This window comes from Methylocystis sp., from assembly GCF_021731785.1.
GTDB lineage: Bacteria > Pseudomonadota > Alphaproteobacteria > Rhizobiales > Beijerinckiaceae > Methylocystis.
In genome coordinates this window covers 1-56,074 of the sequence record NZ_JAKFWS010000096.1, presented here as the reverse complement: position 1 = coordinate 56,074, position 56,074 = coordinate 1, and the positions used below count along the sequence as shown (strand labels likewise).

At 62.9% G+C, this 56,074-nt stretch carries 52 protein-coding genes, 2 tRNA genes and 1 pseudogene (1 of these 55 cut by a window edge); 26 read left to right on the top strand and 29 right to left on the bottom strand.

Annotation, left to right across the window (positions count from 1 at the left end; all coding sequences use genetic code 11):
* Positions 1–787, bottom strand: the 5' portion of a protein-coding gene (locus tag QZ964_RS15240; RefSeq protein WP_292532493.1) for a multicopper oxidase domain-containing protein. Its footprint begins 563 nt before the window's first position; the window shows 787 of its 1,350 coding nt (coding positions 1–787); the start codon lies at positions 785–787; the stop codon falls past the left edge of the window.
* A gap of 108 nt (positions 788–895) precedes the next feature.
* Here QZ964_RS15240 and QZ964_RS15235 point away from each other — a divergent pair, with 108 nt between their 5' ends.
* The 5 genes from QZ964_RS15235 (at position 896) to QZ964_RS15215 (ending at position 5,846) form a co-directional block, all read left to right on the top strand.
* Positions 896–1,210 carry a hypothetical protein gene (locus tag QZ964_RS15235; RefSeq protein WP_292532492.1) on the top strand — a complete coding sequence of 105 codons (315 nt, stop codon included), beginning with the start codon at positions 896–898 and terminating at the stop codon, positions 1,208–1,210.
* 208 nt (positions 1,211–1,418) lie between these two features.
* Positions 1,419–1,503, top strand: a tRNA-Leu gene (locus tag QZ964_RS15230).
* A 75-nt stretch (positions 1,504–1,578) separates the two neighbouring features.
* The gene (tig, locus tag QZ964_RS15225) at positions 1,579–2,925 is read left to right on the top strand and encodes a trigger factor (RefSeq protein WP_292532491.1); all 1,347 of its coding nucleotides are present in this window, start codon (positions 1,579–1,581) and stop codon (positions 2,923–2,925) included.
* Between the two features lie 196 nt (positions 2,926–3,121).
* Complete coding sequence (locus QZ964_RS15220; protein ID WP_292532490.1) at positions 3,122–3,757, top strand: ATP-dependent Clp protease proteolytic subunit; 636 nt, start codon at positions 3,122–3,124, stop codon at positions 3,755–3,757.
* Positions 3,758–3,836: 79 nt separating this feature from the next.
* Entirely contained in the window at positions 3,837–5,846 is a 2,010-nt protein-coding gene (locus QZ964_RS15215; RefSeq protein WP_292532489.1) for an acetyl/propionyl/methylcrotonyl-CoA carboxylase subunit alpha, read from the top strand.
* A 23-nt stretch (positions 5,847–5,869) separates the two neighbouring features.
* Here QZ964_RS15215 and QZ964_RS15210 read toward each other — a convergent pair whose 3' ends face one another.
* The 3 genes from QZ964_RS15210 to QZ964_RS15200 form a co-directional block, all read right to left on the bottom strand.
* Complete coding sequence (locus QZ964_RS15210) at positions 5,870–6,607, bottom strand: DUF2490 domain-containing protein (protein WP_292532488.1); 738 nt, start codon at positions 6,605–6,607, stop codon at positions 5,870–5,872.
* Positions 6,608–6,706: 99 nt separating this feature from the next.
* Positions 6,707–8,266 carry a SulP family inorganic anion transporter gene (locus tag QZ964_RS15205; RefSeq protein WP_292532487.1) on the bottom strand — a complete coding sequence of 520 codons (1,560 nt, stop codon included), beginning with the start codon at positions 8,264–8,266 and terminating at the stop codon, positions 6,707–6,709.
* A 44-nt stretch (positions 8,267–8,310) separates the two neighbouring features.
* Entirely contained in the window at positions 8,311–8,979 is a 669-nt protein-coding gene (locus tag QZ964_RS15200) for a carbonic anhydrase (protein ID WP_292532486.1), read from the bottom strand.
* A gap of 394 nt (positions 8,980–9,373) precedes the next feature.
* Between QZ964_RS15200 and nhaR the strand changes: the two genes are divergently transcribed.
* Positions 9,374–10,270, top strand: a complete 897-nt coding sequence (nhaR, locus tag QZ964_RS15195; RefSeq protein ID WP_292532485.1) for a transcriptional activator NhaR — start codon at positions 9,374–9,376, stop codon at positions 10,268–10,270.
* Here nhaR and QZ964_RS15190 read toward each other — a convergent pair.
* The gene (locus QZ964_RS15190) at positions 10,267–11,340 is read right to left on the bottom strand and encodes a 5-(carboxyamino)imidazole ribonucleotide synthase (RefSeq protein ID WP_292532484.1); all 1,074 of its coding nucleotides are present in this window, start codon (positions 11,338–11,340) and stop codon (positions 10,267–10,269) included. The genes nhaR and QZ964_RS15190 overlap by 4 nt on opposite strands.
* The gene (gene purE, locus QZ964_RS15185; RefSeq protein WP_292532495.1) at positions 11,340–11,804 is read right to left on the bottom strand and encodes a 5-(carboxyamino)imidazole ribonucleotide mutase; all 465 of its coding nucleotides are present in this window, start codon (positions 11,802–11,804) and stop codon (positions 11,340–11,342) included. Before purE ends, QZ964_RS15190 begins: the two co-directional genes overlap by 1 nt.
* Before the next feature lie 194 nt (positions 11,805–11,998).
* Here purE and QZ964_RS15180 point away from each other — a divergent pair, with 194 nt between their 5' ends.
* Positions 11,999–13,210: a sodium:proton antiporter gene (locus tag QZ964_RS15180; RefSeq protein ID WP_292532483.1), complete on the top strand. Its 1,212-nt coding sequence runs from the start codon at positions 11,999–12,001 to the stop codon at positions 13,208–13,210.
* Between the two features lie 196 nt (positions 13,211–13,406).
* Here the strand turns inward: QZ964_RS15180 and QZ964_RS15175 are convergent, their stop codons facing one another.
* The 3 genes from QZ964_RS15175 to QZ964_RS15165 form a co-directional block, all read right to left on the bottom strand.
* A complete protein-coding gene (locus QZ964_RS15175) occupies positions 13,407–13,625 on the bottom strand; it encodes a DUF465 domain-containing protein (protein WP_292532482.1) in 219 nt (72 codons plus the stop codon).
* Between the two features lie 84 nt (positions 13,626–13,709).
* Positions 13,710–15,128 (bottom strand): protein adenylyltransferase SelO family protein, encoded by a 1,419-nt coding sequence (locus QZ964_RS15170; RefSeq protein ID WP_292532481.1) that lies wholly within the window; start codon positions 15,126–15,128, stop codon positions 13,710–13,712.
* Between the two features lie 219 nt (positions 15,129–15,347).
* Positions 15,348–15,527, bottom strand: a complete 180-nt coding sequence (locus tag QZ964_RS15165; RefSeq protein ID WP_292532480.1) for a DUF465 domain-containing protein — start codon at positions 15,525–15,527, stop codon at positions 15,348–15,350.
* Positions 15,528–15,780: 253 nt separating this feature from the next.
* Here QZ964_RS15165 and QZ964_RS15160 point away from each other — a divergent pair.
* Positions 15,781–15,855: transfer RNA gene (locus tag QZ964_RS15160), tRNA-Val, on the top strand.
* Positions 15,856–15,894: 39 nt separating this feature from the next.
* Here the strand turns inward: QZ964_RS15160 and QZ964_RS15155 are convergent.
* Positions 15,895–16,050, bottom strand: a complete 156-nt coding sequence (locus tag QZ964_RS15155; protein WP_292532479.1) for a hypothetical protein — start codon at positions 16,048–16,050, stop codon at positions 15,895–15,897.
* Positions 16,051–16,076: 26 nt separating this feature from the next.
* Here QZ964_RS15155 and QZ964_RS15150 point away from each other — a divergent pair, with 26 nt between their 5' ends.
* From QZ964_RS15150 to QZ964_RS15140, 3 genes are all read left to right on the top strand, one after another.
* Positions 16,077–17,582: a hypothetical protein gene (locus QZ964_RS15150; RefSeq protein WP_292532478.1), complete on the top strand. Its 1,506-nt coding sequence runs from the start codon at positions 16,077–16,079 to the stop codon at positions 17,580–17,582.
* A gap of 111 nt (positions 17,583–17,693) precedes the next feature.
* On the top strand, positions 17,694–17,909 hold the full coding sequence (locus QZ964_RS15145; RefSeq protein ID WP_292532477.1) for a hypothetical protein: 216 nt from the start codon (positions 17,694–17,696) through the stop codon (positions 17,907–17,909).
* 112 nt (positions 17,910–18,021) lie between these two features.
* The gene (locus QZ964_RS15140) at positions 18,022–18,300 is read left to right on the top strand and encodes a hypothetical protein (RefSeq protein ID WP_292532476.1); all 279 of its coding nucleotides are present in this window, start codon (positions 18,022–18,024) and stop codon (positions 18,298–18,300) included.
* 60 nt (positions 18,301–18,360) lie between these two features.
* Here QZ964_RS15140 and QZ964_RS15135 read toward each other — a convergent pair whose 3' ends face one another.
* Positions 18,361–18,564, bottom strand: a complete 204-nt coding sequence (locus QZ964_RS15135) for a hypothetical protein (protein ID WP_292532475.1) — start codon at positions 18,562–18,564, stop codon at positions 18,361–18,363.
* 247 nt (positions 18,565–18,811) lie between these two features.
* Here QZ964_RS15135 and QZ964_RS15130 point away from each other — a divergent pair, with 247 nt between their 5' ends.
* The 9 genes from QZ964_RS15130 (at position 18,812) to QZ964_RS15090 (ending at position 27,924) form a co-directional block, all read left to right on the top strand.
* On the top strand, positions 18,812–20,362 hold the full coding sequence (locus tag QZ964_RS15130; RefSeq protein ID WP_292532474.1) for a PLP-dependent aminotransferase family protein: 1,551 nt from the start codon (positions 18,812–18,814) through the stop codon (positions 20,360–20,362).
* Positions 20,363–20,584: 222 nt separating this feature from the next.
* Positions 20,585–21,805, top strand: coding sequence for an MFS transporter (locus QZ964_RS15125; protein WP_292532473.1), 1,221 nt, complete (start codon positions 20,585–20,587; stop codon positions 21,803–21,805).
* Positions 21,806–21,964: 159 nt separating this feature from the next.
* Positions 21,965–22,690, top strand: coding sequence for an outer membrane beta-barrel protein (locus QZ964_RS15120; RefSeq protein WP_292532472.1), 726 nt, complete (start codon positions 21,965–21,967; stop codon positions 22,688–22,690).
* Between the two features lie 161 nt (positions 22,691–22,851).
* A complete protein-coding gene (gene sdhC, locus QZ964_RS15115; RefSeq protein WP_292532471.1) occupies positions 22,852–23,259 on the top strand; it encodes a succinate dehydrogenase, cytochrome b556 subunit in 408 nt (135 codons plus the stop codon).
* Positions 23,260–23,272: 13 nt separating this feature from the next.
* Complete coding sequence (gene sdhD, locus QZ964_RS15110) at positions 23,273–23,668, top strand: succinate dehydrogenase, hydrophobic membrane anchor protein (RefSeq protein ID WP_292532470.1); 396 nt, start codon at positions 23,273–23,275, stop codon at positions 23,666–23,668.
* Between the two features lie 105 nt (positions 23,669–23,773).
* Positions 23,774–25,606 carry a succinate dehydrogenase flavoprotein subunit gene (sdhA, locus tag QZ964_RS15105; protein WP_292532469.1) on the top strand — a complete coding sequence of 611 codons (1,833 nt, stop codon included), beginning with the start codon at positions 23,774–23,776 and terminating at the stop codon, positions 25,604–25,606.
* Position 25,607: 1 nt separating this feature from the next.
* Positions 25,608–26,396, top strand: coding sequence for a succinate dehydrogenase iron-sulfur subunit (locus tag QZ964_RS15100; protein WP_292532468.1), 789 nt, complete (start codon positions 25,608–25,610; stop codon positions 26,394–26,396).
* Positions 26,397–26,478: 82 nt separating this feature from the next.
* On the top strand, positions 26,479–26,853 hold the full coding sequence (locus QZ964_RS15095) for a hypothetical protein (RefSeq protein ID WP_292532467.1): 375 nt from the start codon (positions 26,479–26,481) through the stop codon (positions 26,851–26,853).
* 36 nt (positions 26,854–26,889) lie between these two features.
* Entirely contained in the window at positions 26,890–27,924 is a 1,035-nt protein-coding gene (locus tag QZ964_RS15090) for an aspartate-semialdehyde dehydrogenase (protein WP_292532466.1), read from the top strand.
* A 201-nt stretch (positions 27,925–28,125) separates the two neighbouring features.
* Here QZ964_RS15090 and QZ964_RS15085 read toward each other — a convergent pair whose 3' ends face one another.
* From QZ964_RS15085 to QZ964_RS15075, 3 genes are all read right to left on the bottom strand, one after another.
* Entirely contained in the window at positions 28,126–29,028 is a 903-nt protein-coding gene (locus QZ964_RS15085) for an outer-membrane lipoprotein carrier protein LolA (RefSeq protein WP_292532465.1), read from the bottom strand.
* Positions 29,029–29,097: 69 nt separating this feature from the next.
* On the bottom strand, positions 29,098–31,566 hold the full coding sequence (locus QZ964_RS15080) for a DNA translocase FtsK (RefSeq protein ID WP_292532464.1): 2,469 nt from the start codon (positions 31,564–31,566) through the stop codon (positions 29,098–29,100).
* Positions 31,567–31,634: 68 nt separating this feature from the next.
* Positions 31,635–32,492, bottom strand: coding sequence for a YihY/virulence factor BrkB family protein (locus QZ964_RS15075; protein ID WP_292532463.1), 858 nt, complete (start codon positions 32,490–32,492; stop codon positions 31,635–31,637).
* 62 nt (positions 32,493–32,554) lie between these two features.
* On the opposite strand from QZ964_RS15075, the gene QZ964_RS15070 reads away from it, so the two are divergent.
* Together QZ964_RS15070 and QZ964_RS15065 are read left to right on the top strand one after the other, a co-directional pair.
* Positions 32,555–32,968: a lysozyme inhibitor LprI family protein gene (locus QZ964_RS15070; RefSeq protein ID WP_292532462.1), complete on the top strand. Its 414-nt coding sequence runs from the start codon at positions 32,555–32,557 to the stop codon at positions 32,966–32,968.
* A gap of 428 nt (positions 32,969–33,396) precedes the next feature.
* Positions 33,397–35,274, top strand: coding sequence for a potassium transporter Kup (locus QZ964_RS15065; protein WP_292532461.1), 1,878 nt, complete (start codon positions 33,397–33,399; stop codon positions 35,272–35,274).
* A gap of 6 nt (positions 35,275–35,280) precedes the next feature.
* Here QZ964_RS15065 and uvrC read toward each other — a convergent pair whose 3' ends face one another.
* On the bottom strand, positions 35,281–37,206 hold the full coding sequence (gene uvrC, locus QZ964_RS15060) for an excinuclease ABC subunit UvrC (protein WP_292532494.1): 1,926 nt from the start codon (positions 37,204–37,206) through the stop codon (positions 35,281–35,283).
* Positions 37,207–37,397: 191 nt separating this feature from the next.
* Between uvrC and QZ964_RS15055 the strand changes: the two genes are divergently transcribed.
* Positions 37,398–38,555, top strand: coding sequence for an ionic transporter (locus tag QZ964_RS15055; RefSeq protein ID WP_292532460.1), 1,158 nt, complete (start codon positions 37,398–37,400; stop codon positions 38,553–38,555).
* A 139-nt stretch (positions 38,556–38,694) separates the two neighbouring features.
* On the opposite strand, the gene ung is transcribed toward QZ964_RS15055, so the two are convergent.
* From ung to tolQ, 5 genes are all read right to left on the bottom strand, one after another.
* Positions 38,695–39,363 carry a uracil-DNA glycosylase gene (gene ung / locus QZ964_RS15050; RefSeq protein ID WP_292532459.1) on the bottom strand — a complete coding sequence of 223 codons (669 nt, stop codon included), beginning with the start codon at positions 39,361–39,363 and terminating at the stop codon, positions 38,695–38,697.
* 188 nt (positions 39,364–39,551) lie between these two features.
* Positions 39,552–40,871, bottom strand: a complete 1,320-nt coding sequence (tolB, locus tag QZ964_RS15045; protein WP_292532458.1) for a Tol-Pal system beta propeller repeat protein TolB — start codon at positions 40,869–40,871, stop codon at positions 39,552–39,554.
* Between the two features lie 112 nt (positions 40,872–40,983).
* A complete protein-coding gene (locus QZ964_RS15040; RefSeq protein WP_292532457.1) occupies positions 40,984–42,135 on the bottom strand; it encodes a cell envelope biogenesis protein TolA in 1,152 nt (383 codons plus the stop codon).
* Positions 42,136–42,146: 11 nt separating this feature from the next.
* Positions 42,147–42,596, bottom strand: a complete 450-nt coding sequence (locus QZ964_RS15035) for a biopolymer transporter ExbD (protein WP_292532456.1) — start codon at positions 42,594–42,596, stop codon at positions 42,147–42,149.
* Between the two features lie 9 nt (positions 42,597–42,605).
* Positions 42,606–43,349 (bottom strand): protein TolQ, encoded by a 744-nt coding sequence (gene tolQ, locus QZ964_RS15030; protein ID WP_292532455.1) that lies wholly within the window; start codon positions 43,347–43,349, stop codon positions 42,606–42,608.
* Between the two features lie 249 nt (positions 43,350–43,598).
* Between tolQ and QZ964_RS15025 the strand changes: the two genes are divergently transcribed.
* Positions 43,599–44,468, top strand: a complete 870-nt coding sequence (locus tag QZ964_RS15025) for a fatty acid desaturase (protein WP_292532454.1) — start codon at positions 43,599–43,601, stop codon at positions 44,466–44,468.
* An 8-nt stretch (positions 44,469–44,476) separates the two neighbouring features.
* Here the strand turns inward: QZ964_RS15025 and haoB are convergent, their stop codons facing one another.
* Together haoB and QZ964_RS15015 are read right to left on the bottom strand one after the other, a co-directional pair.
* A complete protein-coding gene (gene haoB, locus QZ964_RS15020) occupies positions 44,477–45,445 on the bottom strand; it encodes a hydroxylamine oxidation protein HaoB (protein WP_292532453.1) in 969 nt (322 codons plus the stop codon).
* Positions 45,446–45,594: 149 nt separating this feature from the next.
* On the bottom strand, positions 45,595–47,304 hold the full coding sequence (locus tag QZ964_RS15015) for a multiheme c-type cytochrome (RefSeq protein WP_292532452.1): 1,710 nt from the start codon (positions 47,302–47,304) through the stop codon (positions 45,595–45,597).
* A gap of 142 nt (positions 47,305–47,446) precedes the next feature.
* Between QZ964_RS15015 and QZ964_RS15010 the strand changes: the two genes are divergently transcribed.
* Positions 47,447–48,193 carry a metallophosphoesterase gene (locus QZ964_RS15010; RefSeq protein WP_292532451.1) on the top strand — a complete coding sequence of 249 codons (747 nt, stop codon included), beginning with the start codon at positions 47,447–47,449 and terminating at the stop codon, positions 48,191–48,193.
* A gap of 4 nt (positions 48,194–48,197) precedes the next feature.
* On the opposite strand, the gene QZ964_RS15005 is transcribed toward QZ964_RS15010, so the two are convergent.
* Together QZ964_RS15005 and rsmI are read right to left on the bottom strand one after the other, a co-directional pair.
* Positions 48,198–48,569: a YraN family protein gene (locus QZ964_RS15005; protein ID WP_292532450.1), complete on the bottom strand. Its 372-nt coding sequence runs from the start codon at positions 48,567–48,569 to the stop codon at positions 48,198–48,200.
* Positions 48,570–48,780: 211 nt separating this feature from the next.
* Positions 48,781–49,695, bottom strand: a complete 915-nt coding sequence (gene rsmI, locus QZ964_RS15000; RefSeq protein WP_292532449.1) for a 16S rRNA (cytidine(1402)-2'-O)-methyltransferase — start codon at positions 49,693–49,695, stop codon at positions 48,781–48,783.
* Positions 49,696–49,897: 202 nt separating this feature from the next.
* Between rsmI and QZ964_RS14995 the strand changes: the two genes are divergently transcribed.
* Positions 49,898–51,124: a penicillin-binding protein activator gene (locus QZ964_RS14995; RefSeq protein ID WP_292532448.1), complete on the top strand. Its 1,227-nt coding sequence runs from the start codon at positions 49,898–49,900 to the stop codon at positions 51,122–51,124.
* Positions 51,125–51,253: 129 nt separating this feature from the next.
* Here QZ964_RS14995 and glyS read toward each other — a convergent pair whose 3' ends face one another.
* The 5 genes and pseudogenes from glyS to QZ964_RS14970 form a co-directional block, all read right to left on the bottom strand.
* The gene (gene glyS, locus QZ964_RS14990) at positions 51,254–53,575 is read right to left on the bottom strand and encodes a glycine--tRNA ligase subunit beta (protein WP_292532447.1); all 2,322 of its coding nucleotides are present in this window, start codon (positions 53,573–53,575) and stop codon (positions 51,254–51,256) included.
* Between the two features lie 21 nt (positions 53,576–53,596).
* Positions 53,597–54,127 carry an endonuclease domain-containing protein gene (locus QZ964_RS14985; RefSeq protein WP_292532446.1) on the bottom strand — a complete coding sequence of 177 codons (531 nt, stop codon included), beginning with the start codon at positions 54,125–54,127 and terminating at the stop codon, positions 53,597–53,599.
* A 54-nt stretch (positions 54,128–54,181) separates the two neighbouring features.
* Entirely contained in the window at positions 54,182–55,144 is a 963-nt protein-coding gene (gene trxB, locus QZ964_RS14980) for a thioredoxin-disulfide reductase (RefSeq protein ID WP_292532445.1), read from the bottom strand.
* 145 nt (positions 55,145–55,289) lie between these two features.
* Positions 55,290–55,703, bottom strand: coding sequence for a hypothetical protein (locus QZ964_RS14975; protein ID WP_292532444.1), 414 nt, complete (start codon positions 55,701–55,703; stop codon positions 55,290–55,292).
* 143 nt (positions 55,704–55,846) lie between these two features.
* Positions 55,847–56,074: pseudogene (locus QZ964_RS14970) on the bottom strand (hypothetical protein); the annotation flags it as partial.

Below are 56,074 nucleotides of genomic sequence, written 5' to 3'. Positions count from 1 at the left end.
CGCCCGGCGCGACGGGAATACTCCGCTTGATCGGTTCGAAGGCCTCGCATGGCTGGCCGTCGATGGCGATGACGAACGGCTGCGCGCCCACAACCGACAGGACCATGATCCGCGCGTTGCTCAGATTGGCGAGCCGCAGCCGCACCCTGGCGCCAGGCGCGATACTCTGCGCCGCCGGCGCGGCCGCGCCGTTGACGCAGAGCAGCGAACCGATCCGGCCGACGCCCCGCGACGCCGCCGGGTCGTCGAAACCGCCGATGACTTCCCCGGCGTCATCGAGCAGCCAGTCGTCGAGGACCAGCAGCAGGTCAGCGTCGGCTTGGAGCGGCGCCGGTTCGTCCACGAGGAGCAGTCCCTTGAGGCCGCGGCCGACAAGCTCCGGTGTCGCGCCGTAGACGCTCGGCCGGTAGCAGAAAAGTCCGGGCTCGGAGAGCTTGCGGCGATAATCGAAGGATGCCCCTGGGGCGATCGGCGCCTGCGTCAGCGGCGCGACGCCCTCCATCGCATTGTCGCCGCGCAAGCCATGCCAGTGAATAGTCGCCGGCCGGTCCATCTTGTTGAGAAAACGCACGGCGAGTTCGTCGCCCTGCCTGTAGCGCAGAACGGGTCCCGGCATGGTCCCGTCGAAACCGAGAATGCCGGTTTCGCGGGCGCCGGACAGGCGAATCCTCCCCGGCCGCGCCTCAAGCACGCGCAGGCCGGCGGGCGCCTGCGCCGGCGCCGGCAGCGTGGTCAGGCTGGCGGCGACTCCGTAAAGCACGGCGCGGCGAGAGAGAGGCTTGGACATGGCGCGCTAGCTATGGCGCAGGAGCGCCGCCGGGGCAATCCGGAAGCCCCGCTCTTCACGGGCCGTCAGGAGAGCGCTAGAACCGCCAAAAGGTAAGGAGGCTCAGGCATGATTGCGCCACGCAGGACGTTGATCGCCGCCGTTGGTTTCTGCGGCATCGGCTGTTTTCTGCCGCCCGCCGCGTCGGGACAGGCTTCGCAAGGCTATTCGGATTACCGCCAGTCGCTGATCGCCAGCGGCTGGAAGCCGAACGTCGGCTACGGCCTGAAAACCGCCAGGGGCAAGGCCCTGTATAATTTTCCGGAAGTCGTATGCGGTCCGACGCTGTGCAACGCCAAATGGCGCGACCCGCAAGGTCACGACAAACTCATCACGCTGATCCGCGGGCTCGACGGCGCCGATCACCGTGTCGCGCCGCAGTAGCCGGCGGCTGGCGTCGCGCCGCGTCCATGCTATAGAGCGACGCCCGGCGAGTCGCGCTCGCGCTTGGCGCGCCTCGACGCGGCGCCCAAGCGCATAAGGGATGCGCCCTTTATAGGGTTCAGGAGCGTTTGAGAGGAAGTCGAGTTCGATTTCATCTCAAACGATCCCGGTTCGCAGGCAGGGGATTAAGGCGGCCTTCCCGCCAATCGCGGGCGTGGCGGAACTGGTAGACGCGCCGGATTTAGGTTCCGGTGACGAAAGTCGTGGGGGTTCGACTCCCTCCGCCCGCACCAGTGCCGCCTCCCGTGGCAGTCGCATACGCGTCGTCGCGCGCCGACGACGTCGCAGTCATTAAGAAGGCTATTGAGATGCAGGTAACCCAGACCTCCTCGCAGGGTTTGAAGCAGGAATACAAGGTGGTTCTGCCGGCCGGCGAACTTGCCGCCAAGCTTGCCGCTCAGCTCACCGAGCTTCAGGCGAAGAGTCAGATCAAGGGATTCCGGCCCGGAAAGGCGCCGATCGGCCATCTCCGTAAGCTCTATGGAAAGAGCATCATGAGCGACGTGTTGCAGGAGGCGGTCAATGACGCCAACCGCAAAATCGTCGAGGAGAATGAATTGCGCATCGCCTTCGAGCCGAAGGTCGATTTTCCCGGAGGACAGGCGGAAGTCGAGCGCGCGCTTACCGCCGAGGGCGATTTCTCCTACGTCGTCACGTTCGAAACCTTGCCCAAGTTCGAAATCGGCGCGTTCGACGACATTTCCGTGGAGCGCCCCGTCGCGCCAGTGGCGGATGAAGACATTGAGAAGGCGCTGCAGTCGCTCGCGGAGCGCGCCCAGGAGTTCGAGGCGAAGCCAGAAGGCGCGAAGGCCGAGAAGGGCGACCGAATGACGATCGATTTTACCGGCAAGCTCGACGGCGAGTCTTTCGAAGGCGGCGCGGGCGGCGACGTCGATCTGACGCTGGGCGCGGGAAGCTTCATACCCGGCTTCGAAGAGCAGCTTGAGGGCGCCGCCGCCGGCGAGCAGCTCATCGTCAAGGTCCGTTTTCCAGACGACTACGCCGCCAAAACGCTGGCGGGGAAAGACGCCGAATTCGATGTAACGGTCAAGTCCGTCTCGGCGCCCAAGACGCTGGGACTCGACGAGGAACTCGCCAAAAAATACGGCTTTGAATCGTTCGAGGCGATGAAAACCGCCGTTCGCGGCAATCTCGAAGCCGATTTCGACAAGGCCTCGCGCGAGAAGATGAAGCGCGCACTGCTCGACGCGCTCGACAGCCGCTACGCCTTTGACTTGCCCGAGAGCCTTGTCGAGCAGGAATTCGCCAATATCTGGGGGCAACACGAGCAGGAAAGCCAGCGGGCGGGCCAGTCCGTGGCCGAAGAAGGCAAGACCGAGGAAGAGACCAAGGCCGAGTTCCGCAAAATCGCCGAACGACGCGTGCGGCTTGGGCTGGTTCTGGCGGAGATCGGAAAAAGCGCCGGCGTGAAGGTCGAAGAGAAGGATCTGACCGACGCCCTGGTCGAGCGGGTCCGAATGTTCCCGGGCCAAGAGAAGGCCGTATGGGACTATTACCGCAACAATGAACAGGCTCTCGCCCAGCTCCGCGCCCCGATCTATGAGGAGCGCGTCGTCGACCACCTCGCCAAGCTGATCAAGATCGCCGACAAGACCGTCTCCCGCGAAGAGCTGTTCAAGGAAGACGACGAATAGCAGCCGGCCGTCGCCATTCGCTGGCGGCGCATCGCGGGGAAATCCGGCATAGCAGGCGCATGCGCGCGGCGGCTCGGAACGCGGCGTGATGGCGCAATGTTGTCTTTGCGTTCGGCGCGGGCGCAGATATATGACGGGTCAAAGAATTCCTGGCGCAGGCGCATGAGCCGCCGCCGGACTACAGAGGCGATACGCGATGCGCGATCCAATCGAACATTACAGCCAATATCTCATTCCGCAGGTGATCGAAAACACCTCCCGCGGAGAGCGCGGCTTCGACATCTATTCCCGCCTGTTGCGCGAGCGCATCATCTTCATCACCGGACCGATCGAAGATCATATGGCGTCGGTCATCATCGCGCAGCTGTTGTTTCTGGAGTCCGAGAACCCGAAGAAGGAAATCTCGCTCTACATCAATTCGCCGGGCGGCGTGGTGACGTCGGGCCTCGCCATCTATGACACGATGCAGTTCATCAAGCCGAAAGTGTCGACGCTTTGCGCCGGCCAGGCGGCGTCGATGGGTTCGCTTCTGCTTGCCGCAGGCGCAAACGGTCTTCGCTATGCGCTCCCCAACGCCCGCGTGATGCTGCATCAGCCGTCCGGCGGTTTCCAGGGACAGGCGTCGGACATTCAGCGCCATGCCGAAGACATTCTGAAAGTGAAGAAGCGGCTCAATGACATCTATGTCCGTCATACGGGCAAGGATTACGACACGATCGAGCGCACGCTCGACCGCGATCATTTCATGTCGGCGGAGGAAGCGAAGGCTTTCGGAATCGTCGACGCCGTCCAGGAGCAGCGGCCTGACGAAGAAAGCGACGCGAAGCGCTGAATGCAGGAGGCGGGCGCCGGGCGCGATTTGTGAGCTGCGGCGCCACTATGCTTGACGGGATTGGGGCAGCGGGGCGCGAATGTTTCGTAAAATTCTCATCGCCAATCGCGGCGAAATCGCTTGTCGCATCATTAAGACCGCGAAGCGCATGGGGCTTTCGACCGTGGCGGTCTATTCCGACGCCGACGCCGACGCGCTGCATGTCGAAATGGCCGACGAGGCGATCCATCTCGGCCCGCCGCCCGCCGCCCAGTCTTATCTCCTGATCGACAAGATCGTCGCCGCCTGCAAGGAAACCGGCGCGGAAGCGGTGCATCCGGGCTACGGCTTTCTCTCTGAACGCGCCGCTTTCGCCAATGCGCTTGCCGAAGCCAATATCATTTTCATCGGCCCCAATGTGCGGGCGATCGAGGCGATGGGCGATAAGATCGAGTCGAAGAAATTCGCCTCGGCCGCCAAGGTCAGTGTCGTGCCGGGCTATCTTGGCGTTATCGAGAACGCCGAAGAGGCGGTCAGGATCGCCAAGGACATCGGCTATCCGGTGATGCTGAAGGCGTCGGCCGGCGGAGGCGGCAAGGGCATGCGGGTTGCCTTTACCGACGCCGAGGTGATCGAAGGCTTTACGCGCGCGCGATCGGAGGCGGCGTCCTCCTTCGGCGACGATCGCGTCTTCGTCGAGAAATTCATTGTCAATCCGCGCCACATCGAAATTCAGGTGCTCGGTGACAAGCACGGCAATGTGATCCACCTGAACGAGCGCGAATGCTCCATTCAGCGCCGCAATCAGAAGGTGATCGAAGAAGCGCCATCGCCGCTGCTAGACGAGAAGACTCGTCGTGAAATGGGCGCGCAGGCCGTCGCCCTCGCCAAGGCCGTGGATTACGATTCAGCGGGCACGGTCGAATTCGTCGCCGGTCAGGACAAGAGCTTCTACTTTCTTGAAATGAACACGCGCCTGCAGGTTGAGCATCCGGTGACCGAGCTCATCACCGGCGTCGACCTCGTCGAGCAGATGATCCGCGTAGCGGCGGGCGAGCCGCTGCAACTCAAGCAGGAAAACGTCAAGATCAACGGCTGGGCGGTCGAGAGCCGCATCTACGCCGAGGATCCGACGCGCAACTTCCTGCCTTCGATCGGACGACTGGTCAAATACCGCCCGCCGGAAGAGAAGCGCGAAGGCGGGGTTACGGTGCGCAACGACACCGGCGTCACCGAGGGGCGCGAAATTTCGATCCACTACGATCCGATGATCGCCAAGCTGGTGACGCATGCGCCGGATCGGCTTCGGGCGATCGTGGCGCAGGCCGACGCGCTCGATCGCTTCGTGATCGACGGCATTCGCCACAATATTCCGTTCCTGTCGTCGCTCATGCAGAGTCCGCGCTGGCGCTCGGGCAATCTTTCGACGGGATTTATCAGCGAAGAGTATCCGGAAGGATTTGCCGCGCAGCCGCCTCACGGCGACCTGGCGCACACGCTCGCCGCGATCGCGACGTTGATGGACCACATCGGTAATGAGCGTAAGCGCAAAATCTCCGGGCAGTTGCGTGGCGGCCGGCCGGTCCAATTCGAGCGCGAGCGCGTGTGCATGCTGGGCGATCAAAGATTCGACGTCAGCGTCGAATCGCAAGGCGAAGCGCTGATCGTGCGCTTTTCCGAAGGCGATCAGCGCGCGCATCGGGTTTCGACTCAGTGGCGTCCGGGCGAACTTGTGCTCGAAGGCGATGTCGACGGCCGCACGGTCTATGTGCAGGCGCGGCCCATTCTCAACGGCTATGAACTGTCGCACCAGGGCGTCGACGTGACGGCGCGCGTCTATACTCAGCGCGAAGCCGAACTTGTCGCCTTCATGCCGAAAAAAAAGGACGCCGGCGCCTCCAAGCACCTGTTGTGTCCGATGCCCGGCCTGGTGAAGACCATCGACGTGACGGAAGGTCAGGAAATCAAGGCCGGCGAAGCCTTGTGCATGGTCGAGGCCATGAAGATGGAAAACGTGCTGCGCGCCGAGCGCGACGTGACCGTGAAGAAGATTCTAGCCAAGCCCGGCGACAGCCTTGCAGTCGATGCGGTGATCATGGAGTTCGCCTAAACGCCGCGAGCGTCGGCGGCCGGCTACAGGTTGAGAAACATGCTCACCGAGAGGATATGATTAATCCGGTGATCGAACCTCTGCTCGCGCCGCGAGACGACGCGCGACTGGATCAGCTGGTTCATATAGCCGATCTCCACGCGCGCCTTCTCACTGAAAGCGTAGGCGAGGCCGGCGAAGCCGCGATTTTGATCAAAGCCGAATCGCGTTGACGGGGTCGTCGAGTTCAGACGCACGAATACTTCGTCCCAAAGCACAACGCTCAGCGGCGCATTCTCCCAAAGCGGATGAGAAAAGCGCACGAATTGGCGCAGCCGCCATTCGACGGGGTTCACGTTCTGGATAAAGCGTTGTTCCAGGCGCGTGCGGCTCGTCAGGTCGCCAAACGTCGCTTTGTCAGTCAGCAGAACTTGCTGCCAAATCCGATTTTCGTGCTGCGTTTTGGCGGCTTCCGGAAAGGTTGCGATATGCGCATAGCCGAGCCAGACGCTGGCGTTATCTGACAGCGCGTAGCCGACGCCCGCGCGTCCCAGCGCCTGATCGGCTATCGCGCCATCGTCCCGAAACCGCCCCTGGCTTTCGAGCCAAAGCCGCCATTTTTCAAGGCTTGGCTCAATCGAGCCGAGTTTCGCGATGACGGTGACGTTTTCCCAAATTCGGAAATCTTCATCGATCGCCGCCGCCGGGGCGTTCGTCACGAGAATCCCGAGCAGAGACGCGCCGCAAATGGCGAGCCGCTTCGTTCTGAGGGTCTTCGCCACCGGCACGGCCGTCTCCGCGGGAACCAGGTTATGTGCGTATTGAAGCGGCTCGCGCTGGATTCGTCAAACGCCGCAAGCAGCGCGTTTTGGCGCGGCCGGTCAGGCCGCCACGGCCGACGATGGCGCCGCCCGCGCGCGTTCTCGGAACAGACCGTGAAGCGCGTCCCAATCGAGCGCCAGTTCGCCGCCGTCGCTTCTCAGCTGCTCGTCCCAGTTGGCCAGCAAATCGAGGCAGGCGTGGTCGATATACGTCAACTCGTTGAGATGCACATGCACCCGCGCGCCCGGCGGCAGAGTCTCGAAGAGGGCGGCCAGCTGGGGCAGCCGGATAAAGGTCGCAGCGCCCTCAAGATGGACCACTGTCATGCCGTTGATCTGCTCGGTGCGGATGCTGAGATGCGAGAAGGTGTAGAGCAGCCGCGCGACGGCAAGACCGACGCCAACTGCAATGCCGGTCAATACGTCGGTCGCGACCACCGTCGCCAACGTCGCCGCGTAGACGCCGGTTTCGATGCGGTCCTGACCCCACAAAAACCGCGCAAAGCTCAGATTGATGAGATTGAGCCCCGCATAGACGAGAACTGCGGCGAGACTCGCCACAGGGATGATGCGCAGCACGTCCGGCGCGAGCGTGATGAACAGCAGAATCCACACACCGTGCAGTATCGTGGAAAGTCTCGTGCGTCCGCCGGCGGTGACATTGGCCGAGCTGCGCACAATCACGCCTGATACCGGCAGCACGCCGAGAACGCCGCAAAGGAAATTGCCGATGCCCTGCGCGACAAGCTCCTTGTTGTAGCGCGTGCGCGGCGTGCGGCGCTGCATCGCGTCGACTGCTGTCGCCGTCAGCAGCGATTCCGCGCTGGATACGAAAGCGAGCGACAGCGCCGCCGCCCAGATCGCGCCTTCGCCGATCCTGCCAAAGGTGTGAGTTGTCGGCAGATTGATCGCAGCGAGAAGATCGTCCGGCGCCGGGACATATTTGATGTCGAGCGCGAAATATGCGGCGACCGCCGTCGCCAAGCCGACGCCAACAAGCGGAGCTGGAATAAACGACAGCCAGTTCGGCGCAAAGCGTCGCCATAAAAGAATGGCGGCGATCGTGAGCAGTCCCAAGACTGCTGCGCGCTGATGCGCCTCCATGCTGACGCCCTTCCAAATCGCGAGCGGCAGCGACCAGAGATTGACGACGCCGCCGAATTCCTGCCCGGCGCCGGGCGGCGTGTCGTCGACCATGACGTGAAACTGCGACGCGAAGATCAACAGACCGATGCCGGCGAGCATGCCCTGGATCAGCGCGGGGGAAACTGCGCGGAACACCGGCCCGGAACGCAGGGCGCCGGCCGCGATTTGAATTACGCCCGACATCATCACGATGAGTCCGAAGACCTCAAAGCCAAGATCCTTGATGAATACGGCGGCCATGACGGCTGCGCCATTCGCTGCGCCGCTAACCTGAAGCGGACAGCCGGAGAGCAGCCCGACGACAATGCCGCCGATGACGCCGCTGATGAGGCCGACGGCGGCGGCGTTTTCGAAAGGGAAGCCGGCGACGAGCGCGAGACCCATCGACAGGGGAAGGGCGACGAGCAGCACGACGATGGAAGCGAAGACGTCGTCTTTGATCGCCGAGAGGCGAGAAGGCGCTCTATCAAACATTGTGCATCCCTATGATTCGGCTGATTCAGCTAAGAAGCGCGACGTCAAACCTCGACGCTGACGCGCTCTCTCTGTTCGCGCGCAGGCATGTCCGACGGCGTCGGTGCCAGTGCGAATTGGCGCGTCTCGGGGTCGTAAACAAAGACTTCGCCTGTCTCGATCTTGTAGACCCAGCCATGCAGCCTCAGCTTGTCTTGCGCGAGCGCGGAGGCGACGACCGGATGCGTGCGCAAGTTTTCGAGCTGCGCGAGCACATTCTCCTGGATGGCGACGTTGAGCTGTTCGGCGCCGGTGCGGTCGGCGTATTTTTCGTGCATGATGCGCCGTGTCGCTTCGGCGTGCGACAGCCAGTCGTTCAGCGCGGGAAAAGTTGCGGCCGGCGGCGGATCGAGCAGGCCCTTCATCGCCCCGCAGTGCGAATGGCCGCAGACGATGATGTCCTTGACGCCGAGGCCCGCGATCGCGAATTCGATCGTCGCCGCTTCGCCGCCGCGCACGGCGCCATAAGGCGGCACGAGATTGCCAGCGTTGCGCAGGATGAAAAGGTCTCCGGGCGCCGACTGGGTAAGCAGGCACGGGTCGATACGCGAATCGGCGCAGGTTATGAACAGCGTTTCGGGCGCCTGGCCTTTGGCGAGGCGCTCAAACAATTCGCGTTGGCTGCCGAACACTTGCGACTGGAAGTGGTGAAGGCCTTCGATCAACCGCTGCATTCTTGAGCTCCTATAGGTTGCTAAAGTCTCCCAGGCGGCCGCCTCAATTCACGCCGCCAGCTTTTTCATCCGTCCGCTCCGATTCGCCGACGTCGTCGGCCGACGGCTGCCGGCAATCCGCGTTCGCCTCGCGCCTTCGCGATTCGGGCAAAAGCTCGCAGAGCAGGCAGTGTCCGGGCGCGCCGTCCATAAATTGGCGTCCGGTCGCGATTCCGGGTGAAGCCACGGCTCCGGCCAAAGCCAGCGCGGCGAGTGCGAAGTTATGCGCCATTGACCGTTCTCCCGTTCATGACGCGTCGAGCGCTGCGACGTTGACGTCTTCAACATGGCGCAGGGCATTGATATTGAAAATAAGAATATATAAATTAATTACATCGATAAAAGCTATGGAACGATGGAACGTCTCAACTATCAGCACCTGTTCTATTTCTGGAACGTCGCGCGGGAGGGAAGCGTCACCCGCGCGAGTGAAAAACTCGGATTGGCGCAGCCGACGGTCAGTGGCCAGATCGCGGTGTTCGAGGCGTCGATCGGCGCGCAGCTCTTTCGCAAGGAGGGCCGCAAGCTGGTGATGACGGAAACCGGACGCACCGTGTTCAACTACGCCGACGAAATATTCTCGATCGGCCGCGAACTTGGCAGCGCCCTGAAGAGCCATGCGGGGGCGGTCAGTATCAGGTTGAGCGTCGGCGTATCAAACGCCTTGCCGAAACTCGTCGTCTATCGCCTGCTCGAACCCGCTCTTTCCGCGAGCAATTCGTTTCAAGTCGTCTGCCATGAGGACAAGACCGAGCGCCTGCTGGCTGAGCTGCCAGTGCACGGAGTCGATCTCGTTCTCTCCGACTGGCCGGCGACCGGCGGCGCGGACGCGCGCATCTACAATCATCCGATCGGCGAATGCGGCGTGGCGGCCTTTGCAGTCCCTGAATTGCACCAACGCTATCGGAAGAATTTCCCGCGTTGCCTCGATGGCGCGCCACTCTTGCTGCCAACGTCGAACACCGCGTTGCGCCGTTCGCTCGATCAATGGCTCGACGCCAACAGTCTCTTTCCGAAGATCGTCGCGGAAGTCGAGGACAGCGCCTTGCTGAAGACGTTCGGGGCTGCGGGCGCCGGCGTCTTCATGGCACCGACGGCCGTTCACGCACAGGTCGAGGATCAATATGGCGTCAAATATATCGCCACCTTGAACGGCGTCAGCGAGCGCTTCTATGCGATCACCGCGCAGAGAAAAATCAAGCACGCGGGCGTCGTGACGATCCTTGAAAGCGCCCGCGACTGGCTGGTCTAATCACTGAACACGCGCGTCACATGGCCCATCTTGCGGCCGGCGCGCGTCTCCTTCTTTCCGTAGAGATGCAAACAGACGCCGTTCTCGCGCGCGAGTTCCGGCCATGCGTCGACATCGGCGCCGATCAGATTGCGCATCTCCACGTGGCCGTGACGGTGCGTCGAGCCCAGCGGCCAGCCGGCGATCGCGCGCATATGCTGCTCGAACTGCGAAGTCAGCGCGCCGTCGAGCGTCCAATGTCCGGAATTATGCACGCGTGGCGCAATTTCGTTGACGAGCAGCGTTTCGCGCTCCCCTTTCATGACGACGAACATTTCGACGGCGATCACCCCCACATATGCGGCGGCCTCGGCGATGCGCCGGGCGATGTCGATCGCCTCTGCCGCGGTTGCTTCGGCGATCTCGGCAGGCGCCAGCGTCCGCGCCAGAATGTGATGCTCGTGAAGGTTTTCGCAGACGTCATAGGCGCGAAACTCGCCGTTCAGTCCGCGCGCGGCGACGACCGACACTTCTTTCGTGAAGGGCGCCACGCTTTCCAGAATGCATGCCGCGCCGCCGAGCGTGCGAAAAGCGACCGCTAGATCGCCGCCGTCGCGCAATTGAGTTTGGCCCTTGCCGTCGTAGCCGAGACGCCGCGTCTTGAGGATCGAATTGCGGCCGAGCCGCGCGACGGCGCGGGGGAGCGCGCCGGCGTTGTCGACCGCGACGAAGTCAGCCGTCGCGACGCCGAGGCTCCGTATGAACTGTTTCTCGACGAGCCTGTCCTGAGTCAGCGCCAAGGCTCTGGGATTAGGCCGCACCGGGCGATGCGCCTCGAGCACTTGCGCCGTTCGGGCGGGAACATTCTCAAATTCGTAAGTGACGACGTCGACGGATTCGGCGAAACCGGCGAGCGCGGCTTCGTCGTCAAATCCAGCTTGCGTGCCCGCCGCGCAAACGTCGAAGGCGGGGTCATCGGGCACGGGAGAGAAGACATGCGCTTTCAGCCCGAGCCGGGCGCCCGCCAGCGCCAGCATGCGCGCGAGCTGGCCGCCGCCAAGAATGCCGATCGTCGCGCCCGGCGCCAGCATCAGGCGCCGTCGCGCGGCGTCAGCGCCACGGCGTCCGTCTGGCGCGCGCGGTAGTCCGAAAGGCGCGCGGCGAGCGCCTTGTCGGCGCGGGCGAGAATTGCGGCGGCGAGCAGCGCGGCGTTGATCGCGCCAGGCTTGCCGATCGCGAGCGTCCCCACCGGCACGCCGCCCGGCATCTGTACGATCGAGAGCAGTGAATCCATGCCCTTCAGCGCTTCCGATTCGATCGGCACGCCAAGGACCGGCAGCGGCGTCATCGAAGCGGTCATTCCCGGCAGATGCGCGGCGCCGCCGGCGCCGGCGATGATCACCTCGAAGCCGTCCGATTCGGCAGACTTTGCGAAGGCGAACAGCCGATCGGGGGTGCGATGAGCCGAGATGACGCGCGCGTCGCAGGCGATGCCGAGCGCCGCCAGCGTTTCGACCGCATGGCGCATCGTCGCCCAGTCGGATTGGGAGCCCATGATGACGGCGACGGGCGCTTTGGATTTGCCCACTCTTGCTTCCTCTACAAAGGGAAGCCATGCGGCATAGACGATGCCTCCCCGATAGGCAAGCGCGCCAAACGGCGTCGGCGGCGGACCGATTTCGCTTCGCGAACGGGGAGCGCGCAGCTAAAGAACCCTGCAGGATTTGCCTTGATCGGAGCAGACGCGACATGGACGAAGGTCTGAGGCAAGCGGTCGCCGTGCTGGCTGTGGCGATGATCGTCGCAATCGCCGCGCGTCAGATCAGACTGCCCTATACCGTTGGACTGGTTCTTGTCGGCGCCGCCGTCGCTTTGTCGGGCGCAGACTTCGCGCCGCATCTGACTCATGATCTGATTTTCGATCTCGTCTTGCCGCCGCTCCTGTTCGAGGCGGCCCTGACCCTGTCCTGGCGCGAACTGGTTCGCGATTCTCTGCCTTTGCTCGCACTTGCGGGAATCGGAACGGTCGTGTCCGCAACCGTTGTCGCGGCGTCGATGACGACGTTGCTCGACTGGCCTGTCTTCTCGGCGATCCTGTTTGGCGCGCTGATCGCGGCGACGGATCCCGTCGCGATCATTGCGATGTTCAAGGACAACCGGATCAAAGGCCGCATGCGGCTGCTGGTCGAAAGCGAAAGCCTGCTCAACGACGGCGCTGCGGCGGTGCTCTTCGTTATGGCGCTCGCCTTCGTGGAAAGCGGCGGCGCAGACCAGAGCGGCGCGGAGACCGCATTGACTCTCGTGAAAGTCGTGTTCGGCGGCGTCATTGTCGGGGCGTTGTTTGGCGGGGCCGCCATCCTCGCCTCGCTGCGCACCTCAGAACATGTCATCGAAGCGGCGCTGACGACCATCGCCGCGTTCGGCTCATTTCTGGTCGCCGAATATTTCCATGTCTCCGGCGTTCTGGCGACCGTGACGGCAGGTCTCGTCATGGGCAATCTGGGCCTGCTCAGCGAGCAGGAAGGCGGCTACATCAGCCTCAAGGGGCGCGAATTCGTTCTGTCCTTTTGGGATTTTGCGGCGTTCTTGGCCAATTCCATGGTGTTTCTGCTGATTGGCGCGGATGTCGCGTCGACTCCGTTCGGCGCCGTCGGGGCGACAACGCTGGCCGTGGCGATCGCTACGGTGCTTTGTTCGCGCGCGATCGTTGTCTATCCGCTGAGTTCGTTGTTCTTCGTTTCGCGATGGAAGATTTCGTTCCGCGAGCAGCATATTCTCTGGTGGGGAGGCCTGCGTGGCGCGCTTGCGCTCGCCCTGGCGCTATCTCTTCCCGATAGTCTGCCGAAGCGCGAAGAAATCCTCGCCGTCACCTTTGCGGTGGTCGGCTTTTCAATCGTCGTTCAGGGCCTCACCATGCCTCTGTTGCTGCGCGCGCTGGGCTTCCTGCCGAAGCAGGCGTGACGTTTCGCACAACCTGCATGCTAAATCATGTGCAGCGGCGTCATCCAACGATACGGAGCCGTTGCCGAACCGGTCGCTGCAAAACGGTCGAGCGATCTTCGCAGGTCCCATGGCGCCTCGATAAATCCCAGGCCGTATTGCAGCAGCGGAACGTTGAGTGAATCTGAATTACTGACGCTCGTGTTCAAATCGGACTTTAAGCGATAATGTCGGGCGTGAGCTGGTCTTCGAGATAGGCGATGCGATCGCGCAGCAGCAGCTTGCGTTTCTTCAGGCGCTGAATCTGAAGCTGATCGGCGACGCCCAGAGCGCGCAGCGCGTCGATCGCCGACTCCAGGTCGTGATGCTCTAGCCGCAGCCGTTCCACTTCGGCGCGGATGGCGCTCTTGTCGATCTCGCTGGGAGCATCGTTCATCGAAGGCCGGCCCGCTCGGGAATCGATCGCTGTGGAACGCAATTATCGCGCCGCAGGCGAGCGGCGTTCAAGCGAATTGCTCGATCAAGAGTCATAGGCGCTCCGCATCTCCTCTATTGCGGCAATCTTGGCGTAGATCGGCGCCCAGTCGTCGCGCTCGGCGATCGGCGCCCAGAGCGCCTCGACTTCATCGATGAGCAAGGTGCAGGGCGTCGTCCGCTGGAAGTAAGGGTGATCGAGGCGAACATAGGGCGCCGGCTGATGGTCGGCCAAAGCGGCCAGAACTGGCGCGAACGCTTCAGCTTGATAATGGGTTGCCGACGCACTGCGTTTGGCGCGCTCAGCGGACGCCAATCCGCCGCGCCAGTCGAAGAAGGTCTGTTCGAACGGAGCCCGCGAGTTTGTGAGGAAATCGACGAAAGCCTTCGCCAGCGCGGCGTCGGCGGCCTCGCCCGCCGAAGCGAGGCCGAGGCGATGGAGCAAGGCCGCCCGAAACTCCTGCTGGATGCACCCGGGAAAGGTCGAAAGAAGCGTCTCGGCGGCCTTCAGTCCAATGAGATGGATCAGGCACTCGGCCAGGCGGGACAGGTTCCAGCCGAGCGCGCCGGGCTGGCGGCCGAAGGCGTAAAGCCCGGATTCGTCGAAATAGGCGGCGGTGAAGGTCGGGTCGTAGACCGGCGCGAAACGCCATGGTCCGTAGTCGAAGCTCTCGCCGGTGACGTTGATGTTGTCGGAATTCAGCACGCCGTGAACGAAGCCGGCCGCCATGTAACCGGCGCCAAGCCTGGCGACTCGCGCCACGACCGCTTCGAGAAAGGCGAGGGCTCTTTCCGGCGCCGGCAGATCGGCGATGGCGGGAAAATAGTGGCGGCAAACATACTCGACGAGCCGGTCGATCGCCGCAGCGTCGTCGTGGAAGGCGAGGCGCTGGAAGGTGCCGATGCGAATATGCGAATGCGACAGGCGCACCAGCACGCTGGAGCGCGTCGGCGAGGGTTCGTCGCCGCGCATGAGCGCTTCGCCCGTTTCGATCAGGCTGAAGGTTTTGGAGGTGTCGATCCCGAGCGCCTCCAGCATTTCCGTCGCCAAAATCTCGCGAACGCCGCCTTTGAGCGTCAGCCGTCCATCGCCGCGACGCGACCAGGGAGTCTGGCCGCTGCCCTTGGTGCCGAGATCGAGCAGGCGGACGTCCTTGGCGTCGCGCAATTGCGCGAAGAGGAAGCCGCGACCGTCGCCGAGATCAGCGTTGTATACGCGGAATTGATGGCCGTGATAGCGCAGCGCTAACGGATGCGCGAAGCCGCCCGGCAACGGCGCAAAGCGTCCGAAATGCACGATCCACTCCGCGTCGCTGAGGCCGTCCAATCCAACCCGCGCGGCCCAGCGCTGATTGCGGTAGCGTAGTCGATGCTGCGGGAAGATCGCGGGTTCGACACGGTCGAAGAAAGGCTCGCCAAGGCCCTCGTGCAGCGTCTCGGCGCGGTAGAACTCGGTGACGGGCATAGGGACGAGGACTCGCAAATCGCGCGCCGCGGCGCGACTGCTTCAAAAAATAAGGCGGAGAGATCTCTCCGCCTATAGCATGAAGCGAAAGCGAACCGAGCGGGAAGCGCGCGAGCGCTCGCGAAAAAGCGTAACCCGGCTTTTCGCGTGGAGCGCTCTAGGTTTTGAGATCGATCGCGTGATCTGCATTTGGGTGAAACCGCCCAAATGCAGCGTAATCTAGTGGCGCGTTTCGCTGACCGACAGTTTGGCCAGTTCGTCCTTGATCAGCAATTTCTTTCGCTTGAGTTCCAGTATCTTCAATTCGTCCGCGTTGGGATGCAGCTGTTCCTCCTCGATCTCCTTCTTGAGCGCCTCGTGGCGGCGTTGGAGTTCGACGATATGGCCCTGCAAGGACATGCGAATCCTCCTTCATTCTCTCCGCCCGACAAGCGGGAGACTAATAAGTCTGCCACAAAGCGGGCGCGTCGCAAGACTTGAAATCGCGCTTGGTCACAAATCTTTTGCATGGAAAGGACGCGGCCTTAACCGAACGTCAATTTTTTCCATAGCTTGCGCTGAGCGACGGACCGCATCGTCGCAGGGCGCGGGCGCTTGCGCGGCGCCACGTACGCCATTATAGACGGGCGCTCCGGCCCATATTTGGGCCCGAGGGCGCGTAGCTCAGCGGGAGAGCACTACGTTGACATCGTAGGGGTCACAGGTTCAATCCCTGTCGCGCCCACCATTAAATCAAAGACTTACAAGAATATTCAGAAAGCGCTCCTCAGCTCGGAAACAGCTGGCCGCGCGCGCGTTCGGGTCCCGACGACACGAATTGCGCACTGCGGCGTATTAAAAATACGCCGTTCGAGACCGCCCGCGCCATCCATAGGATTTCGACGAAGCCGAAGCTGCGCGCGATCTCCAGCGCATGCAGCATTGAAGCGCTGGGCTTTCCGCCCGATCATGCTTCGCATGGATTTGAAATTCGCTTCGCGCTCCGCCGGGTTCCTTATCGTTCTCGCCGGCGCAGCGCTCGCGCAGACTTTGACGCCGTCGTCCGGCGCGGATGTCGCAACGAACGCCCATCTGAAAGCTTTGTCGACCTCCGGCAAGGCCGAAGGTTACGGCATTTTCCGACAAGGGTTTCATGCGCCGTTCGACGGCGGCGGCCAGCAATATTACCTGTCTCGCTCGGCATGTCCTATTGCTGGCGGAAATGATTTCACGCAGGTTGCGTCCAATGCGGGAGCCGGCTGTTGGCGCGCGGCGCCCGCGCCGGCGCATGGATATGACCTGCGCGCGGCGGGGCTGCGGGCCGGCGACGTAAGCGCTTATCAAGCCGAAAACGCCGCCGCGCTCACCAGGGTTTTTGCGGCTGGCGGCGTCGTTTTTGTTCCTGAAGGGTTGACGTTTAGGCTGCCGTGCAGCGCGCAGTTCACCAGCTCCGTAGACATCTCATTCATCGGAGACGTCAAGCACGCTGGCGAATTTAAGCTTGACGCAGGTTGCACGCTCTCGGCGACATTGTTTGCGTTCCTGAACGCTCACGCGCGTTTTGTCGGCGTCAGGATCGACGAGAACAATCCGACCGTAAGCTCGCTGCGTGCGACCGTCAGCCAGACTGCGACGACAACCGACCCGGCAGGCCTGGTCTTCGAGAAATCGTCGATCATCAATAGTTCGACCTTGACCTTGCAGATTGCGATATTCGTGACCGCCGGCCATACGATTTGCTACCCGAAGATCGTCGATAGCTATTTTCAGTTGACTCCCGCAACGACGCAAAACCAGTGCGTGAACATGTCGACTGACAATTTTGCCGGAGATATCCATTACCCGACCATCACCGGCAATGAATGCGTCGGCTCGACGATGCTTGTCGAGGGTTTGAACCCGGATATTAGCCGCAACACGTTGAGCGGCTACCTGTTTGCCGAAGGCGTCGCGCTTGGCGCGGCGTTCGGGCCGGCGCCGTCCACTCGGAACTGCCGCGTCGAGAGCAACCGTTTCCGCAACACGCAGCCCGGTTCTCTCGATGTGAATAATACGCCGCCCGGCGGCATCGAGAACCACTGCGTCAATAGCTACATCGCGAACAATGTTTGCGAGAATCTCGGCGGACCTTGCGTCACGACATTCGGCGATGAAACGATGCTTGTTTCGAATAAAGCGCGCGACGTCGGCAAGGGCCACTCGAATGCTGGCGAACATGGGAATGCTGGCGCGCACGCGGCTTATACGATCTTGATAGGGGCTGCAGGAACGGCCAGGGATTCTTCGTCGCATGTGACGCTGCTCGGCAATGTCGCCGCGCAGGGCGACGTTCCGGGCGCGCCAGGATGCGGGCTGAGTGTCGCGAGCAACGTCGCGGGGCGAATCGAGGGGCGAGGAAACCAGTTTGACGGCGCCGACGGGCCGGTGTGCGCGCCGGCCACGATTGCCGATATCGACCCCGGACTTTCCCGCTGACGCTGCAGGGGCGTGGCAACGGCGCCGTCATCGACTAGGTCTTTGCTCGTAAACTCAACATATTGCCGGAACTTTCCGCAGGCCGGTTGGTTTAGAGGTCGGGAGGTCGGTATGCTCCCGATCCATCGAATCGACGACCATCAAGCTTCGCGGGTGATCCAGCGGGAGGTTGGAATAGCGCTGCGACTGTCGTTTGAGGCCGTTACCCGCGAGCCGCTGCCTGAGCGGATGGCTCTGCTGCTGTTGCGGCTGGCTTTGGCTGAGTCGCTGAGACTTGCCGCCGGGGAAGATGGGCCAAAAGAAGAGACCGGCCGAAACGAGGATTAGCGGGGCGCGGCCGTGTGCGTTTCGCGACCCGTCGGTTTCGATTTGCCTCGCTTAACTCTGGCGTTCATAGCTGCTTCCGCCGCCCCGAAACGGGGCAAAGCGGAGGGAGACGATGGACCTGCCCAACATTGACCCGCTGATCGGGATCGGCGTCGCGGCTTCGACCGCCATCACCGACGCGGTCTATGTGTTCTTCAACGCGGCCGTGTCCGAGCGCCGGCGGGTCGCCGCAGCGAGTTGGAGCAGCATCTGGTATCTGCTCTCGGCCTTTGCGGTGATCAGTTACACGTCGAACTGGGCTTATGTGGCGTTCGCGGCGGTGGGCGCCTGGATCGGCGGCTTCCTGTCGATTACGGTGCTGAACCGCCTCGCGCCCGTGCGCAAATCATAAAAAACGGCGCTAAAAAAAACGCCGCTCGCGCGGCGCAAAGACGAAAAAAATGTCGCGGGCTCAGTCGCGAACGATGGTCTGACTTGTATCCTGCATCAACAGCAAGGGAAGGCGCTTGCCGGCCGCGCTGGCGACGCTCATTTCGTGCTTGTCGCGCGCGACGCCTCGGGCCTTTGTTTCGTGATTGACATTGGTGGCGAGGCCCAGGGCGAGAAAGCCGACCCAAAACGCCAACGGCATCAAGCGCGAGTTCGAAAACGGCATTCCGGTCTCCCTGGATGTAGTATTTTGGCGCCTCTGAACGCGCCATCGCAGCTTTCCGCAATCCGCGTTCGAGCAAAAGCGCCAGGAACGAGGAACCTGATGGCGCCAGCTTAAAAAAGGCCTTTCTTGCTCTGGCTGACGCCGTCGCCCGCAAAGCCTGCCAAAGTTGGCGCCAACGCTTACCTTCCCTGTGGACCTATGCGCGTGGAATAAGAGCGCATTAGCTTGCGCCCAGGAGTGTGCAGCGATGACCTTTACGACCACCGATCGACCGGCGCGCGTCGTTAAGAGCGGGCATGTGCAACTGTCGATAATTCTGGCCGAGTCGGAAAAGACCACTCTGCAGAATCAGATTTTCGATCAGATACGCTCGATGATCCTCAACGGTCAGCTTAAGTGCGACGATCCGATGCCGACCACGCGCGAACTCAGCAGCCAGCTCGGCGTTTCGCGCAACACCGCGGTTCTCGCCTATGAGCGGCTGATCGCCGAGGGCTATATCCGCACCAGGCCCTATGTCGGCACCTTCGTCTCGCCCGACCTGCCGGATACGGCGTTTCTGTCGGCCGGCCATCGCGGGCCGCCGGCGAAAGAGCAGGAGGCTGCGGACCAAGCGCCGCCGCCCTGCGGCACCTTGCGCACCCATCGCCTCGCCGATCCCGAGCGCCGCCGTCTCGCCGCCGATTTCTGGGTCGGCCGGCCTGACGCGCGATCCTTTCCGCTCAAGGCCTGGTCGCACCACATCAAGAATCGGCTGAAATCGGTTGGCGCCAATCTCACCAGCTATAACGATCCCGCCGGACTGATGGAGCTGCGGCGCGCGATCGCCAAACATCTCGCGCCGGCGCGCGGCGTCGTCGCCGATCCGGAGCAGATCGTCATCGTCGGCGGTTGCCAGGACGGCTTCAACCTGGTCGGGCGCCTGCTTGTCAGGCCGGGCTGCGCCGCCGTCGTCGAATCGCCCTGCTATCAGGGCGCGGCTTTCGTGCTCGAAAGCCTCGGGGCGACGCTTCATCCCGTGCCTGTCGACCAGGACGGGCTCGATGTCGCTCGACTGCCGAAAACTACGGGCGCCGTCGCCTATGTCACGCCATCGCATCAATATCCGATCGGCGTAACGATGAGCCTGCAGCGCCGGCTGGAGCTGCTCGCCTGGGCGACGCAATATGACGCCTACATAATGGAAGACGATTACGACAGCGACTTCCGCTTCGTCGGTTCGCCGCTGACCGCGCTGAAGGGCCTCGATCGCAATGAGCGCGTCATCTACCTCGGCACTTTCTCGAAATGCATGGGGCCGGGACTGCGTCTTGGCTATGTCGTGCTGCCCCGCCGGCTCGCCGAAGCCGGCCGGCGGATGAAAATGCTGATGAACAACGGCCAGAGCTGGCTTGAACAGGCGGCGATGGCGGATTTCATGTCGAGCGGCGAATTCGGACGCCATTTGCGACGCATCCGCCAGCTCTATCGCGAGCGTCGCGACGCGCTGCTCGGGGCGCTCAAGACTCATTTCGGCGCCTGCGAGATTTACGGCGATCAGGCCGGCATGCATCTCGTCTGGAAATTGCCGGACGGTTTTCCGGACGCGGCCGAGGTAGAGAAAAGAGGCCTTGCCGCCGGCGTCGGCGTCTGTTCGCTGGCGACGGGTTCGGCGCTGCGCTTCGACGAGAATGACGGCGGTGACCGGCTGCTGATGCTCGGCTTCGTCGCGCTTACCGAAAGGGAGATCGAGACCGGGATCGCGCGGCTGGCGCAGGCGCTGAAGGAAACCGCGCCCACGGGACCTGTTTTCGCCTGAAGCGCGGAATGCAGCGCGCGCGATTGTCGCTCATTGGGAGAGGGCAAGCGCGGGCTCCCTCCGGTTTTCTCTGTCAGGGGTTGCCGCGTTGCGTGTGTTTGCGTAACGCCGGGGGGTGATTTTGCGCGGCCGACATATTGGACGGGCAAGCCCTCACCCGGTCGCCTCCGGCGATCACCCTCTCCCGAAGGAAGAGGGTCAGCGCGCGAGCCCGAAAAGTTCATGAGCGAGTTCAATGGCCTTTCGCGTCTGCGCGCCATTCCTTCCGGCGTCTGGGCGCTCGGGATCGTGTCGCTGCTCATGGATTTCTCCTCCGAGATGATCCATGCGCTGCTGCCGATCTATCTCGTTGGCGCAATGGGCGCCTCGATGGCCGAAGTCGGCGTCATCGACGGCGTCGCCGAGGCGACCGCCTCGATCGTCAAGATTTTCTCCGGCGCGCTGTCGGACTGGTTCGGGCGGCGCAAGCAGCTGGCGATCATCGGCTACGGCCTTGCGGCGCTGACCAAGCCGATGTTTCCGCTTGCGCCGAATGTCGCCTGGGTCATGGCAGCGCGCGTCATCGATCGCGTCGGCAAAGGCATACGCGGGGCGCCGCGCGACGCGCTTGTCGCCGACGTGACGCCGCCGCCTTTGCGGGGCGCGGCCTTCGGGCTTCGCCAGTCGCTCGATACGGTCGGCGCCTTCCTCGGGCCGGCCGTCGCGGTCGCCGTTATGTGGCTCTCCGCCAACAGCATCCCTTTGGTGTTCTGGATCGCGACGATTCCAGCGGCGTTCGCCGTCGCGGTGCTGGCGCTCGGCGTGCGCGAGCCGCAATCGTCCCGGCCGCCGCGGCCGGCGCGATTTCCGCTGCACCGGGATGAAATCCGGCGGCTTGGCGGTCCGTTCTGGATAGTTGTCGCGATCGGCGTCGTCTTCAGTCTCGCGCGCTTTTCCGAGGCGTTCCTCATCCTGAAGGCGCGCGACGTCGGACTGCCCGAAGCGCTTGCGCCGCTGGTGCTCGTCGCGATGAATGTCGTTTATGCGGGCGCCTCTTATCCCGTCGGCGCCTTTTCAGATCGCGGCGACCGCAAGACGCCGCTGATGGCCGGTCTTGTCGCGCTGATCGCCGCCGACGCCGCGCTCGCCAGCGCTGAGCATTTGCCGCTTGTGTGGCTCGGCGTAACGCTCTGGGGCCTGCACATGGGCCTCACCCAGGGCCTGCTCGCCGCGCTTGTCGCCGACGTCGCGCCGGCGGCGCTGCGCGCCTCGGCCTTTGGGGTGTTCAACCTGGCGAGCGGCTTCGCGCTGCTTGTCGCGAGCGCAGGCGCCGGCGCGCTTTGGGACGCCTTCGGCCCGGCGGCCGCCTTCTGGGCGGGCGCTCTTTGCGCGGCGCTGGCGCTTGTCGCGCTTGGGGCGGACGGTCATCGAACCGGTCGGCGGGGGACGGCTCAAGCCGGTTAACGAGCAGCGCTGTGGAACAAGCGCGTTAACCGACGGCTAAGCATGTCGCTTAAACATTGAAAAACAAGCATAAATCTTCCAAAATTACGCCATTGTTGGCCATTCATTTCAAAACCGGCGGGGGCGCTGGCGTTCGAAGAACGCACCATCGAGGTTCTCATGAAAAAACCAGCTTTCGGCCTCGCCGTCGCGGCGTCCCTGGCCGTCATGTCCGCATCGGCGGCCGACCTGCCGTCGCGCAAGGAGCCGCCGCCCGTCTATATTCCGCCGCCGCCGGTTTTCACCTGGACAGGCATTTACGTCGGCCTCAATCTCGGCGGCGGATGGCTTGATCGATACGACTATGGAAACTGGTTCTATCCGGCGCTAACCGCGCCCAATGCCGGCGGCGTGATCGGCGGCGCCCAGATCGGCTACAACTATCAGTTCACGCCGCTCTTTGTCGCTGGCGTTGAAACTGATTTCCAGGGTTCGAGCGTCGGCGGCGGCAATCAGTTGTTTGGCGCGACGCGCAGCGTCGGCTGGTTTGGCACGGTGCGCGGCCGCGCGGGCGTGTCGCTGCTCAATTCGCGGTTGCTCCTATACGGGACAGGCGGCTTCGCCTATGGCGACCTGCGTCTCAACTACGGATGGCTTGGCTCTCAAGCGCGCACTGGAACCGGCTGGACGGTGGGCGGAGGGCTCGAATACGCCTTCCTGCCGAACTGGTCGGCCAAGGTCGAATATCTTTACGCAAACTTCGGCGCGAATTACGACCCGATCTACATTGCGCCGGTCATCGTCGAAATCCAGCAGCGCGCGCATCTCAACACTGTTCGCGCTGGCGTAAACTACCGCTTCAACTGGCTTCTAGCGCCTCCCGGTCCTTCGATGGCGGGCTACTAAGCTCGAGTGCTATAGTACGCCAGCGGCAAAAAGCCCCGGCGACGTGGCTTTTGCATGCGCGCGGCGTTGCTGACGGCTCGTAGTTGCGGCGCCGCAACAATTGAATTATCTGCTTGGAAGCGTTCCGAGAAGCAGATCGGCCGCATGCGAGAGGGTTCCATATGGCCGACGCCGACACAGACAGGCGCGCCGCGCGGCGGCCGCTGTCGCCGCATCTGACGATCTTCAAGCCCATCCTGACAATGATGATGTCGATCGCCCATCGCATCACTGGCGCAGGGCTTTACGCCGGCATGGCGCTGCTGACGCTGTTTCTGCTCGGCGCCGCGATCGGCGGAGGCGCATTCTCCGCCGTGTCCTGGATCGCCTCGGGCTTCGTCGGCAATCTCATCATATTGATGATCGTTTGGGCGATCTTCCATCATCTGCTCGGCGGCGTACGACATGCGCTCTGGGATCGTGGCTTGTATATGGACCCGCAGGGGCGCGAACTGCTGGCGCAAGGGACGCTCGTCGGCGGAATCCTGCTGACGCTGCTCCTCTACATCTTCAAGACGCTGGCGAGTTAGGCGGAGCGAACTCATGTCGGTTTCGACAAGATTCAAGAGCGGTCGAACCGGGACGGGCGACGCCTATGTTTCCGACCACGGCGGTTCGCCTCACGCGCAATTCATGCGCCTGACTTCTTATGCGCTTATCCCGCTCGGCGCCCTAAGCGCCTGGTGGATTCTTGGAATTGCCGGCAAGCCGCTGGACGGCGTGCGCGCCGAAATCGGCAGGCCGATTCCTGCGCTCGTGCTTCTTGCGTTCGGCGTCGTCGGCATGATCCATGCGCGTAAGGGCATGGACGATATCATCGAAGACTATGTGCATGACGAAGCTTTGAAGGCGCAGGCGCTCGTCGCCAACCTATGGGCGTCGCGCGCGATCGCGGCGCTCTGGGTCGTCGCCATCCTCCTCATCGCCGCGCCGAAGTAGTCCGACGGATGCCGGCGACAGCGCTTGTTCGGCATCAATGAACTCGCCTAGTAACGACGCAGCGAAACTGCGTTCGATCGAATGACATCTTGAGAAGGCGTGACGATGGTTGCACAGGGTCCTGCATCAAATGTGTTGGTTGGCGGCCGGGCGTATCCGATCGTCGATCACACCTTTGACGTCGTCGTCGTCGGCGCCGGCGGTTCGGGGCTTCGCGCCGTCGTCGGCTGCGCCGAGGCGGGACTGAACGTCGCCTGCGTCACCAAGGTCTTTCCCACGCGTTCGCACACGGTGGCGGCGCAGGGCGGCATCGCCGCCGCGCTCGGCAATATGGGGCCGGACGATTGGAAATGGCACATGTACGACACCGTCAAGGGCTCCGACTGGCTCGGCGACCAGGACGCCATCGAATATATGTGCCGCAACGCGCCGCCCGCGGTTTATGAACTGGAGCATTGGGGCGTTCCCTTCTCGCGCACCAGGGAAGGCACGATCTATCAGCGTCCGTTCGGGGGCATGACGACCGATTTTGGCAAAGGTCCGCCGGCGCAGCGCACCTGCGCCGCCGCCGATCGCACCGGCCACGCGATGCTCCATACGATGTATGGACAGGCGTTGAAGCTCGACACGAAATTCTTCGTCGAATTTTTCGCGATCGATCTCATCATGGATCAGGACGGCGCCTGCCGCGGCGTCGTGTGCCTGAAGGTCGATGACGGAACGATTCACCGTTTTCGCGCCGCGCTCACCGTGCTCGCGACCGGCGGCTATGGCCGCGCCTATCTCTCGGCGACGTCAGCGCACACTTGCACCGGCGACGGCAACGCCATGGCGCTGCGCGCCGGCCTGCCGCTGCAGGACATGGAGTTCGTGCAGTTTCACCCGACCGGCATCTATGGCGCGGGCTGCCTGATCACCGAAGGCGCGCGCGGCGAGGGCGGCTATCTGACGAACAGCGAAGGCGAGCGCTTCATGGAGCGCTACGCGCCCTCAGTGAAGGATCTCGCGCCGCGCGACATGGTTTCGCGCGCCATCACCGTCGAGGTTCGCGAGGGACGCGGCGTCGGCAAGAATCAGGATCACGCGTATCTCCATCTCGAACATCTCGATCCGCAGATTCTGCATGAGCGGCTGCCGGGCATTTCCGAGAGCGCCAAGATCTTCGCCGGCGTCGACGTGACCCGCCAGCCGATCCCGATCATTCCGACCGTGCATTACAACATGGGCGGCGTGCCGACGAATTATCACGGCGAGGCGTTGCGCAAGCGCGACGGCAATCCCGACGAGGTGGTTCCGGGCCTGATGGCGCTCGGCGAAGGGGCCTGCGTTTCCGTACACGGCGCCAATCGCCTCGGCTCCAATTCGCTCATTGATCTCGTCGTCTTCGGCCGCGCCGCGGCGCAGCGCGCCGCCGAACTCATTAAACCGAACGATACACAGCCGGAACTGCCGGCGGACTCGGCCGATCTCGCGCTGTCGCGGCTCGATTTTTTCCGCAACGCCAACGGTTCGGTTTCCACCGCCACGTTGCGCGACAGGATGCAGCGCACTATGCAGTCGCATTGCGCCGTCTATCGCACCGGCGAGGTCCTCGCCGAGGGCGTCGAACTGATCAACGCCGTCTGGCGCGACGGGGCCGACGTCAAGATTGCCGATCGCTCGCTGATCTGGAACTCCGATCTGGTCGAGACGCTGGAATACGACAATCTAATTGTGCAGGCGGTCACGACGATGGAAAGCGCCGCAAATCGCACCGAGTCGCGCGGCGCCCATGCCCGCGAAGATTTCCCTAATCGCGACGACAAGAACTGGATGAAACATACGCTCTCGACCATCGATCGCGAGAGAAAGACCACCTCAATCGATTACCGCCCGGTGCACAGCTACACGATGACGAATGAAGTGGCTTATATTGAGCCGAAGGCGCGGGTGTATTGACATGGTCGAATTCGCGCTACCCAAGAACTCCGTCATCTCCGAAGGCAAGATCTGGCCGAGGCCCGAAGGCGCCGAGCGCGTCCGCGAGTTGCGCATCTATCGGTGGAATCCTGAGGACGGCGCCAATCCGCGCATCGACACTTTTTTCATCGACGCAAACGACTGCGGGCCGATGGTTCTCGACGCGCTGATCTGGATCAAGAACAAGATCGATCCGACGCTGGCCTTCCGCCGCTCCTGCCGCGAAGGCATCTGCGGCTCATGTTCGATGAATATCGGCGGGCTAAACACGCTCGCCTGCACCAAGGGCATGGATGAGATCGACGGCGCGATCAAAATCTATCCGCTGCCGCATATGGCGGTGGTCAAGGACTTAGTGCCCGATCTGACGATCTTCTATGAACAATACGCGGCGATCCAGCCCTGGCTGCGGTCCGGACCTGACCCCGAGAAGGAACGGCTGCAGTCGCCGGAGCAGCGCGCCAAGCTTGATGGTCTCTATGAATGCATCCTTTGCGCCTGCTGCTCGACGGCCTGTCCGAGCTATTGGTGGAACGCCGACAAGTTTCTCGGTCCCGCGGCGCTGCTGCAGGCGTTCCGTTGGGTGCAGGACTCGCGCGATGAAGCGACGAAGGATCGCGTCTCCTATGTCGATGACGTCTTCCGCCTTTACCGCTGCCATACGATCATGAACTGCACCCAGGTCTGCCCGAAGAGCCTGTCTCCGGCGAAAGCGATCGCGGAGCTGAAAAACATGGCGATCGCTCAGGACGAGGCGCAGGCCCGCTGAGCGCAGGTCCGCTGAGCGCCCGCCTTGATCCCGCCGCGCCGCCGGTTTAGGACGGACTCCGACATCCACGGAGATTTGCGCCATGTCGACTAGCGCTCGTCTTTCTTTCGGCCCGCTGTTTCTCGCCGCATGCCTCATGGCGGCGGGCGGCGGGGCCGCTTCCGCCCAGCAGCTTCAGTTCGATCCGAGCGCGCTCGATGCGTCTGGGGCCGTCTCGGCGCAGCCGAAGGCAAAAAAGGCCAAGGCGCAGCAATCCCAGCGCACCGGCGCTCAACAGCAGCAGCAACAGGGCGGCGGCGACCGCCAGTTTGGCGAGCTGGAGGGCTGGTCGCCGGGTAAGGCGCCGCCGGGAAAAGAAGGAAAAGAGAAGGAAGCTGCGCAGCCGAGTTCGCCCAGCGGCAAAATGCCTATCGGCATGTCGCCTTCCGGGAACATGTCGGTCGGCATGCCTTTCTAAAACTGGAGACGCCGGATCTCCGGCGGGAGTTTGATAATGGCGTATAAGGTCGCGGTCGTCGGCGCCACGGGAAACGTGGGCCGCGAGATGCTGGATATTCTCGCCGAGCGCCGCTTTCCGATTTCGGAGATCGTTGCGCTGGCGTCGTCGCGCTCGATCGGCACGGAAGTCTCCTTCGGCGACCGGACGCTGAAGTGCAAGGTGCTTGATTCGTACGATTTCTCCGACGTCGACATCTGTCTGATGTCGGCCGGGGGCGCCGTCGCGAAGGAATGGGCGCCAAAAATCGGCGCGCAGGGCTGCGTCGTCATCGACAATTCTTCGGCTTGGCGCATGGACCCTGACGTCCCGCTGGTGGTGCCGGAGGTGAACGCCGCCGCCGCTGCGGGATTCGCCAAGAAGAACATCATTGCCAATCCGAACTGCTCGACGGCGCAACTGGTCGTCGCATTGAAGCCGCTGCACGACGCAGCGACGATCAGGCGCGTCGTCGTCTCGACCTATCAATCGGTCTCCGGCGCCGGCAAAGAGGGGATGGACGAACTCTTCGCGCAGACGCGCTCGGTATTCGTTTCCGACCCCGTCGCAGCAAAGAAGTTTCCCAAGCGCATCGCCTTCAACCTCATTCCGCAGATTGACGTCTTCATGGAGGACGGCTTTACCAAGGAAGAGTGGAAGATGGTCGCGGAGACGAAGAAGATTCTCGACCCCAAGATCAAGCTGGTCGCGACCTGCGTGCGTGTGCCGGTCTTCATCGGCCATTCGGAAGCGGTGAACATCGAATTCGAGAAGCCGATTTCGGCGGACGAAGCGCGCGACATTTTGCGCGAGGCACCTGGCGTTCTGGTGATCGATAAGCACGAGCCGGGCGGCTATATCACGCCGCATGAAGCGGCCGGCGAGGATGCGACCTATGTCTCGCGCATTCGTACTGACCCGACGGTCGATAACGGGCTCGTGCTGTGGTGCGTCAGCGATAATCTGCGCAAGGGCGCCGCGCTCAACGCCGTGCAGATCGCGGAGGTGCTGATGAACCGCAAGCTGCTGGCCCCGAAGAAAAAGGCGGCTTAACGCCCAAAGCCGATCGCCGCCGCGAGATAGGCCGCACAGCAGCGCAACTCCCCGCCATAGGCGGTAAAGGCCGGCGCGGCCTCTACTTTCGGATGTGTGAATCGGCGTAATGGCACCAGCCCAATCCCGACCGCGCCGCGCCAAGCGCCAGCGCGAAATAAGGGATCCGCGGTCAAAATCGCGTCCGGTGACGGCAACCGCTTATTTGTTGATCTTGAACAGCGCGGCGTCCGGAATTTTCGCCTGGTCGATGTTGAAGAGTGAGATCAGCGTCTCGTAGCCCTGCGGGTCCTTTACCTGCCACTGCTTCAGTTTGAAGCTCTTGGGGTCGAAGATCAGACGCACATGCGAGGTGCCGCCGAAAGTCGCCTTGTCCTCGATGAAGATCGTGACGCCTAAGTCTTCAATCTTCACATCTTCGACGGTCACGTCCTTTTCGAGGTCGATCTTATCCTTCATCAGGAATTTGAGCGGCGTCTGGGTGATGAAATAGAGGTCCTGAGTGTTAAGCTTGCGGTCGCGCACCGCGACCTGCGCGCCGTCGGCGACGACCTCCATCGTCGCAGGCTGGGCATATTCGAAACGGACCCGGCCGGCGCGCTGCACATGCAATCTGCCTTCGGAGCGCTTGCCGTCGCCGCCGATCTGCACGAAATCGGCCGTCATCACCGGGGACGCATTGAAAAAGGCGTTGGCGCGCTTGAGCGCATCGGCGCGGCTCAGCGGCGGCTCGGGCGCGGGCGGCGGCGGCGTGGCGGTTGTTGCGCCGCCAGCAGCGGAGGCGGCCGCTTGCGCGGCCGGCTTTGCGCCTTTCTGGGCGGCTGGCGAGTCGGCAGGCCTGGTCTCGCCGGGCTTGGTCTCAGCAGGCTTAGCCGCCGCCGGCTTAGCGTCGATGGCTTTTCCATCAGAAGGCTTGACCTCGGCCGATTTAGACTTTGGCTCCGCGACCTTGGCCTCGCCTGGCTTCGCCTCGGCGGCCCCGCTGTCGACGGCCGCGGGCGCGCTACCCTGCAACGGCCGCGTGGAGCGCGCGACATTTGCAGCGGCGGCCGGGACGGCGAAGGAAAGCGCGGCGATCAGTGCGGCGACGGAGGTGTATTTCACGGCGGGTTCCGATTCTGGGAGCTGGTCGCCGTCTTCCTAGCATAAGTTGGCGGAAATGGGGGCGAAGCCTTACTCCGCGGCCGCGATGTCGAAAGCGCCGCGGTCGATGCCTCCGCCAACCAATATCTCGCGCTTGCCGGCGTGGTTGGGGGCGGAAACGACGCCTTCCTGCTCCATGCGCTCGACGAGCGAAGCCGCCTTGTTGTAGCCGACCGAGAGGCGCCGCTGGATGTAGCTCGTCGAGCATTTCTTGTCGCGCAGCACGATATTGACGGCGCGGTCGTAGAGGTCGCCGCCTTCCTCCGCGTCCATCGAGCCGGGCAGGGGAGCTTCGCCGTCTTCGCCAACATCGTCCTCGGCGGTGATGGCGTCGAGATATTGCGGCGCGCCCTGAGTCTTCACATGAGCGACGATTTCCTCGACCTCGCGATCGGAGACGAAAGGCCCGTGCACGCGCGAAATACGGCCGCCGCCGGCCATGTAAAGCATGTCGCCCTGGCCGAGCAGCTGCTCGGCGCCTTGCTCGCCCAGAATCGTGCGGCTGTCGATTTTCGACGTCACCTGGAAGGAGATGCGCGTCGGGAAATTCGCCTTGATCGTGCCGGTGATGACGTCGACCGAGGGGCGCTGCGTGGCCATGATGAGATGAATGCCGGCGGCGCGCGCCATCTGCGCCAGTCTCTGGATCGCGCCCTCGATGTCCTTGCCGGCGACGAGCATGAGATCGGCCATCTCATCGACGATGACGACGATATAGGGCAGCGTCGACAGCAACATCTCTTCATGTTCGAAGATCGCTTCGCCGGTCTCGCGGTCGAAACCGGTCTGCACGGTGCGGGTGATGGTCTCGCCCTTGGCCTGCGCGTCGGCGACGCGGGCGTTGTAGCCGTCGATGTTGCGCACGCCGAGCTTCGACATTTTCTTGTAGCGGTCCTCCATCTCGCGCACCGCCCATTTGAGCGCCACGACCGCCTTTTTGGGGTCGGTGACGACCGGCGTCAGGAGATGGGGGATATTGTCGTAGACGGAGAGCTCCAGCATCTTCGGATCGACCATGATCAGCCGGCACTCTTCGGGCTTTAGGCGATAGAGCAGCGACAGGATCATAGTGTTGATCGCGACTGACTTCCCGGAGCCGGTCGTGCCAGCGACGAGGAGATGCGGCATTCGCGCGAGATCGACGATCACCGGCTCGCCGCCGATGGTCTTGCCGAGCGCGATGGCGAGCTTGTGATTGGAGCGGGCGAAATCCTCGCAGGCGATCAGCTCGCGCAGATAGACCATCTCGCGGCGCTGGTTCGGCAGTTCGATGCCGATGGCGTTGCGGCCGGAGACGACCGCGACGCGGGCCGAGACCGCCGACATGGAGCGCGCGATGTCATCGGCGAGGCCAATGACGCGCGAACTTTTGATGCCGGGCGCCGGCTCCAGCTCATAAAGCGTGACCACCGGGCCGGGGCGCACGTTGATGATGTCGCCCTTGACGGAAAAATCCTCGAGCACGCCCTCGAGCAGACGCGCATTCTGTTCCAGCGCGTCCTGCGAGAGCTTCACGCCGCTCGCCTGCTTCTTGGGCTCGGCGAGCAGGTTGAGGGGCGGCGTTTCATAGCGCGCGTTGACACTGGGCGGCGCGGCGCGATTTGGGGCCCGCGTCCGGCGGGGCGCCGGCGGCGCAACCGCATCGGTTTCGTCGAGATTGCGGGCGCGCGGCGGCGCGTGCATCGGATAGATATCCTGCTCCTCGAACGTCGGCTCGACGCGCGGGTAACGCGGCGGCGGCGGCCTGTCGGTCGTCCGCGGGCCGCGCCGCCAGAGCCTGCCGGCCGCCCGCGCCGCCGACGCTTTCAGCGCCAGCCCAAAGTGGATGAGCGCGCCGAGCGAAATCAGCGCCATGCTAGGCTCGCCGCCGGCGTCGTCGTCATCGTCGGCGCCGGGACGAATGGTGACGTCATCTTCGGAAGACCGGCTGCGCATGTCGGCTTCGGATTCGAAGCCGAGACCCGCGGCGCCGGTCACGGTGAGGATCGCGACAAGAGCGGCGACGGCGCCGAACGCCGCCATCAGGACTCCCGAGCCGGCGAAGATTGTGCGCGGAACGGCAAGGATGGCGTCGCCGGCGACGCCGCCGAGGCCGGTGGGGAGCGGCCAGCGATCGGTCGCTGGCAGCAGCGACGCGGTCGCGGCGGTCGCGAAGAGGCCGACGAGCCATAGACCGACGCGGAGCAGGGCGCGGCCGATCCGTCGACGTCGCATCAGTCGCAGGCCCTGGGTCGCAATTGGCAGGATGGCGGCGATGGCGCCAAAGCCGATAAGCTGCATCAGCAGATCGGAGACGATCGCGCCCGGCGGCCCGAGAAGATTGCGGACATGGCCCGAGGTCGCGTGGTTGAACGACGGATCGCGGGCCGACCAGCTGACCAGCGACACCGTCAGAGCGGCGGCGGTCGCCACCAGAAAGACGCCCAGCAGCTCAGCCAGCCGCCGCGCCGTGAATTCGCGAAGCTGCTCGGTGAAGTGACCACTTGCATGGCTACGCATGTGAGGAGAAGCCCCGCTTAATCGCGACGCACCTGGCGCGCGGATGCGGGCAGCCTAAAAAATCTCGGTTAAGGCGCGCTTAACCCTCGCTCCCCTTTATCTTCGCCGCCGCTCGCGACCGTCTGATTGAGCTCGGCCCCATAGATGAAAATCGCCGCCAGCAGCTGGAGAAAGACGATCGCGATCATGATGGAGGCGAGGCCCGCATAGGTCGAAATATAGCTGCCGGCGAATCTCGCGAGATAATTGCCGAAGCCGGCGCCGAGAGCGATAGAGGCGATGAGCGTCAGCGCCAGGCCGGGGGCGATGAAGGCGACCCTGCGCCGCGCGGCCGGCAAAAATATGTGGGCGGCAAAAAGCGCCATCGTAAGGACAGCGGTGGTGACGCCATAGCGCACCGGCCCATAGAGATGTTGCAGTTCATGGACGACGAGAGGAACGTAACGCTCCGCGATCGCCCGCGCGAGCGGGGCAAGCACCAGGAGAATAGCGACGGCGAGAAGCGATGCGGCGCCAATAAAAACGAATAGGATCGATTCGAGCCTCAGCAGCCACCAGGCGCGCTGCTCGCGCGTATCATAGGCCCTGTTCAATGCGACGCGCAGCGCTTCGACTCCGGTTGCGGAAAAATAGATCGCGAACACGGCGCCGAAGGTGAGGAGTCCGCCATGCGGCTGCGTCAGAACATTGCGAATTTCCGCCGAAATCGGCGCCGCCACGCTTTCCGGCCAAGCCTCGAAAAGAAGCTTCGTCGCGGCGTCGGCTTCCGCATCCAGGCCGAAAAAGCCGGCAAGCGCGGTCAGAAAGATGAGAAAGGGAAAGAGCGACGTCAGAATCGACAGCGCGACATAGCTGGCGATCGGCCAACCATCGTCCTGGTTGAACTTGAGATAGGCGTCGTAAAGGATTCGCAGAAATTTTGGCATGCTAATCCCATGATAGAGGGTTGCTTTGGAATGGCGATGGCGCGAGGGAAAGAATTCGGCCGATGAAGATCTTCCCTTTACGATGCTCGATCGCCGTCGCCGTGGCCTTTGTGGTTCTAGCCCATTGGTCGAGCTTGGCGATGGCTAAAGATTGCAGCGGTCTCGATACGCAAACTGCGATGAATTTGTGTGCGGGCGACAATTTCAAGCAGTCCGACGCGGAACTGAACGCAGTCTACCAAAAGTTGCTCAGCAAGATCAGCCCGGGGGGCCAGTCGAAGCTGCGGGAGGCGCAGAAGTCCTGGATCAGATACCGGGATCAGCAGTGCGAATTTGACACGATGGGAACGATCGGCGGTAGCATTCACAGTATGATGCTGTGGCAGTGTCTCACGGACTTGACCGCGCAGCAGACGAAAATGCTGCAGCATCAACTGAATTGTCAGGAAGGCGACGTCTCCTGCGGCGGCCAATAGGCTTGCCGATCGGGCGCCGTACTTCGCAATGACCGATTTTCATCGCCGTCGAATATGTTTGCGTCCGCTAACATGACTGGGCCTTAATAGGCATCCCGCGAGCACCCGCCGACCGCGCTCGGCCAGACATTCGTGGAGCGTCGGGTCGCTCACAGCTCGCGCTGTCTCTAAGCGCACGCATCAACCTCAAGCTCACCGCGGCGTCTGCGGCGGCATAGTGGCGGATTTGTTCAAAGGCGAGATCGAGGGCCGTCGCCGGACCGTGAGGACGTCCCAGGCGCGGCGTTTTTCCGAATATTTCCTTTATGCGAGACTGATTAGCCATTAGCAGCGGCGAATTCCGGTCAGATCCCGCTGTCCGGCTAGAGTGAGGGTCTTGGACGTTCGTAACGATCAATATTCGACATCGTCTAAATTGGGGGACGTTGATGGCGAGTAGCGCGGCAACGACCGAAAGCCATGGCGCGCGGCTCGGGGCGCTCGCTCTATGCGCGCTGGGCGTCGTCTATGGCGATATCGGCACGAGCCCGCTTTATACGATCAAAACCGCAGTCGAATGGGCAGGCGGCGCGGTCTCGCCGGAAGAAGCGCTCGGCATGTTCTCGCTGATCGTCTGGACGCTAATCGTCATCACATCGATCAAATATGTTGCCGTCATCATGCGCGCCGACAATGACGGCGAGGGCGGCATTTTGGCGCTGATGTCGCTGCTCGGCGTCAAGCAGGGACGCCGCCCTTTCGTAATCGCCACCGGAATGCTGGGCGCTGCGCTGCTGTTTGGCGACGGCGCGATCACGCCGGCGATCTCCGTATTGAGCGCGCTTGAGGGATTGAAAACGCCGGCGCCTGCGATTGCGCCCTATGTCGCGCCGCTATCCGTTGTTGTTCTCATCGGCTTGTTCAGCTTGCAATCACAGGGCACGGCGCGCATCTCGAAGCTCTTCGGGCCGATCATGACGCTGTGGTTCCTTGTTATCGGCGCTTTGGGCCTGGGCGGCCTCGTCAGACATCCCGAGGTTCATTGGGCGCTCAATCCCGCCATTGGCCTCCACTATCTCGCAACCCATGGGATGGCCGGATTTCTGTTGCTCGGCGCGGTGTTCCTGTGCGCGACGGGCGCTGAAGCCCTTTATGCCGACATGGGGCATTTCGGCCGACGGCCGATCCTACTCGCATGGTATGGCCTCGTCCTGCCGGCGCTACTGCTCAATTATGCCGGTCAGACCGCGCTCCTTGTCGACCGCCCTGCAGAGGCATCCGCCAATCCGTTTTTCGATCTCTGTCCATCGGCGCTGCAACTGCCGCTTGTGGCGCTGGCGACGGTCGCGACCGTAATCGCGAGCCAGTCGATCATCACCGGCGCTTTCTCGATGACGCGACAAGCCATCCAGCTTGGGCTGCTGCCGCGCATCCACATCATGCAGACATCAGAGGAGAGCTACGGTCAGATTTACGTCGGTTTCGTCAATTGGTCTTTGATGGCGCTCACTCTCGTTTTGACCGTCTCCTTCCGCTCCTCGGAACATCTCGCCGCGGCATTCGGAATCGCCGTGTCGTTGACGATGCTGCTTACGAGCAGCCTGATGTTCATCGCGATGCGCGAAGTCTGGCGCTGGAGCCTGGCCGTTAGTCTTGGCGTCGCAGGCTTGTTCATCCTCGTCGACGGCTCCTTTGTCGCCGCCAACATGGTGAAGTTTTTTGATGGCGGATGGATTCCACTTGCGACCGCCGCGGTCTTATACTTCCTGATGAGTTGCTGGGCGGAAGGCTATAAGGACATGCGCACCGCGCTGGAGCGCGACACGCTCCCCATACCGAGCTTCGTCGCGCAATTTCGTGGCAAGCCGCGCGTAAAAGGCACGGCGGTTTATATGTCCAGTCGCAGCGATGTCGTTCCTGTTCCGCTCTTACACAATCTCAAGCATAATAAGGTTCTGCACGAACGCATCGTGCTTCTGCACGTCGAGACCGAGCAGATACCGCGCGTTAATACTTTGCAACGCGTCGAGTCAACGATGCGCGACGACGAATTTTACGCGATAACAATTCACTATGGTTTCATGGAGCAACCCGATATCCCCCGCGCGCTGCTTCTCGAGTCGCTTTCCGTTCCGTTTCACTTCAACATGATGGAAACGTCTTTCTTCGTCGGCCGATTGACGATCCTCCCGGCAGGCCTCTCAAAATGGCGGAGATTGAAGCTGCGGATCTACCAATTTCTCCACCGCAATGCGCTTCCCGCGACGGAGTTCTTTCAAATCCCGCCGGGCCGCGTCGTCGAACTTGGGGGTCAAGTCGAGATATGAGGGCTTTCATTCTCCGCGCTGGAAATGCTCGTAGACCAGCCGCGCCGTCGACTTGTTGACGCCGGGGACCTTCTCGAGGTCCGAAAGCGCCGCTTTCGACACCGCCTTCGCCGAGCCGAACGCCAGCAGCAGCGCGCGTTTCCGCGATGGCCCGACGCCGGCGATCTCATCGAGCGGATTCTTGGTGAAATCCTTCTTGCGCCGAGCGCGATGCGTTCCGATCGCAAAGCGATGCGCCTCGTCGCGCAGCCGCTGGACGAAATACAGCGCCGGATCATGCGGCGGCAGGCGAAACGGCTCGCGGCCCTCGACGAAGAAGGTTTCGCGTCCAGCATTGCGATCCGCGCCCTTGGCGATCGAGGCGATCGCGACGCCTTCGACTCCAAGCTCGCGTAAGACGTCCCGCGCGACGTCGAACTGGCCGCGTCCGCCGTCGATCAGGATGAGATCGGGCCTGGCCGGAAAGGCGTCGCCCTCCTGGTCCTTTTCGCCTTCCTTGGCGAGTCGCGCGAACCGGCGCGTCAGCACTTCGCGCATCATGCCGAAGTCGTCGCCCGGCGCGATGTCGGCGCCACGGATGTTGAAAGTTCGATAGTGCGCCTTCATGAACCCGGCGGGGCCCGCGACGATCATCGCGCCGATCGCCTGCGCGCCGCCGATGTGGGAATTGTCGTAAACCTCAATCCGATGCGGCGCTGACGCCAGACCGAAGGCCTGGCCGAGCGCCGCGAGCAGCCGCTGCTGGCTTGCGTCCTCGGCGAGCTTGCGGCCGAGCGCTTGCCGCGCGTTCTGGAGCGCGTGCTCCACCAGTTCGCGCCTCTCGCCGCGCTGCGGCGCGAGCAGTTCGACGCGACGGCCAAGCCGCGCGGTCAAAGCCTCTTCAAGCAGCGCGCCGTCCTCAATCGGATGAGAGAGAAAAACGCAGCGTGCGGAAGGATGCTCTTGATAGAACTGCGCCAGAAAGGCGTCGAGGACTTCGGACTCGGACAGCGTCGCGTCGGCGCGCGGGAAGTAGGAGCGATTGCCCCAGTTTTGATAGGCGCGAAAGAAGAACGCTTCGATGCAGAAGCGCCCGGCGTCCTTGGCGATCGCGAAGACGTCGGCTTCTTCGACGCTGCGCGGATTGATCCCCTGCGCGCCCTGAATCGCGGAGAGCGCCGAGATGCGATCGCGCAGCCGCGCCGCGCGTTCGAACTCCAGCCGTTCGGAGGCTTCGGTCATCTCGCGCGCCAGCTGTTCGCGCACGGCGCGGCTCTTGCCGGAGAGAAAATTCCGCGCCTCGCGCACAAGTTCGGCGTAATCGTCTATCGAGACTTCGCCGGTGCACGGGCCGGAGCAGCGTTTGATCTGGTAGAGCAGGCAAGGGCGCGTGCGATTGTCGTAAAAGCTTTGCGTGCAGGATCGCAGGAGAAAGGCGCGCTCCAGCGCATTCAAGGCGCGATTGACCGCCCAGACGCTGGCGAAGGGTCCGAAATAGTCTCCCTTGCGCACGCGGGCGCCGCGGTGCTTTAAAATCTGCGGCGCTTCGTGATCCATGGCGATGAAAATATAGGGAAAGGATTTGTCGTCGCGCATCAGCACGTTAAAGCGCGGCTTCAACTGCTTGATGAGATTCGCTTCCAAAAGCAGCGCGTCGGTTTCCGTCTCGACAGAGATGAACACCATCGTCGTAGTCGCCGAAATCATCCGCGCGATGCGGTTCACATGACCCGCGAGGCGCGTATAGCTCGCGACCCGCTTGCGGACGTTCTTCGCCTTGCCGACGTAGAGCACCTCGCCGTTTTCGGCGATCATGCGATAGACGCCGGGACCGTTGGGCGCGTGGCGCCAATGCTTCTTGATGACGTCGACGCCGCGCTTGACGCTTTCGGGAGTCTGGGGCGGTTCGAGAGACTCTTCGCACGGCTCCGCCTCCGCAAGCGTGTCGGCCATGTCGAAGACGTCGTCTTCCTGAGGCGGAAGATCGCGAGGATTTGTGAGCCGGGGCGTCATTGACCTAGATTTATTCGCCGCAAGCGGCGATGGAAAGAGTCGTTCGACGCGCGGCCAAAGCAAAGACTTGTGCAGAATATCGATCCGCGCGGCGTTTGCGCGGCGCGGACGCCTTGCGCGCGCCCGAGCCTTTGGCCAGACTACTGCAAAGCTTGGGCTTCGACGATCAGAGGGACGGAATGCAGGGGGCGAGGATCACAATTGGCTCGATCCTTTTTCCGGCGCTGGCGCTTGGGCTGGCCGCCGTCTTCAAGTTCGGCGAATCCTGGTTCTCTCAGATGCCGGCGTCGATTGATTTCGTTCCCGCCAGCATCGCGGCGGTACTATTGATCGGGACCGCCTTCGCCGCCCTGCAGCATGCCGAGATCATCGGCGCCAAGACCGGCGAGCCCTTTGGCACGCTCTTGCTCACCATCGCCGTGACCATTATCGAGGTCGCGATCATGGCCTCGATGATCGAATATGGCGATGACGACCCGACCGAAGCGCGCGAGGCGGTCTTCTCCGCGATCATGATCGTCTGCAACGGTCTGGTCGGCCTCTGCCTGCTGCTCGGCGGGTTCCGTCACCACGAGCAGCAATTACAGCCGATGGCGACCAGCGCCTATCTCGCCATCCTCATCGCTCTTTCGGTTCTCACGCTCATCCTGCCCGATTATACGACGTCAAGCTACGGACCGACTCTGTCCTCAAGTCAGCTCGTTTTCGTCAGCGTTCTATCGGTGCTGCTTTACAGTACGTTTCTCTTCATTCAGACGGTGCGGCACCGATCCTATTTCATCGACGTGCATGTCGCCGCCGCTGGCCACGGCGTGGCGAAGCCCTCGCGCGCCATGACGATTTTCGCGGTCGTGGGACTTGGCGCCAGTTTACTCGGCGTCTCTCTGCTCGCGGAGCGGGTGGTCCCGGGCCTCGAAGAGGGGCTTCGCTGGCTTGGCGTCGATGACGTGAACAGAGTGACCGGCGCGGCCGTCGCGATGCTGGTTCTGCTCCCGGAGTCCATGAACTCCATCAGAGCGGCGATGCGTAACGCGCTTCAGACAAGCATCAACGGCGCGCTCGGCTCTGTCGTCGCGACGATCGGGCTCACGGTTCCGGCCGTGGCGCTCTTGAGCCTTGCAACGCACCGGGAGATCATGTTCGGCCTTGAGAAGCGCGACGTTATGTTGCTGCTGCTGACATTGCTGCTCAGCGTGGTGAGCTTCGGCGCCGGCCGAACCAATCTCCTGACCGGCCTCGTGCATCTTGTCGTTTTCGCAACATATGTTTTTCTATTGTTCGTGCCCTAGCTCTCACGCAAAGTGCGTCAATCCAAGACGAAGATCTGCTCAAGGTTCACGAAGCGGCGGCGAAGGCGATAGGCGGCTGACCAAGTCTGCCAATCGTAACCGAATTGTCCAGTTGAGCGCGACTCGATGACTTTGCGCCTTACCATTCGACCGGCGTCTGGCGGTGGGCGATCAGATAATCGTTCGCCTTAGAAAAATGCTTGCAGCCGAAAAAGCCGTTGTGCGCCGAAAGCGGCGATGGGTGGGCGCATTCGAGCACCAGATGTTTCCGCCGATCGATCCCTGCGCCCTTGCGCCGGGCGTAGGAACCCCACAGCATGAAGACGACGGCTTCGCGCTCGCGCGATAGCGCATGAATCGCGGCGTCGGTAAATTGCTCCCAGCCCTTGCTCTGATGCGATCCGGCGGCGTTCTCGCGCACGGTGAGCGTGGCGTTGAGAAGCAACACGCCCTGTCGCGCCCAACGCGAAAGATCGGGGTCGCGAGAGACCTTATGACCGAGATCGGCTTCGATTTCCTTGAAGATGTTCTGGAGCGACGGCGGCGGCGGCGTATGAGCGCCGACGGCGAAGCAAAGTCCGCAGGCCTGTCCGGCGCCGTGATAGGGGTCCTGCCCGAGAATGACGACTTTGACCTGGTCGAAGGGACATTCGTCGAAGGCGCGAAAAATCTGCGACGCCGGCGGATAGATTCGGCGCGCGGCATATTCGCTGCGGACGAATTCTCGCAGCTCCCCGAAATAGGGCTGTTCGAATTCACGCGCGAGATGCTTGCGCCAGCTTTCCTCGATGCGAACTGGTCTGGTCATTTTGAGGGGCGGGCAGTATCGAAATTATTGCGAATTTGGGTAACCGCTTCTTTCAGCTTCGGCAATTCGTCAACCACGACATTCCAGATAATTTGATCGACCGCGTGGAGCTGGCGCGCGCTCCCGCAGTTTCGCAATGGCTTCGGCGAGGTTCATGCGGACAGTTTAGTCGAAATGCCCGCCGAGCCTCAATCCTGCAGCGGGCCCCAGGCCGGGTCGCTTGCGAAGCTCGGGGTCGGCGCCTGGGTCTCGGAACGGCCGAACACGTCGACCATGTAGATTTTCGGTCCGCCACCGCCGCCGGAATCGCGAAAGAACATCAGGAATAGGCCGTTCGGCGCCCAGGTCGGGCCTTCATTGTGAAAGCCTTCGGTGAGAATGCGCTCGCCGGAGCCGTCGGTCTTCATCACGCCGATCGCGAAATTGCCGCCATTCTGCTTGGTGAAGGCGATGTAATCGCCCTTGGGCGACCAGACCGGCGTCGAATAGCGGCCGCCGCCGAAGGAGATGCGCTTCGCGTCGCCGCCCTGCGCGCCCATGATGTAAATCTGCTGCGAGCCGCCGCGATCGCTCTCGAAAACGATGCGCGAGCCATCCGGAGCGTAGCACGGCGCCGTATCGATGGCGGCGGTGTCGGTCAGACGCGTCGTCGTGCGCGAGCGCAGATCCATCGTATAGAGATTGGTCGTCGAACCCTGCGACAGCGACATGATGATCTTCTGTCCATCGGGCGAAAATCGCGGCGAAAAGGTCATGCCAGGGAAATTGCCCACGACTTCGCGCTGGCTGTTCTCGATATTCATCAACAGGACTTTCGGATCGCCGTCGGCGCCGAAGGACATGTAAGTCACGTCGAGCGAATTGGGGGAGAATCGCGGCGTGACGACGAGTTCGTCGCCGCGCGTCAGGTAGCGCACATTCGCGCCGTCCTGATCCATCATGGCGAGGCGCTTGCGGCGCCTCTCCTTGGAGCCGGTTTCGTCGACGAAGACGACCCGCGTGTCGAAGAAACCTTTTTCGCCGGTGATGCGGGTGAAGACGGCGTCGGAAAGGAGATGCGCGACTCGCCGTATATTGGCGGTTTCAGTCACATATTGCTGACCGGCGACCTGTTCGCCCGTCGTCACGTCGAAGAGCCGGAACTCGGTCTTTAGTCTTCCGTCGGCGCCCCGTTGCGAACGCCCGGTCAGCACGAATTGCGCGTTAACCGCTTTGAACGCGGCGAGATGGGGCGCTGCGTCCGGCGGCGCGGCGTTCGCCGGCAGCGCGGCGGGCTCGATCGGATGAAGAAACACCGAGCGTTTGAAATTATTCAGCGTCACCGAGGTCACGGTCTTGGCGGCGTCGTCGCCGGCAAAAGGCGCGACGGCGATATTGATCGGCTGAAAGCCGCCGCCCTTGAGATCGATGACGCGTCCGGCGCGCGCCGTCGGGGCGGGAAGGATTGGGGCGAACGCCGCGCCGGCGATAAAGCCGGCGGCGGCGCGGCGGGTGATGCTGCGTGTCATGGGCGAAATCTTTCCGGCATCGCCGTGAAGAAACCGTAACGCCTTGCGGCGATGGACGTTCTCGGAGGGTTGGGGAGGGGGGCGACCCGTTCGCTGCGCGCGAAGGCGGTCACTAATTCGCATCCTGGAAGCGGATCGTGACCTCGCGCAGCGCCTCTTCGTAATAGGGCATGAACTCGGGCGGAATCCGCATCGGGCTGCAGCGGCGCACCGCCTGCATCGCCTGTTCGCCACGGGCATGTTCGGTCGGCGTCGCCGAAGCGTTCAGCAGTTTCGGGCGCCCCTCGAGTTCGCCTTCGCGCGAAAGATGAAACTCCACGATCGGCGTATAGGTCTGCCCGCCAAGCGACAGGGCGGACGCCCAGCACGGGTAATAGTGATCGTGGATATAGGCGGCGATGCGCGCTTCCATCGAGGCCGACATTTTGGCGGCCGTCCCCGTCGGCGCGCCGAGCGCGGCGGCCTGGGTCGCTCTGCCGGTTGCGGCCTTGCGCTGCGGCGCTTCGCGGCTCAGCATTTTCGAAATGCTCGCGGCGTCGAATTTCGACTTTGGGGCATTCTCGTCGCCCGATTCCGCCTTCGATTCCTTCGCCGCCTTTTCCGCCAGTTCGCCGATCGTCGCTTCAGGCTTAGGCTTGTCTTGCTGCTTCTTACTGGCGAGGAGCTTCGCGACCTCGTCGACCTTGAGCCGCTCCTTTGGTTTCTCAACGTTAGCCGCATCCTTTGCCGACTTGTCCGGCTTCGAGCGGGTCGGCGGCTTCGGCTTGACGATTTCGGCCTCAGCCGGGTCCTTCGTCTCGGGCTCCGTCTTGTCTGGTTGCGGCGCCGCGGCTTTAGGCTTCGCCGCCGGTTTCGGCTCGGGCTGCTTTTCCTCGAGCTTGGGCGGCGGCTCTGGCTTCGGCGGCAGAGCGGCGACGCGTTTCGGCGGCGTCGGCGGCGTGTCGGCGGCGGGCTGCGGCAGCGGACGCGCGGGCGGCAATGGCGTGGCGACGTCTTTCTTGGCTTCCGCGAGTGGCGGCTCCGGCTTTGTCTCGGCTTCGGCCGCGACCTTGTCGACGCGCGGCGTCGACTTGATTTCGCGCGCAGTTTTTTCTCCCTTCATGACCTGGGCGAGTTCGCTATCGGTGACAAGGTCGACCGGAATCATCTCGACGGCGTCGTCGAATTTTGGGCTGCTGGAAAACAGGACGAGCGCCGTCAGTAGCAATCCGGCGTGGATTGCAGAGGAGAGCGGAAGACCGGGTTCGGAGCGCGAAATTTTCATTTCCGCTCAGCTCACTTCTTCTCCTGCTCTGTCACCAGCGCGACCTTCTTGTAGCCCGCGCTTATGACAAGCGACATCACCTCGGCGACGCGGCCGTAATTCACCGCCTTCGAGCCGCGGACATAGATGCGTTCGTCAAAACCCTGCTTGGCGGCTTCCTTGAGCTTGTCGAGCAATTGCGTCGTCTCGACCGGCTGATCCATCAGATAGACCTGTCCCTTTTCGTCGATGGCGATCGAGACCGGCTTCTGGTCGATGTTAAGCGCGCCGGCCCTCGTCTGCGGAAGATCGACCGCGACGCCGGTCGCAAGCAGGGGCGCCGCCACCATGAAGATGATGAGCAGCACCAGCATCACGTCGATGAACGGCGTCATGTTGATTTCGGCCATGGCGCCGTAGCGGGGCACCCCGCGCCGCCGCCTGCCGCCCTTACGTCCCGGGGCCGAGAGTGAAGCGCCCATGCCCGCCCCTTACGCCGCGCGGTCGCGGTTGGACGAGGCCGCATGCTGGTCGATCTGTCGCGACAGAATCGCCGAGAATTCGTCGGCGAAGCTTTCCATGCGCGCCTGCGCCTTGGCGACGTCGCCCTGCATTTTGTTGTAGGCGATCAGCGCCGGAATGGCGGCGAACAGGCCGATCGCAGTGGCGAGCAGCGCCTCGGCGATGCCGGGCGCGACGACGGCGAGCGAGGTGTTCTTCGAGGCCGCAATCGAGCGGAACGACGTCATGATGCCCCAGACCGTGCCGAACAGGCCGATAAAGGGGCCGGCCGACGCCACGGTCGCGAGCACCAGCAGATTCGATTCAAGCTTCTCCACTTCGCGGGCGATGGAGACGTCGAGCACTTTTTCGATGCGCGCCTGCAGCCCCATGAAGGAGGCGCTGGCACCCGCCTGGAAGGAGCGCTTCCATTCTCGCATTGCGGCGACGAAAAGCGTCGCCATGCCGGTTTGCGGCCGCTCGGAGAGCTTGCTGTAAAGCTCCTCCAGCGAATTGCCCGACCAGAAGTTTTCCTCGAAACGGTCCATGGAGCGGCGCATGCGGGAAAAGAGCAGCGTCTTGTCGATAATGATCGCCCAGCACCAGACCGACGCGGCAAGCAGTCCGACCATGACGATCTTGACGACGATATGCGCGCCCCAGAACATGCTCCAGATCGTGATGTCGGCGGCAGGAGCGGCGAGAGGGCTCGCGGCGATCTCGGCTGGATTCATGATTTGTCCTTGAGTCGGCAGGCGCTCTATGGCGACTTTGGCTGCGACGCCCGGTCTATCGCCCGCAATTTCGCCATTTGTTGGGCCGCCCTGCGCCGCACAACAAACCATAGCGGGGAGGAGTTAACAAGCCGTAAGGGTTAAGGAAACCTCTAAACGCGCCGGCGGCTGGTTTTGACAGAGCGTTAAGGATCACGGAATCATCCGGAGGGCCGGACGCCGAGCGAATTTTTTTCAGGGATTGCTGCAATGCGCGTTGTCGTTTCTGGCGGCCGGCCATTCTGCCGGCGAGAGGACATATGCAACATTCTTCAGGCGCTTTTCACGACTGTCGTATTTTTCCTCCCTTACTTTCTATCGCTCTCCTTGGTCGAGCTTTCCGCCTATATTCTCGCCTTCATCGCCATTAACGGCTCGGCCAATTACCTGTTGCACCTTCACGTCCATCATCCTTTCACGACGTCGCGCGGATGCAATCTGCTGCTTGATCTCATGCTCGGCGCGACCACCGGCATCACCGCGTCGAACTGGCGCATTCAGCATGTCTACGGCCATCATTGTCGGCACGACGAAAAATTTCGCGCGCGAAATATTGATGTGAGCGCAAGTTTTTCGTGGCGCGGCGCGCTGGCGTTTTGCTGGCGTTCAATGCGGCCGACGATCGTGGGACCGTTTTATGAGGCCTATGAAAAGGGCGTCCTCAGCCACATCAAGAAGCCGATCAACTATCGCTGGGCTCTTGTCGAACACTGCCTTTATCTCGGATTTATCGGCGTGCTATTCGCCTGGCGGCCGTTGCTCACGCTCGGCTTCGTTTTGCCTTGGCACTTCGGCGTGTTCTTCTTCACGCGCTATGTCGATTTTCTCAATCACTGCGGATGCGATGAATCGTCGAACAATCCTTTCGCCATCGCCAACAATACGACTCACGCCGTTTTCAACCGCCGAAGCGGAAATCTAGGGTTCCACACCGCTCACCATCTCAACCCGACCGTGCATTGGAGCGAATTGCCGGCCTTGCATCGCCAGATTGAAAAGGACATTCCGCCGCAGTTGATCACCAACGTGAGTTGGTCGTTCCTGCATTTTCCGCTGCATGCGCTGCGCGGCGTGCGATAGTTGGCGGCTCACTCATTGAGCTGATAAATCCACCAGCCCTTGTGCTGATAGACGAGCGAAAATCGCGTTAGCGGCGCGGGCAGGGAGGTGGAGAACGGCAGCAGCCGCGCAATCAGCCGGTCGCCGTCGCTCTTTCGCTCAAGATAATGCAGCCGCGTTGCGCCGCCGATCGGCTCGACCGCGAAGCCGCCGTCGATCTTCTCGTCGCGTAGCCATTGCTGGGCGGATTTGATGAGCCCATGCGAAACGCCGGTCGCGGCGAAATCTTTATAAGCGATCGAGAGCTTTTCGGGCCGTACGGCAGCGAGCCTCCAGACGTCGGAAATGCGCACCGCGACATAGGCGGGCTTGCCGCCCGCGAGCGTCTTCAAGGCTTCGCTCGCATGCGCCTCATCGGCGTTGAGCAACGCGTCGATAAATCGTGTGAAACTGTTCGCTGACGAGGTCGGGACTCCCGCCCCCCATCGCGGGCGCTCCATTGCCGCGGCGGCCGACCAGGCGGCAGGTAACAACAGACCGCGCGCCTCTGCGTCGTCGAGCGGCGCGGCGCGTCCTGCGACAAGCTTGATCGCGCGCGAGAAGTCCCACCATGCCAGCACGACGGCGTCCTGCGGCGTATGCTCGCGGATCGCTGCAAGAACCTTTGCCGCATCCTCCGCCGAAACGTCAGAGAAGAGCATCGGCTCGGTCACCTGATTGCGCCATACAAGCGGCGTCAGCCGACCGGCGTCGTCGCGCGCGACGACGCCAGCGGCGAGAGGACGCCGCTCGTCCTTCGCCGATACTTGGATCTGCTGAAGGCGCTCGGCTGGAAGTCCGAAGCCTTCGACATCCTTCGCGGCTTCCGCCGAAATCGGCGCGAGACGCGCTTCAAAGGGAACGCTCGGATTGAGGCCAGCGTAAATCGCCCAGCCGATGAGGGCGAAGCCGAAGACGATGAGCGCGACGCCGACGATAAGCCGAATGCGGGGAGTCATGTGCGCCTAACTGTCAGAGTTCCGATTCTTCCGGCGCCCGAATGTCTTTGCCGCGAAAGCGGGAATCCAAAGCAACAGCCAAATGCTTCGAAGAAGGCCCCTGGATTCCCGGTCGCGCTTTCGCGCGCCGGGAACGACATGCGGGACGCTCACCCGCCCTTGCGTCCGCGTTGCATCAGCAGGCCGGCGCCGGCAAGCATGGCGAGGAGCCCAAGTCCGCCGGCCCAGGCGCGACGCGTCGGCGAATCGAGATCGAGGTCGCCGCGCTTCTGGCCTGCGATGCGCTTCAGCTCGGCGCGGATTTCGGCGGCCTCGCGCAGCTTCGTATCCTCGTCGTTGATCTTCGCCGCCGCGCCGATAAGTTGCGACCAGCCTTCGGTATAGGTGTAGCCGCCGGGGTTCATATGCGCGAGGCCCTTATAGTGCTTGATCTGATGATGCTCCCACATGTCGGCGAAGACATATTCAATGGCGCTCGGATTATTGCCCTTCTGCCAGAACAGCTGGAAGAAGCCGCCGGCATCGTCCTTCTCGGGCGGCGGCGGCGCCGGACGGTTCGTTGTCTGGCCCGGCAACAGTTTGTCGGCGTAGAGCTTCACCAACACGCTGCGCGCTTTCTCGGTGATCTCAAGACCGGAGATGATCCCCTTATCCATGCCGTCGAGATAGGCGCGGGCGAAGCGGTCTGAGTGGCAGTTGGAGCAGGTCGAGACCCACGACTCCTTGCGTTGCGTGAACCAGGGGTGGCTCAAATTTTCCGCGATCTTCGGCATCGGCACAAAGGCCCAGCGCGCCTTGCGCACCATGTTGTGCGTGAACTTGCCCTGATACTCCATGTGGCAGAAGGCGCAGGTCGGGGCGTTCATATTGCCCTTTTCCATCGCGTCGGCGAGACGGACGTTCCAGTCCCATGTGTCGCCGCGCGTCTGATAGATCGTGCCGTGCTTCGAGAGCATGTAGCCCTCGAATTCATTGTGATCGACGCCATTGTGGCAGATCGCGCAGGCTTGCGGCTTACGCGCCTGCACGGCCGAGAATTCGTGGCGCGTGTGGCAGGAGTTGCAGGTCGTCTGCGGCGTGTGACAGAAGGTGCAGCCTTCCGCGACCTCCCGCTGCTCCATCGCCGCCCACACCGCATTCTCGACATTGGCCTTCATCGATAGCGCGTGCGAGGGATGCCCCGGCTTCCACTGATCCTGCGGCCAGGTGAAAGTGTCGCGCTCGGATTCGCGCTCGGCGAACTGCTGCACATGGCACTGTCCGCAGGCGGCGGCGTCGGGCATCCGCAGTTCGGTGTTGTGCTGGCCATGGTCCTTGCCGACTCCCATATGGCAGTCGATACAGCCGACCTCTTTCAGGTTCTCGCCGGCCTTGAGCGATCCCATCGAGCGGAGGTTGTTCTCGACCTCCGTGATCATTGCCTTCTTATAGGTGCGCGCGTCGCTGTCGGGGAGGTTGCGGATCGCGTCGAGATTGCCGTGCACGCTACCCTTCCAGCTATGCGTCCAGCCGGGCGTGACCTGGCTGTGGCACTCGACGCAGTCGGCGCGCTTGGCGTCGATGTCGATCGTATGCGGCGGCTTATAGAAGTCGTGCGGATTGAGATATTTCGAGATTGGGATCGGCTCCCAATATTTCGAGAACGAGCCTTTCCCGGCGCCTTGCGATTCGTCGTAGTAGCGCTTGGTCAGCGCATCATAGAGTTCTTTCGGCGAAGCGGATTTCTCAAGGCCAAGCGCCTTGAAGGTTTCGTCGGGCGTCTCGGCAAAGGCCGGCGCGCCGACGGCGAAGGTCAGGGTGAACGCGACAATTGGCGCGACGCGGGCCGCATAATCCAAAACTTTCGAAAAATTTGGCATGCGTCCTGCCCCTTCTGCGTCTGGCTGTATTCTCGGCTCCGGGGCAGCGAGCGGAAAGGACCACAGGCCTCCTCGTCCATGAGGCCACCCATTGCCCCAGCCGCTCGTCAAGACGCTTCGCGACGATACATGAAGGGAAGCCATGACGATTCGTTCCTTCCCTTCCGCCTTAAGCACCGCCGAAGCGCCGCCCGGCATGCGGCTTTACGCGATCGGCGACATTCATGGGCGCGCCGATCTTCTCCATGCCCTCGCGGAAGCGATCGCCGAGGATCTCGCGGCGCGCCGCTGCGAACAGGCCGTCACTATATTCGTCGGCGATTATATCGACCGCGGCCTTGGCTCCAACGGCGTTTTGAAGCGCTTGTCGGCCAAGGATTTTCCCACGCCGATGGTCGCGCTGCGCGGCAATCACGAAGACGCGTTGCTGCGCTTTATCGACGACGCCGCGGCGCTCGACGATTGGGTCGCCAATGGTGCGCTGACGACGCTGCATTCCTATGGAGTCGACGCCGGCGAGGAAGTCGCGATTGGCGGCGCGTCGAGGGTTCGGGTGAAATTTCTCGCGCATTTCCCGGACGAACATCGCCGCTTCATCGAAGACACCCGGCTTTGGACCGAATATGGCGGCTATTTCTTCTGCCATGCCGGCGTGCGGCGCAGCCGGCCGCTGCATCTGCAGGACCCTCATGATCTGATGTGGATTCGCGAAGGGTTTCTCGACTGCGAGCAGTCCTTCGGCAAGGTGATCGTGCATGGGCACACGCCGCATCGCGACGTCGAGGATTTGCCGAACCGGATCAATCTCGACACCGATGCCGTAAGAAGCGGCGTGCTTACGGCGGTGGCGCTGGAAGGGTTCGAGCGGTGGTTTATCCAGACCGCGTGATGGCTCAGCCGACGCGAAGCTCGAAGGCGTTTTCGAGATGGCGCGGCAGCCGCCGCGGCGCAACGAAGATCGCGTCGGCGCGCAGCGTATAGTTCATCGCCCAGGGGTTTGCGGCGAGCCAGCGGCCCACAGCCTGCGAGAAGCGGCGCTGCTTTTGCGGCGTGATGGCGATTGCCGCGTCGTCGAGATCGCCGCGCGCTTTCACTTCGACGAAGACGATCGTGCGCCCACGCCGCGCGATGATGTCGATCTCGCCGCCATGCGCCCGGACATTGCGCGCGAGAATGCGATAGAGCCGAGACCGCAGCCACAGCGTCGCCGCGGTCTCGGCGCGCAGGCCGTAGACATAGGCGGCGCGGCGGGCGTCGTCGCTCAATATTCTCTCCAAAAAGGGCGCGCAACCGTCTCCCAAGGGGAGAGGGTCGGTCCGAAGGACCGGGGGGAGGGGACAGAATCTCGCGGCCTTCGCTCAGGCGCAAAGAAGGAGAGGGAGTTACCCCTAACCCGGCCGCTTCGCAGCCACCCTCTCCCAATGGAAGAGGGGCACCTATCCTGCTTCTGGACGGAAGAGGGCAAATTGCGCCGGCTCATTTCCCGCGCCCCGCAGCGAGCTCCAGCGCCCGGGCGTAGACTTGGCGGCGGGGTTGGCCGGTCGCGGCGGATACCACGCTCGCGGCGTCCTTCACCGAATGCGCGGTCAGCGCCTCCTCGATTTTGGCGTCGAGATCGGCTGCCGCCGTTTCTGCCGCGCCGGCGCCGGGCGGCGCGACAAGCAGCACGATTTCGCCCTTCGGCGGCTCCTCTTTTGCGAGCGTCGCCGCGAGTTCGTCGAGCGTCCCGCGACGGACCGATTCGAACATCTTGGTCAGTTCGCGGGCGATCGCCGCATTGCGCCCGCCCAGCACCGCCGCGCAGTCGGCGAGCGTTTCGACCAGCCGTCGCGGGCTTTCGAAAAACACCAGCGTGCCGGGAATCTGAGCGAGTTCGGCGAGGCGCGCGCGGCGCGGGCCGCTCTTGTGCGGTAGAAAGCCCTCGAAAAAGAAGCGGTCGGTCGGCAGTCCGGCGACGACCAGCGCCGCGAGCACGGCGGAGGGCCCTGGCACCGAAGTCACATGCACGCCCTTTTCGAGCGCCTCCTGAACGAGTCGAAACCCCGGATCGGAGACGAGCGGCGTGCCGGCGTCGGAGACGAGCGCGAGTTTCGCTCCCGCTTCCAGACGCGCCAGAAGATGCGGGCGAATGACCCGGGCGTTATGTTCGTGATAGGCGACGAGCGGCGTCGATATCCCGTAATGGGCGAGCAGCGTCTTGGTGACCCGCGTATCCTCGGCGATCACCGCATCCGCCGCGGCGAGCGTGGAAAGCGCGCGAAACGAAACGTCCTTCAAATTGCCGATCGGCGTCGCGACAAGGTGGAGCCCGGGCTCGATCCTTTCCGCTTCGGCGCGCAGGCCAAAGGCGGTGTAGCTCGCAGCAGGCGGAGAAGCAGCCTCGATGATCATGGGCGTGGCCGATGTTCGTTCTTTTTAAGATACATGATGTTCGTTTAACAGGACAAGCGCAAACTGCGCCCAAGATGCGTCCAAACCGCGCTCAAGGCCGCAATTCTTCCAAATGGGCTGTATATTGACTTTCCGCCAGGGACTCGGACCTTAGCGCAGATAAGCCGCGCCATGGCGAGAGCCTTGGTCGCAGGGGGATTTTATGCCGACATTGTCTTCTCACCGGCGCGCCGGCGCGCCCAGGCGCGGGGCCGTGATGAAACATGCCGCGCTTCTCGGACTCGCGTTCGGGCTCGCCGCCTGCAATCCGGTGAGCGGACCCTGGGCGCCCGGCGCGCGCGATCTTAAGTTGACCGCCTCGACCCAGACCGGGCCGGCGGAAGGCGAAGCGATCGGAACAGGCGCGGTGAAGATCGCGCTGATCGTGCCCTTAACCGGCCCGTCAGGACCGTCCTCGGTCGGCGCGTCGCTCCTGAACGCCGCCAAGCTCGCTTATGCCGACAGCGGCGACAATGACGTGACGATCCTCGTCAAGGACGACCGCTCAACCCCCTCGGGCGCCGCCGCGGCGACTCAGACGGCGATCAACGAGGGCGCGGAAATCATTCTGGGTCCGGTGTTCGGCGCCGGCGTTAAGGAGGCAAGCCGCGTCGCCCGCGCCGCCAATAAGCCGATGATCGCCTTCTCCACCGACTCGTCGGCCGCCGGCCGCGGCAGCTATCTTTTGTCCTTCGCGGTCGAGGGCTATGTCGACCGCGGCGTCAGTTACGCGTCGCAGCACGGCAAGAAGTCGATTGCGGCGCTCGTTCCCGAAAACGATTACGGCACGCTGGCGATGGCGCAGTTCCAGCAGAGCGCCGCGACCTATGGCATCCGCGTGCCGGTCATCGAGCGCTACAAGCCGGGCGCGCCAGCCGAGTCGGTCAAGCGTCTGGCCGCCGCGCGCGATCAATTCGACGCGCTGTTCATTCCCGAGCAGGCGGAGGCGATGACCGCCGTGTCGAAGGAACTCGTGGCGAACGGCATCGACTCCAAGAAGGTGCAGATTTTCGGCACCGGTCTGTGGAACGACGCGCGCACGCTGAACCTGCCGGCGCTGCAGGGCGCCTGGTTCACCGCGCCGGAGAACGCCGGCTTCAACGCCTTCGCGCAGCGCTACAAGGCGAAATACGGCTCGGACCCGGCGCGCGTCGCGACGCTCGCCTATGACGCGGTGTCGCTCGCCATCGCGCTGTCGCGGTCGCAGGGCTCGCAGCGCTATTCGGAAAGCGTATTGACCAACCCTTCCGGATTCAACGGCGCCGACGGCGTCTTCCGCTTCAAGCCGGACGGCGCCAATGAGCGCGGCCTGTCGGTGCTGGAGATCGGCGGCGGCTCGGCGAAGATCATTTCGCCGGCGCCGCGCAATTTCACCGGCAACGGCGCGTAAGAATTCGCCCTCATCCTGAGGAGCGCCTGAAAGGCGCGTCTCGAAGGACGAGGGCGAATTTGAGAACGTCCGGATTTCCTCGTCCTTCGAGACGCAAGCTTCGCTTGCTCCTCAGGATGAGGAAATCCTTCATGCCGTCCCCGTCTCTCCCGCGATCTTGCCGAAGTCGGCGACGCCCATCATCACGCGGCGCAGTTCCGCAAGCAGGCGCAGTCGGTTCAGCCGCAGATCGGCGTTCTCGGCATTGACCGTCACATCGTCGAAGAAAGCGTCGACCGGCGCGCGCAGTTTCGACAGCGCCCGCATGGCGCCGGCGAAATCTTCCTTTTCCAGATGCTCGGCGGTCTCTTCGCGGGCGCGGGCGATGGCGGCGGCGAGCTTATGCTCCTGCGGCTCGATACGAAGGTTCGGCGCGTGGCGATGCGCATAAGCGTTCGCGCCGTCCTTCTTCTCCTCGATCTTGAGAATATTGACGGCGCGGCGAAAGCCGGCGAGCAGATTCCTGCCGTCGTCGGTTGAAAGGAATTTGTCGAGCGCCTCGACCTTGCGCGTGATCATGAGCAGATCGTCCTGTAGCGGCGCCTGTTCCCCTCCCCCCTGCGGGGAGGGGCTAGGGGTGGGGGTCTCCGTCTCCAGAACCGCCCCGAGCGCCGCATCTATCAGATCGTACCTGGCCCCCTTGTCGCGCAAGTAGACCTTCAGCCGATCGATGAAAAATTCCAGGAGGTCGAGGCTTTCTTGCCATGCGCCATGAATGCGCGCTTCTGCAAATTCTGCAGCCCTCTCGGGGTCGGCTGAAGAGAGAACTTCTCGGATAAGCCGCTCCTTTTGTTCGATCGAGAAGCCCGCTTTAGGCATCTCATTTACGATGCGAATCTGTCCCTTCAGCTTTTCGAAGTAGATGTCGATGTGGACGCGCCCAGTATGACCTCCCAAAGTCAGGGTGATTGGGAGCCGCAGCGCATTCTCCATCAAGATCCTGATCACCCCCAACGCTGCTCTGCGCAGCGCATAAGGGTCTTTGCTCCCTGTCGGCTTTTCGTCGATGGCCCAGAAACCGACGAGCGTGTCGAGCTTGTCGGCGAGCGCCACCGCGATCGACACCGGATCGGTCGGAATTCGGTCGCCCGGCCCCTGCGGCTTGTAATGTTCCTCGATTGCCGCGGCGACGCTCGCGTCCTCGCCCTGCGCGCTCGCGTAATAGCGGCCCATCAGCCCCTGCAGTTCGGGGAACTCGCCGACCATTTCGGAAACGAGATCGACCTTGCACAAAATCGCGGCGCGCTCGGCCTTCTCTGCGTCGGCGCCGACGATCGGCGCAAGCTCTCGCGCCAGCGCCGCGATCCGCTTGACGCGTTCGCCCTGCGTCCCGAGCTTTTCGTGGAACACGATGGCGTCGAGCTTCGGCAGACGCTCTTCGAGCCTCAACTTGAGGTCCGTCTCGTAGAAGAATTTCGCGTCGGAGAGCCGCGCGGCGATGACGCGCTCATTGCCGCCGATGACCGTCGCCCCGCCATCGCTTGCCTCGATATTGGAGACGAGGATGAAGCGATTGGTGAGCGCGGTGTCCTCGCGCAGCACGAAGCACTTCTGATTCACGCGGATGGTCGCGCGAATGACTTCCGGCGGAATGGAGAGAAAACTTTCGTCGAATGCGCCCATCAGCGTCACCGGCCATTCGACGAGGCCAGCGACTTCTTCGAGAAGGCCCGCGTCTTCGACGAGCTCCAGCCCTTGCGCGAAGGCGAGATCCTTCGCGTCATGCAAAATGATGTCGTGCCGGCGCGCCGGATCGATGACGACGTTGGCGCGTTCGAGCGCAAGCGCATAATCTTCGAAGCGCTTCACGCGAATGGGCTGCGGCGCCAAGAAGCGATGGCCATAGGTCACATTGCTGGACGCGATTCCGTCGACGTCGAAAACCACGACGTCGGGCGTTTCGGTCTCGGGTCCGAAGGTCGCGACGACGGAATGAAGCGGGCGCACCCAGCGCAGCGAATCCGGCCGCTCAGACGCCGTCCCCCAACGCATCGACTTCGGCCAGGGAAAGCTTTTGACGATCGCCGGCAGAATTTCCGCGAGGACGTCGATCGTCTCGGCGCCGGCGCGCTCGATCACGGCGACGTAGAATTCGCCCTTCTTCGGATCCTTCTCGATCTTCGCCTGATCGAGCGAGGCGAGCCCGGCGCTCTTGAGAAAACCTGCGATCGCCGCCTCAGGCGCGCCGACACGCGGACCTTTGCGCTCTTCGCGCAAATCCGGCTGGCGGTTCGGAAGCCCGACCACCTGTAGCGCGAGACGGCGCGGCGTGGCGTAGGCGGCGGCGCCCTCATAGATCAGGCCGCGTTCGACAAGCGCGTTGGTGACGAGCCGCTTCAGGTCGTCCGCCGCCTGCCGCTGCATGCGCGCCGGAATTTCTTCGGAGAATAATTCGAAAAGGAGATCGGACATCGCGCTTATATGCTCTGCGCCTCATTCCCCTCCCCCCGCTTGCGGCGGGGAGTGGTTAGGGGTGGGGGGCTCTGGATCACGCTGCATTTGGGTGGATTCGCCCAAATGCAGATAACGTGATCGATTCAAAAAGTTTAGAGCGCGCCTTGAGCGAAAAACCGGATTCCACTTTTTCGCAGCGCGCTCTAACGTTTGGTAGAGCGCCGGGCAGATCGTGTCCACAACGCTTTCGAGATTGCGCAAAACCTCGTGATTCCAAAATCGCAGCACGCGATAGCCGCTTGTCTCAAGAAGTCGCGCGCGCTTTTCATCTCGCAGCCGTTCGTCGTCAAAGCCATGTTGCGCGCCGTCGATCTCGATGACGATACGCGTGCGATGACAGGCGAAATCCGCGAAATAGGGACCGATCGGCGCCTGTCGGTGGAAATGAACGTTATCGACTTCAAGCTGTCGGAGCTGTGTCCAAAGCTTGCGTTCTGCCGGCGTCGCCTCGCGTCGCAATTTTCGGGCGCGGGGCGTTCGAGGGTCTGAACGATCCATTTTGTCGTTCATTGCGCGACCCCCTCACCTCTAGCCCCTCCCCGCCGCAAGCGGGGGAGGGGAATCTCAGGCGATTTCCTTGACCGCCGGCTTCGGCGCGTCGAGCAGGAATTTCTCGACTTCGAGCGCCGCCATGCAGCCGAGCCCTGCCGCTGTGACCGCCTGACGGTAAACTTCGTCGGCGACGTCGCCGGCGGCGTAGACGCCCGGCATGCTGGTGCGCGTCGTTCCGGGCTCGACGGCGATGTAGCCCGACGGCTTAATCGTCAATTGGCCGCGGAACAGTTCGGAAGCCGGTGAATGGCCGATGGCGACGAAAACGCCGTCGGCGGCAAGCGTGTGGACCGCGCCGGTCGCGATATTCTTGACCCGCGCGCCGGTGACGCTCAGTGGGTTCTCGTCGCCGACGATCTCATCGATCACGTGATTGAACAGAATCGAGACGTTTTCCTGCGCCAGCAGACGCTTCACCAAGACGCGCTCGCTGCGGAATTCGTCGCGGCGGTGAATGATCGTCACATGTGACGCGAGATTGGAAAGATACAGCGCTTCCTCGACCGCGCTGTTGCCGCCGCCGACGACAAGCACTCTCTTGCCGCGGAAGAAAAAGCCGTCGCAGGTGGCGCAGGCGGAGACGCCGAAACCCTTGAACTTTTCTTCGCTCGGCAGGCCGAGCCACTTCGCCTTGGCGCCGGTGGCGATGATGAGCGAGTCGCAGGTGTACGACTTGCCTGAATCTCCGGTGAGCCTGAAGGGCCGCTCGTCGAGATGCGCTTCGACAATATGGTCGGAGACGAGCTTTGTCCCGACATGTTCCGCCTGCAGGCGCATCTGCTCCATCAGCCAGGGACCCTGGATCGGCTCGGCGAAGCCGGGATAGTTCTCGACATCGGTCGTGATCATGAGCTGGCCGCCCTGATCGAAGCCGGCGATGAGCATCGGCTCGAGCAGCGCGCGGGCCGCGTAGATCGCCGCTGTATAGCCAGCCGGGCCGGAGCCGATGATGATGACGCGCGCGTGCTGCGGCATGAGGTGGCCTCGCGAGTGACGACGCCCGCAATCTAGCCATTATCAGCGTCGCCGCAACCGCGTGGGCGCAGTAACCCGGCCAATGCAAAACGCCCTCCCGGAAAATCGGAAGGGCGCCTAAACAGGCCGCCGCGCGAGACTCCGGTTACCAGCCCCAGCCGCCGTCGTCGCCCCAGCCTGGGCAGACGTTCACCCACTGGCTTCGCCAGCCCCAATGGGTCCACACCCTGCGGCGCTGATAGCAGTCGCCATAACCCGCGTTGGTGTAGCCGGGCCAGCCTCCGCCCCAACCATACCCCGGCGAAGAGGCAGGCAGGTCTGTGCGGTAGTAGCTCCAGCCCCAAGGCTGGCCCCAACCCGCGGGCCGGCCGTAGCCGCCCCGACCGCCCCAACGGCCGGCCCAGCCGACGCCGGGCAGTATCGCGCCTTGGAAGCCGCCGCCGCCCCAGCCGAAGCCGTGCCATCCGTCCCATCGCTGCGCCTGCGCGACGCCGGTATGGGCCATCAATCCGATGAGCAGAGCGCCGGTCACGGTCGCCGCTTTGATTGATCTAGACATGTCCAGCTCCTCCCGTGCGAATGACGCAGGCGAACGGTATTGCCGCTTGCGACTGGCCGGGCAGGGGCGAATTCCGGCCGAGCGGTCGAGGCAAACGCCCTTGCGAAACGGAAGGCTCTGTCAAAGGCTGATAAGTCGGGGACTTACCAGCCCCATCCGCCCCAGCCGCTGCCCCAGCCGCCGCCCCAGCCGCCGTAGCCGTCCCAGCAGACGTTCACCCATTGACGCCGCCAGCCCCAGTTGGTCCACACCGTGCGAAGCTGGTAGCAGCTGTTGTAGCTGATGTTGGAATAGTAGGGCCAACCCCAGCCGGCGCCTATCAATCCTGCGCCGTACACCGGCCAGGCGCGCCGCCACGGGCGGTAATAGCC

Bases quoted from the DNA above. Each gene is read 5' to 3' on its own strand.
- QZ964_RS15095 (WP_292532467.1), top strand. From the start codon at position 26,479: ATGTCGACTAGCGCTCGTCTTTCTTTCGGCCCGCTGTTTCTCGCCGCA.
- nhaR (WP_292532485.1), top strand. From the start codon at position 9,374: ATGGAACGTCTCAACTATCAGCACCTGTTCTATTTCTGGAACGTCGCG.
- QZ964_RS15170 (WP_292532481.1), bottom strand. From the start codon at position 15,128: ATGCCCGTCACCGAGTTCTACCGCGCCGAGACGCTGCACGAGGGCCTT.
- QZ964_RS15145 (WP_292532477.1), top strand. From the start codon at position 17,694: ATGCTCCCGATCCATCGAATCGACGACCATCAAGCTTCGCGGGTGATC.
- QZ964_RS15065 (WP_292532461.1), top strand. From the start codon at position 33,397: ATGGCGAGTAGCGCGGCAACGACCGAAAGCCATGGCGCGCGGCTCGGG.
- QZ964_RS14975 (WP_292532444.1), bottom strand. From the start codon at position 55,703: ATGTCTAGATCAATCAAAGCGGCGACCGTGACCGGCGCTCTGCTCATC.
- QZ964_RS15120 (WP_292532472.1), top strand. From the start codon at position 21,965: ATGAAAAAACCAGCTTTCGGCCTCGCCGTCGCGGCGTCCCTGGCCGTC.
- QZ964_RS15015 (WP_292532452.1), bottom strand. From the start codon at position 47,304: ATGCCAAATTTTTCGAAAGTTTTGGATTATGCGGCCCGCGTCGCGCCA.
- QZ964_RS14995 (WP_292532448.1), top strand. From the start codon at position 49,898: ATGCCGACATTGTCTTCTCACCGGCGCGCCGGCGCGCCCAGGCGCGGG.
- rsmI (WP_292532449.1), bottom strand. From the start codon at position 49,695: ATGATCATCGAGGCTGCTTCTCCGCCTGCTGCGAGCTACACCGCCTTT.
- tolQ (WP_292532455.1), bottom strand. From the start codon at position 43,349: ATGAATCCAGCCGAGATCGCCGCGAGCCCTCTCGCCGCTCCTGCCGCC.
- QZ964_RS15175 (WP_292532482.1), bottom strand. From the start codon at position 13,625: ATGAACGATGCTCCCAGCGAGATCGACAAGAGCGCCATCCGCGCCGAA.
- QZ964_RS15155 (WP_292532479.1), bottom strand. From the start codon at position 16,050: ATGCTGCATGCGCTGGAGATCGCGCGCAGCTTCGGCTTCGTCGAAATC.
- ung (WP_292532459.1), bottom strand. From the start codon at position 39,363: ATGACCAGACCAGTTCGCATCGAGGAAAGCTGGCGCAAGCATCTCGCG.
- QZ964_RS15040 (WP_292532457.1), bottom strand. From the start codon at position 42,135: ATGAAAATTTCGCGCTCCGAACCCGGTCTTCCGCTCTCCTCTGCAATC.
- QZ964_RS15235 (WP_292532492.1), top strand. From the start codon at position 896: ATGATTGCGCCACGCAGGACGTTGATCGCCGCCGTTGGTTTCTGCGGC.
- QZ964_RS15090 (WP_292532466.1), top strand. From the start codon at position 26,890: ATGGCGTATAAGGTCGCGGTCGTCGGCGCCACGGGAAACGTGGGCCGC.
- haoB (WP_292532453.1), bottom strand. From the start codon at position 45,445: ATGACTCCCCGCATTCGGCTTATCGTCGGCGTCGCGCTCATCGTCTTC.
- sdhD (WP_292532470.1), top strand. From the start codon at position 23,273: ATGTCGGTTTCGACAAGATTCAAGAGCGGTCGAACCGGGACGGGCGAC.
- QZ964_RS15200 (WP_292532486.1), bottom strand. From the start codon at position 8,979: ATGCAGCGGTTGATCGAAGGCCTTCACCACTTCCAGTCGCAAGTGTTC.
- QZ964_RS15125 (WP_292532473.1), top strand. From the start codon at position 20,585: ATGAGCGAGTTCAATGGCCTTTCGCGTCTGCGCGCCATTCCTTCCGGC.
- QZ964_RS15220 (WP_292532490.1), top strand. From the start codon at position 3,122: ATGCGCGATCCAATCGAACATTACAGCCAATATCTCATTCCGCAGGTG.
- QZ964_RS15075 (WP_292532463.1), bottom strand. From the start codon at position 32,492: ATGCCAAAATTTCTGCGAATCCTTTACGACGCCTATCTCAAGTTCAAC.
- uvrC (WP_292532494.1), bottom strand. From the start codon at position 37,206: ATGGCCGACACGCTTGCGGAGGCGGAGCCGTGCGAAGAGTCTCTCGAA.
- QZ964_RS15135 (WP_292532475.1), bottom strand. From the start codon at position 18,564: ATGCCGTTTTCGAACTCGCGCTTGATGCCGTTGGCGTTTTGGGTCGGC.
- QZ964_RS15150 (WP_292532478.1), top strand. From the start codon at position 16,077: ATGCTTCGCATGGATTTGAAATTCGCTTCGCGCTCCGCCGGGTTCCTT.
- QZ964_RS14985 (WP_292532446.1), bottom strand. From the start codon at position 54,127: ATGAACGACAAAATGGATCGTTCAGACCCTCGAACGCCCCGCGCCCGA.
- QZ964_RS15100 (WP_292532468.1), top strand. From the start codon at position 25,608: ATGGTCGAATTCGCGCTACCCAAGAACTCCGTCATCTCCGAAGGCAAG.
- QZ964_RS15215 (WP_292532489.1), top strand. From the start codon at position 3,837: ATGTTTCGTAAAATTCTCATCGCCAATCGCGGCGAAATCGCTTGTCGC.
- QZ964_RS15025 (WP_292532454.1), top strand. From the start codon at position 43,599: ATGCGCGTTGTCGTTTCTGGCGGCCGGCCATTCTGCCGGCGAGAGGAC.
- purE (WP_292532495.1), bottom strand. From the start codon at position 11,804: ATGGGCTCCCAATCCGACTGGGCGACGATGCGCCATGCGGTCGAAACG.
- sdhC (WP_292532471.1), top strand. From the start codon at position 22,852: ATGGCCGACGCCGACACAGACAGGCGCGCCGCGCGGCGGCCGCTGTCG.
- glyS (WP_292532447.1), bottom strand. From the start codon at position 53,575: ATGTCCGATCTCCTTTTCGAATTATTCTCCGAAGAAATTCCGGCGCGC.
- trxB (WP_292532445.1), bottom strand. From the start codon at position 55,144: ATGCCGCAGCACGCGCGCGTCATCATCATCGGCTCCGGCCCGGCTGGC.
- QZ964_RS15165 (WP_292532480.1), bottom strand. From the start codon at position 15,527: ATGTCCTTGCAGGGCCATATCGTCGAACTCCAACGCCGCCACGAGGCG.
- QZ964_RS15070 (WP_292532462.1), top strand. From the start codon at position 32,555: ATGAAGATCTTCCCTTTACGATGCTCGATCGCCGTCGCCGTGGCCTTT.
- sdhA (WP_292532469.1), top strand. From the start codon at position 23,774: ATGGTTGCACAGGGTCCTGCATCAAATGTGTTGGTTGGCGGCCGGGCG.
- QZ964_RS15010 (WP_292532451.1), top strand. From the start codon at position 47,447: ATGACGATTCGTTCCTTCCCTTCCGCCTTAAGCACCGCCGAAGCGCCG.
- QZ964_RS15130 (WP_292532474.1), top strand. From the start codon at position 18,812: ATGACCTTTACGACCACCGATCGACCGGCGCGCGTCGTTAAGAGCGGG.
- tig (WP_292532491.1), top strand. From the start codon at position 1,579: ATGCAGGTAACCCAGACCTCCTCGCAGGGTTTGAAGCAGGAATACAAG.
- tolB (WP_292532458.1), bottom strand. From the start codon at position 40,871: ATGACACGCAGCATCACCCGCCGCGCCGCCGCCGGCTTTATCGCCGGC.
- QZ964_RS15080 (WP_292532464.1), bottom strand. From the start codon at position 31,566: ATGCGTAGCCATGCAAGTGGTCACTTCACCGAGCAGCTTCGCGAATTC.
- QZ964_RS15180 (WP_292532483.1), top strand. From the start codon at position 11,999: ATGGACGAAGGTCTGAGGCAAGCGGTCGCCGTGCTGGCTGTGGCGATG.
- QZ964_RS15035 (WP_292532456.1), bottom strand. From the start codon at position 42,596: ATGGGCGCTTCACTCTCGGCCCCGGGACGTAAGGGCGGCAGGCGGCGG.
- QZ964_RS15205 (WP_292532487.1), bottom strand. From the start codon at position 8,266: ATGTTTGATAGAGCGCCTTCTCGCCTCTCGGCGATCAAAGACGACGTC.
- QZ964_RS15140 (WP_292532476.1), top strand. From the start codon at position 18,022: ATGGACCTGCCCAACATTGACCCGCTGATCGGGATCGGCGTCGCGGCT.
- QZ964_RS15190 (WP_292532484.1), bottom strand. From the start codon at position 11,340: ATGCTGGCGCCGGGCGCGACGATCGGCATTCTTGGCGGCGGCCAGCTC.